The organism is Planobacterium oryzisoli (genome assembly GCF_015354315.1).
In the GTDB taxonomy this organism is placed as follows: domain Bacteria; phylum Bacteroidota; class Bacteroidia; order Flavobacteriales; family Weeksellaceae; genus Planobacterium_A; species Planobacterium_A oryzisoli.
Genome location: NZ_JADKYY010000008.1, coordinates 56,877 through 99,433, shown reverse-complemented (window position 1 = coordinate 99,433; position 42,557 = coordinate 56,877). Strand labels below are relative to the sequence as shown.

Genomic DNA, 42,557 nt, shown 5'->3' with positions numbered 1-42,557 from the left:
ATACCCCGGTTTACCTTCCACACGGTAGGTACTGATAAGCTCACGTAAATCGATCTGCTCAATAATCTCATCCACTATACGAACGGGATGGTCCTGAGGTACCAACTCATCGATAGAGGGCGGAAAAAGCCAGAGTTGGTCTTGGTCGTATTCTTTGAAAGTAGGTCGCATCTTGTTGATTATCAGTAATAAAGATACAAAATATCGCCTAAATATGCAACACTAAAACCTCCTAAAATAACGAAACCGCCTCAATTTAGTATTGAGACGGCTTCATTTACTTAATTTTAAAATTAAAATTGTTCTGGTAATAATTTAATCGTAATATTGCAATATTATAATTAACATTGCTATGGGTACAACCAATACTACTCACTACACAGAAAGACAAAATACAATTTCCCTATTATTTAAGGCGCTTGGCCATCCCGCACGCATTGCAATTATAGAGTATCTTGTAAAAATGCGTTCTTGCGTCACAGGAGAAATAGTAAAGGAGCTTCCACTAGCACAACCTACCGTCTCTCAGCATTTGAAAGAATTAAAGAATGCGGGACTGATACAAGGCACCATTGAAGGGACGTCTGTATGCTATTGTATAAATCCTGAATACTTCCAATTGATAGAATTATATTTCCAATCGCTCGATTATAACTTTTCAGAAGATCTTTGCTGCGATTAACAAAAATTTTAAAAGCATCTTCTAATCCATTTAATAGTACTATTATGAAACTTTCAGAGATCAAAACCATCCTACCTACGTTACAAAACGTAGAATTCCAACTTGAAAACGGGCAGATGGTTCCCGAGTATTTCCATGTAACCGAAATAGGTTCTATAAGCAAACACTTTATCGACTGTGGGGGAGTGGTACGCAGGGAACATACAATTAGCTTTCAACTTTGGAATGCAGACGATTATGAACATAGATTGAAACCTGCAAAACTACTTAACATAATTAGTATTTCGGAAGAAAAATTGGAATTACAAGACGGCGAAATCGAAGTCGAATATCAAAATGACACCATTGGAAAATACGATTTAGACTTCAATGGAAAACTCTTTATTTTAAAAAATAAAACCACTGCCTGTCTAGCTATGGATTCCTGTGGTATTCCACCAAATTCACAGAGTCCTAGCAAAGATCAGGGCAATTCATCAAATGTGTCCTGCTGTACACCTGGAGGAGGATGTTGCTAATTCCTACAATTTCAATCTACATAAAAACAATACCATGCAAAAATCATTAAAAGTTCAAATTCAGGATTTAGCTCAAGTAAACGAATCTAGAAAAAATGATCTAACACCTTTGATTTCCTATATAAGAAAGAAAAGAGCAAATGCAGAGGCCGTTAATCTGAATTTCATATGTACGCACAATAGCCGAAGAAGCCATCTTTCTCAGATTTGGGCACAAACTATGGCCTTCTATTTTAAAATCGACAATTTATTTTGTTACTCAGGAGGTACAGAAGAAACGGCACTTTATCCGAAAGTTGCGGATACTTTGAAAAATCAAGGTTTTACTGTCCTTGAAATAAGTGAAGGTAAAAATCCCATTTATGCAATAAAATTTGCAGAGAATGCGCCTGCTATTATTTGTTTTTCGAAGAAGTACGATCATCCCTTCAATCCCTCTTCGAACTTCGCCGCTGTCATGACCTGTGATAATGCGGATCAAGGATGTCCCTTCGTAGCGGGAGCAGACGGGCGATTCCCTGTAAAGTATAGAGATCCCAAAGTTTCCGACGGTACACCATCACAGGATGAAGTCTACAGAGAACGCAGTCTGGCGATCGCTTCCGAAATGTACTATATTTTTTCTCAAGTAGCCGAGTAATGGAACTAATTGAAATAAAAGAAGAGTATTACCCACAGATAGCTTCCATCTATGCAGAAGGAATCGCTACGGGTCAGGCTACCTTTGAGCTTTCCGCACCGAGCTGGCCCGAATGGGATCTTTCTAAATTAAATCATTGTAGGATAGGGGTAAAAGCCAACAACCAACTGATTGGCTGGGCTGCACTCTCTAAGGTAAGTGATCGGTGCGTCTACGGCGGAGTAGCTGAAGTTAGTATTTACATCAGCGAATCGCACCGCGGAAAGGGAGTGGGGAGGATGTTATTTACTGCCCTAATTGAGCAGAGTGAGAAACACGGACTTTGGACTTTGCAAAGTGGTGTCTTTCCAGAAAATGAAGCTACAGTAAAACTACATAAAGCACTTGGGTTCAGAGAAGTGGGATTTAGAGAACGTATTGGTAAACTAAATGGGGTATGGCGTGACACAGTACTTTTGGAACGCCGAAGCAAAATAAATGGAATTAATTAATCTTTCAACATGCAACCGAAACTAAAATTTCTAGACCGTTATTTGACTTTGTGGATCTTTCTCGCAATGCTCCTTGGAGTCGGTATTGGTTATTTCTTTCCTTCTTTTGCGCAGTTAAGCACTTCATTATCTTGGGGTTCAACCAACATCTTACTCGCTGCAGGGCTGATACTTATGATGTATCCTCCACTGGCTAAAGTAGACTATTCACTACTTCCTTTGGCTTTGAAAGATAAAAAAGTGATGGGTATATCTCTTTTGCTTAACTGGATAGTTGGCCCTATCCTCATGTTTATCCTGGCTGTCGTTTTTCTTCGGGAGTATCCTGAATATATGGTTGGATTAATTCTGATTGGATTGGCACGCTGCATTGCAATGGTAATTGTATGGAATGACCTAGCAAGAGGAAACCGTGAGTATGCGGCACTCTTAGTAGCATTAAACAGTATATTTCAAATCTTTTCCTACAGTTTCTTTGTCTGGCTTTTTATCAATGTATTGCCAGAAAAATTAGGACTTGGAAGCTTTTCTGTAGAAGTGTCAATAACTGAAGTGACGCAGAGTGTCTTAATTTACTTAGGGATTCCATTTCTGGCAGGATTTCTTACGCGCTATCTTGTTGTAAAGCAAAAAGGAATCGAGTGGTACAATCGCAAATTTGTACCCCGTATATCTCCTGTGACTTTGTATGCGCTACTTTTTACGATCGTGCTAATGTTTAGTTTAAAGGGGGAGAAGATAGTAGAACTTCCTTTCGATGTCCTAAGAGTTGCAGTCCCTTTGGTGGTATACTTCGTATTAATGTTCTTTGTAAGTTTCTTTATCAATAAAAGTGCAGGAATTGCGTACGATAAAAATGCATCCATAGCTTTTACAGCTACAGGAAATAATTTTGAACTTGCAATTGCGGTTTCCATTGCAGTATTTGGTATTAATTCACCGCAGGCATTTGTCGGAGTGATAGGACCGCTGGTCGAGGTTCCGGTACTAATTCTTTTGGTACGAGTGAGTTTATGGTTAAAAGATCGGTTCTACACATCAAGGTAGAGACAAGGCAGGCGATTGATCTATCTCACTAAGGATAGTAGATTTTCCATTAGCTAAAGATAAATAGTATAACGGTGCTAGGTATATTATCTAGCACCAAATACCATGGATACACCGAAGTGTAAACTAATCTCGATACAAAAGCATAGGGTACGAGAGTATGCAGTGGTTTTAAAAGAAATAATTCTTAAAATATATCCGATTTAACATAATATAAATTATAGGGCATTTTAAATTATAATGGACTGTAGGTGGTTAAAACTAGAAACTTTATTGATAATACTTCATATTCTGTAAGTAGCTTACACTTGTTGGTTTCTAATTTAGAGGTACAAAATAAAATCTCTTATTTATGGACAATTCAACACACGACACACAACAGATCGATACATCACAGCCATCTTCTCATAACGAGCGCGGGATGACTCACCAAAGTGCCAAGCATAAAAATTCCTACCGTAACTTACTTTGGATGATGATTCTTTCCTTCCTATCCATGTACATACTTATGTATGCGATGGTAGATCGCCTAGAGAACGTAATTCCGAATGTCAACCAATTCTACATGGCAGGACTAATGACTGCGCCCATGCTTATTTTTGAATTGCTTCTAATGAAATCCATGTATCCCAACAAAAAATTAAATACTTTTCTATTAGCCACGGGCGCTGCCCTTCTTATAGGCTTTTGGTTGGCTATACGCACGCAGGCAGTAGTTGGTGATACGCAATTTCTAAAGTCTATGATTCCACATCATGCAGGCGCAATTCTGATGGTTGAAGAAGCAGAACTGTCCGACCCCGATGTTAAGAAATTGGGAAAAGAAATCATACAGACGCAGCTGGAGGAAATACGCGTGATGAAGGAAAAAATTAAGGAACTTGAGCAAAATACAAAGTAATTTCATTATTTCTCATCTAATGATGTGACTCAATGTTGCAAACAATTAGCATCACTTGCACCCTCACCAGCGTTTTGTTACTTTTACAGTGTACTATCAAAATAAAATGTTATGACGAAGATTGTTGCGTTAATTGTGGTGGCCATGACTTGGACTTCTTGTTCGGAGAAGAAAGCAGAAACACAGACTCAGAATACTATCGACTCCTCTGGAGTATTTGTGGACGAGGTATCCGTTACGGACTCCACCTTAGTTACCAGTACCACGTGCTATCTGCAGGTAACAGGTAAAGATTCCCTTATTGCCCAAATTGATGACAATTTAGGAACGGTTACTGGTAAGCTCTTCTATAACAACTTCGAGAAAGATTCCTCGTTTGGAACGCTGATTGGATCGGTAAGTGGTGATACCATCAAGGTGGAATACGATTTTGAGGCCGAAGGAACTAGGTCCCTTAGAGAACTATGGTTCCTTAAGAAGGATGGAAAATTAGTAGAAGGTATCGGTCCGTACGATAAGTCCGGAGAGCGTTTTTCCTCCGCTAAAGAAGTGAAATTCGAAGGGGGGCACGTACTTAGCCCAATGGACTGCGAACAAGCAGAGAAACACTTTAAAAAGATAGGACTTTAACGTATTTCTATATGTAAATATACAAAGGAGCAGTCTAATTCAGACTGCTCCTTTTCAATTGATATGGAAGAAAAAATTAAAGTATCACTGTCTGGATCGAATGGGCTGGAGCACTTAATTTGGCGCTCTTACCTTCAATCCAAAGATTGTATTCTGTGTCCTTATCACCCTCATTCATAACCACCATCACCAGTTTTCCGTCCGGATTCATAAATGTGGTTGCAAGAAGATAATCCCTGTTGGAAGATGTTCCAATACGCTGCGCGTCCTGCTTCACGTATTTGGAAAGGTGTCCTATATAGTAGTACTCGTAGGTGTAGTGCACCTCACCGGTTCTAGTATCTGCAATAATCGGAGCAAAACAATAATTGTCCTTATGGTTTGGACCACCCGTATGGTCAAGAAGCACATTCCAGTCCGTCCATGCAGAGGTTCCACTGTTGAAATCATTGATCATATTCCGGCCGTAAAGCTCTCCGAGGGAGACGTCGTAGATGTTGTCAAAACTGAATTTTTCTTTGCAACCCTCAGTGAAGATTAAAAACTTGTCTGGGAATGCCCGATGTGTTTCCTGTAGATTGTCAAAAAGCTGCGAGTCGTTCGTCCAGGTTTCGTACCAGTGGTACCCTATTCCACTGGCGTATTTCATTGCCAGATCGTTGTTTAATGTAGTGGTAGCCCGTTGGTACATGAGATCCCGGTTATGGTCCCAGATAATCACCTGCTTATCTTTGTATCCGTTTTCCCACAGTGTAGGTCCAAGGTTTTGGGTCAAGAACTCGCGCTCTTCATCGGCAGTCCAGATGCAGCTCTCCCAAGTTTGGGTAGCCATTGGCTCATTCTGAATGGTAAGACCCCATACAGGCACTCCCCTCTTTTCGTACTCCTGAATGAACTTCACATAGTAATTTGCCCAGGTTTGGTAGTACTTATCAAGCAACCTGCCTCCGCGAAGCATGCTGTTGTTGGATTTCATCCAGGCCGGTGGAGACCATGGTGAGAAGTAGAACTTAAAATCCTCTCCTATCCTCTTCTGTGCCTCCTTGATCATTGGGAGCTTGTATTTCTCGTCGTGGGCAATATCGAAGGTCTTTAACTCCGTGTCATTATCCTTCACGTAAGTATACATCTCACTGGAGAAATCACTGGAATTCATGCTGGTGCGCACCACTGTGTATCCTATTCCGTCTTTTCCGTAGTAGGCATCTAGAATCTCCTTTTGCTTGTCTTTGGGCATCTTATAGAGCGTCTCTGCAGAAGCATCCGTTATGGCTCCCCCTATACCGATTAATTTCTGGTATTTGAAATCCGGATCCACAAAGATGGCTACATCGGTCTCTTTGGGCTGCTCAAAATCCACAAATTTTACTGCGCCTTTATCTTTAAACTTCTCTCCTGCTTTGGCATGGGTCATAATGCGTTTCCCCTCCTGGGAAGTCTTATGTTTCCAGTAGTGCTGCGCCTGGATTTGCAGGGCAAAAGAAAGAACAGCGGCTGACATTAGAACTTTTTTCATATGCGTATATTTAGATAGTTTCTTTGACTTTTATTATTGATAGACTCTTACATAGTCTATGAGAAAACTCTGCGGGTATATGGTGGAATCGACTCCTTCCTTACCTCCCCAATTTCCTCCTACAGCCTGATTCAAAATCAGATAGAAAGGCTGATCGAAAGGCCAGGCGTCGTACCCGCCCTGCTTTTCTCCACATGGTAGTATTTTACCCCGTCGACATACATAGTGATTCCCTGCTTGTTCCAATCCATTTTATAGACATGAAACTGCTCACTCACAGTAGGAACTTCAATGGTATCGGTTATTTGGGTATTTATGATATGATTATATTTTTCGGTATGAATGGAGGCATGGACAAAACCGTGGTTGTATCCTACATGCTCCATGATATCTATCTCCCCGTCTCTTGGCCAATCTTTCATGTTTTCACTCATCATCCAGATCGCTGGCCAGGTGCCTCTCCCTTTAGGAAGTTTTGCACGTACTTCCACCGTTGCATACTTCCAAGAGTGTAGACCCTTGGTCTGGAGCTTTGCAGAAGTATAATGGTTGGATTGGTAGTTCTCTTTATGCGCCTGAAGAATCAAATTTCCTTCTTCAATTCGGGCGTTTTTCGGCGATGTAGTATAGTATTGCAACTCATTGTTTCCAAAACCATGGCCTCCGGTATCGTATTTCCATTTAGTAAGGTCCGGAGTGCTGCCTTTATCGAATTCATCGTGCCATACAAGATTTTTTCCATCCAGCTTCTGAGGAACTTGGCTTTGGCAGCTAAGTATACTTAGGGAGCCTAGGACAAAGGCACATAATTGTAGGTTTATTTTCATGAAAATATCTATTTTTCCCAAGTGATCTTGGCTTTATTCTGAGTCGTAGAGTCTCCCCCTACCATTATTTCAAATTCTCCAGCGTCCCAATCCCAAACGAGTTGATCATCGTAAAATGAAAGCATCTCTGGAGTAATAGTAAACACTATTTCTTTGGTCTGGGAAGGATTCAAATGTACTTTTTCAAATCCTTTGAGTTCGCGTACGGGACGTACGACCCTTCCAACCAAATCTCTTATATAAAGCTGAACTACTTCCTCTCCGGCAGTTTTTCCCGTATTGGTAACTTTAACCGATACCCGTAGTGATGTATTGCCTTTCAGGGTTGTGGCACTTAGCGTAATTGGTGTATAAGAAAATGTAGTATAACTGAGTCCGTATCCAAAGGGATATGCGGGACCGTTATCTAAATCAATGTAAGCGGAGACGTAGTTGCGGTTAGTAGGTGAACTTGCAGGACGTCCTGTATTGTAATGGTTGTAGTATACCGGAACCTGTCCTACCGACCGTGGAAAACTCATTGGTAGTTTACCGGAAGGATTTACTTTCCCCAGTAAAACATCGGCAATGGAGTTCCCAGCCTCAGTACCTAACCACCAAGAATATACTATAGCATCCACATGCTCCGAAGCCCAGTTAAAAACCAGTGGACGTCCTGCATTGATTAGTAAAACAATAGGTTTACCTGTTTGGTGCACTGCTTCGAGAAGTTGTTGCTGCACTCCAGTGAATTCCAGCATACTTCGGCTCTTGGCTTCGCCGGACATTGCGTGACCTTCTCCCAGGGAAAGCACCACCACGTCGGCAGCCTCTGCCGCTTTGACTGCCTCTGCAAAAAGGGAAGTATCTGTGCCCTCCACTTCGGCTCCTTTAGCGTAAAGAAGCTTCGTTGACTTTGGCAAAGCGTTCTTTAGACCCTCATACTGAGAAACGATCCTGTCCTTATCGTCCTTAAAAGGTACCGACCAGAATCCATGATTAGCTACCGTCTCCTTTGCAAAGGGGCCAATAAGCGCTACGTTTTTCAGTTCCTTTGAAAGCGGTAATAGATTGCCTTTATTTTTAAGAAGCACCATGCTTTTAGAGCCAAATTCTCTTGAAAACTCCAAATGCTCTTTATGATTCGTGTATTTTTTTTCTCGGGAAAGGTCGCTGAAACGGTACGGGTCTTCAAAAAGTCCAAGCGCGAATTTCATCCTTAGAACCCTGCGAACGGCATCGTCCAAATCCTTTTGGGAAATTTTACCTTCCTTGAGTAGCTCTGGAAGATACTGTGCATACACTCTGCTTTCCATATCCATGTCGGTTCCGGCATTGAGTGCTTTTTGCGCTGCATCTTTTCCGTTTGCAGCATACCCATGATTTATCATTTCTCCGATACTTCCCCAGTCGGAGACCACAAATCCTTTGAAGCCCCAATCTTTCTTAAGTACTTCCCGTAGCAGGTACGGATGCGCACTGGCAGGAATCCCGCTAAGGTCATTGAACGCATTCATAAAGGTGGACACACCCATAGCAGCGGCGGCTTTGAACGGCGGCAAATAAACCTGGTGCAGCTCGCGAAGGCTCATATCCACACTGTTGTAATCCCTTCCTCCCACGGCAGCACCGTAGGCAGCATAGTGCTTTGCGGTGGTAAGCAAGGCATCGGTATGACCGATACCCTTTCCATGAAATCCACGTATCCGTGCTTTGGCAATCTCGGTACCCAAGAACGTATCTTCTCCTGAACCTTCCATTACCCGGCCCCATCGGGCATCACGTGAAATATCTATCATAGGTGCAAATGTCCAATGGATTCCATAGGCCGCAGCTTCCGTAGCTGCAATGCGTTCGGAACGCTCTATAAGGGCAAGATCCCAAGAGGCAGCTTGTCCCAGGTTCACAGGGAACGTGGTACGGAAACCGTGAATTACGTCCTGAGCAAATAGAAGCGGGATTTTAAGGCGCGACTGCATGGCATGTTCCTGAAGCATGCGCGTTTGGGCTGCGGAACGTACATTAAGTACCGACCCTAGCCTCCCCTCACGTATAAGTGCAACCTTATCTTCTTTTCCTTTCTGCACGATCGGTCCGGTAAGATCTTCCCAGTCTGAGTTCAACTGACTAAGCTGTCCTGCCTTCTCTTCGGGGGTCATTTGCACCAGTAGCTGCTCGATGCGCTGCTCCGTAGTTTGCTGAGCCCCGGCCATGGCAAATGCCAGTCCTAGGACTGAAAGATATTTTTTCATAGGTTCTGATTAAAAAATGTAGGTACCTACCGCTCCTGCATCCAGGGTGAGGGTAGCCCATTTACCGTTGATCCGAATATTAAAGGACTGCGTCGTTGCGTTCTCGTTCAGGGCAATGAGGGTAATTTTCCCAGAGGGCTGGAGAAACGCTACCGAAGCAATTCCCCCGTTTTGGCTGGAGGCCACGCGCACGGAATTCTGCGGTACAAACTTCGAGGCATGCGCTATGATATAGTAGGCCACATTGCGTGAGAAGTTCTCACTGCTGCTTACAGTTATAGCACCTTTGCAAGTAGTACATCCTCCTGGAGTATGCGGTTTGAACTGAGAATCGTTAGCAAGGTTCCATTCCAGTGCATTTTTACTCCAGTTTCGCATAGAACCAATGATGACATTTTTAATATGCCACTTCAGATCGCCTCCAAAGTTTCCATTCGATGCAGTGTACTGTTCGGTAAAATAAAGGTTTTTCGTAGGAAATGTATCGTGGATACCTTGAAGCGCATTAATGTCCCCTCCGTAAAGATGGAAGGCAGTTCCGTCCACGTATTGTGCAGCCTGCGGATCGGATAGTATGGCAATCGGATAGTCCGGTCGGTCCGCATTATGGTCGTAAATTACAATCTTGGTAGTTACTCCACTGCTGCGAAACGCAGGTCCCAAATGGTTTTTAATGAATTCTGCTTGCTGCGCAGCCGACATAGAAAGGCTTGGATTGTTTCCGGGATGCAGCGGTTCGTTCTGTGGGGTAATGGCCGTAATGTTGATTCCGTGCTTTTTCATCTCCTGGATATACTTGACGAAGTACTGTGCATACACGGAATAATATTGAGGCTGTAACTCTCCTCCAATAGTACTTCCATTGGTTTTCATCCACGTTGGTGGCGACCACGGGGTAGCCATTATTTTTATGGCAGGATTGATGGCAAGTATTTCCTTGAGCATGGTGATAAGGGCCATATCCTTTTCTAGTGAAAATTTGCTTAGGCTGAGGTCCGTCTCACCTGAAGGCAGGTCATTATAGGAAAAAGGTTCGGGATTCAGGTCCGAAGCACCGATACTTAACCGAAGGTAACTCACCCCTATCCCATTGCCTGCAGTAGAGAAAAGCTCCTTCAGTAGCTCTGAGCGCTTTGAGGCAGTTAGTCGGTTCAGTACCTCCACGCTTCCGCCAGTCAGTGTATAGCCAAACCCGTCAATGGATTGGAATTTCTGGTTGAGATCCACATCTATGAAAGGGTGGGTATTGGTCTGGGAGCTAAAAGCAATAATGTTCTGCAATTTTACAAGCTTTTGTGATTCGTCCCCTTTGGTCACCCAGGCATCCATCTGGTTCTCCACCACAGGTGGTGTTACGGGTGGTTTGGGCTCGGAAGGTTCCGAAACACTGCTGCGCGAGCAGCAAGCCAGGGAGCTGGCTGCAAGTAGTATAGTGAAAATTTGTGTAGAGAAACGTTGTAGTGCCATGAAATGTTGTTTTTAAGGCGTTAATTACTGATATACGCGTACGTAGTCCACTTCTAAGGTAGCATTGGTGACCAAAGGATCAATGGTTCCTCCAAAGTTCCCTCCCATTGCCATGTTCATGATAATGAAGAAATCCTGATTAAATGGAAGCGACTGACTATTATTGAATGTAAAATAAAGCGTATCGTCTATATAGAACTTGATGTGACTTGGAGACCATTCCGCAGCATACACATGGAACTGGGTAGAGGCAGTGGCTAGTGTGGTCTTTCCTCCTACGGCATTGCCACCAAAATTTCCTGGGTAATGCAGTGTAGAAAATACCTGATTCTGCTGATTGCCTACATGCTCCATGACATCTATTTCGCCGCAGGCAGGCCAACCTACCTGGTCGATATTACTTCCCAGCATCCAAAGCGCCGGCCAGGTACCACCGCCCGTAGGCAGCTTCGCTCTGAATTCTATTTTTCCGTATTTGAACTGGTACTTGTTCTTGGTCACCAGTCTTGCCGAGGTAAAGGTACTTCCTGAGAACGCTTCTTTGATTAAGCGTATTTTAAGCGTACCATCGCTTACAAGTGAATTTTGCAATCGATTGGTATAGTACTGAAGTTCATTATTACCCCATCCGTCCTGTCCGGTCCCAATTTCATGGGTCCATTTGCTTGGGTCGGGCGCGCCTTCCGTAGAAAACTCGTCTGACCAAACCAACTTGGCTTGTACATTGACTTTGATATTTAGGGTCTTTGAAATGAATTTCTCGCCTTTATACGCCGAGATATACACAGTGTACTCTTGCACTCCTAGGGCCTTGAATGTATAGGAGAAAGTTCCTGTCGACGAAGTCAAGGTCTCTCCGTTGACCAGCATTTTATACGTTGTGGCATTGTCTGCCTTTACACTAAAGTCTACAACTCCACTACCGTCCCCGTAAGGATTTTGTGCATTACTACCTTTAATAAGCGTAGAAACCACCAAATTACTTGGAGTTTGCGCTATGGTCTCGCCACCTGTTGCACCCTCACTGCCCGATGAACAGTTTGTAATTCCAAAAAGTAGTACTGTACCTATAAGTGCGGATAAAAGTGAGCGTAGAATTTTCATAAAAGCGTGGTGTTTGTATTCCGTATTAAAAAAAAGGGAGCGGTCGGTTCACCTCCGCTCCCCGTGAGAAACTAAATAATTATTGAACCGGAATAAGTTTCAGATACCAGGCATTGCCCGTTTCTGTTCCCTGTACTCTTAAGTACATATAGTCAGCAGTAATCTCTAAAATCTCGTATTCCTTCTTGGTAGCTCCATAACCAATAAAGGTGGAGTTGTCTGCAAGTAGAATGCTGGTAGACGTTGTAGCATCTGCCGGGAGCCCTGCAGAAGCTTCAATGAAGGAGAATGCTCCAGTGCCTCCCGCGTACGGATAACATCCTTCCTCTCCGGAAGCCGGTATTCCTGGAATACCAGAAAGCGTACCTGTTTTAGTTAGCGCTCCGTCCGGAGTACTGGAATTGATGGTAAAGGTTGTTGGATTCACTTGAGTGAAAGTGAAGCTTGCCGTATAAAAACAGTTACAACATGCCACTTTTTCATTCACTGCCGAAGACCACCATTCTGGTGAAATCGAGGTAGAACTGTAAGGTCCAACTCCCATATGTCCTGCTACGGAAGCATCCACTTTCCAAGTCTTGCTGCTTCCACCCGTAAGGTTTGCAACAATCGTTGGATCTGGGTTAAACACACTTTTAACTGTGATGTCCTTGGTTGCCACTGTAGAGGCACCACCGGCACCGTAGGCAACCACCGTAATACGATAGGTTACATTTCCAAGTTTGCTAAACTTTTTATTGACGGATCCTTTTGGCATTGCTTCCAAAGTAGGCGATGCATTAAGGTCTGACACATCGGTATAACCGATGCGGTAGGTCATGGCATTGTCGGCCGTGGCACTAATTTTCACCAGTCCACTACCGTCGCCATAAGGGTTCGCATCATTCTGGCCTACTACTTCCGTGGTTATGATTAGGTTTTCAGGAGAGCTTAAGGCGCCCAGTGTATATTCCTCCTCTTTACAGCCTGTGAAGAGCACTAGTGCCATACCCAGTAGAGCGGAAAACTTCGTTAGTATACTTTTGTTCATGATCTTTTAATTTGTTTGGGTGATGTTATCGATTAAAAGTACTTCACCGTTACCCGATGCACTTAGGTTGTACTGTATTACGTACTGACCGAAAACGTGTGCTGGATCAATGTTCTGGGAAGAGAAATCAAAGGTGAGCGTCTGCCACGCATTCGCGGTGGTAATAGGAACTTCCACACCCGGATTAAATCCTTGCCCGTCCTCTAATTGGAACCGCAGGCTCTTACCGGTTTCTGTTGCGTACACCTGAATGGTGAACTTGGTTCCATTCTCCAGCAACACAGGAGTTCCGTTAGGAGCTCCTAGCGGAGTCCAGGTTCCAGCCCAGCTTTCTGCTCCTGCACCTTTGGTATACTCAAGTACCTTGGCAGAAGTGTTGGTTCCTTCCGAATACGGGTTCTCAATGATACGGGTAGAAACACCACCAAATGTACCTCCTACTCCGTAGTTCACCAGTGGATTCTCATAGCTCACCGGAAGTCCAAACGGTTGGAATACCGTTACCTCCTGACTTACAGTCGTTGTAGCCTGACCACCACTTAAGGCTACCACGCGTACATTATAGATACCAGGAGTAGCATAGGTGTAGGTAGCAGAACCACCCTGAGGCACAAGTACTCCAGTCTCCGTGGAAGTCTCTCCAAAGAATACGCGGTATCCGCCGGTAGCATTCACTCCCTGAGGAGTCACGGTAAGGGTATTACCGGCAAGGGAAGTCTCTATCTGTACGTCCGTAGGAGCAGTGAACTTCACTTCCAATGGATAGGTGGTCACCGTCTCATTTCCTGTAAGATCGGTTGTAGTTATGGTAACGGTGTAGCTACCTTCAGGATACACATGCGTTACCGAGGCGCCCGGAGTAAGAACTGCCGAGGCAGCAGCACCCGTCCCATGGCCAAAGGCTACGGTGGATTTGGATATGCCCTGTCCTATTGGCGTAATCTTAACGGTACCTGAATTATCTGTACTGATATCGAAGATCTTGTCGTAGTTGCCGGCAGCATTGTCAATGAGCTGCGGCACCTCTTCATTAATTCCTTCAATTTGGCATCCTACCGTCACTAAGGAAAGTGCAAGCAGACCCATATAAATTTTAGAATATTTCATTGCTTTTTCTTTTAGTAGTTAGGATTCTGTACCAGTTTGGTGTTTTGAAGCTCCTGATAAGGGATTGGGAACACTTCGTTCTTTCCGGCAACAAAACCTCTAGGACCGAGCACGCGCGCTGCATCACCCCAGCGTACCAGATCAAAGAATCGGTGTCCTTCTCCTGCAAGCTCCAGTCTACGCTCTTTCTTGATCGCATCCATAGAGACAGTCACTGGTGCAAGACCTACCCTTGCGCGTACTGCATCTAAAAGAGCCTGTGCGCGTGGACCGTTGCCTCCAAGTGCTTCCGCCTCCATTAGATAAGTGTCGGCCAAACGGATCACGTAGGAATTCTTACGGTAGTTAAGAACCGCATCCCCTGCACCGTCCGTAATATCTGCATTGGTTGGAAGGAATTTATTTAGGAAGAAACCGGTATCCTTATATCCAGGAGTGTAATCGGCCTTACCTGCAGCTTTAAGCGCTTTCATATCAAAGATGGTAGCAGCATAACGCGGATCGCTTTTCATTGCTGCCTGAAGATCTTCAGTGAAAATACTGAAACTCCAACCCGTTGGAATATCTGGTGCATCCGCAGTGATCTTCGTATACCCTCTTGGACCTACCATTACACTGGCAGAATTCCCCTCATCGGTGCCACTACCCCAGTTACCCCATCCTGCATTACTTAGGTTGGTGTGGGAAGCTTCAATAATGGATTCGGTATTGAATTTATTGTCCGTTACCCATAGGTCTGAAAAATTAGAGAGTAGCTTGTAGCCATATTGGGAAGTACCCCCTGGCGTACCGTTTACTTGCGCCAGCTGGGCAGCAGCTTCCGATTTTTTACCTTGTGTTAAGTACACTTTTCCAAGCAGCGCGCGCGCAGAACCTTGTGTCATTCGGCCGCGTTCTTCAGAAGCAACGCTCATAGGCAGGTCTTCTATTGCTTCAAGAAGGTCTTTCTCGATCTGTGCGTACACCTCCTGCGGAGTAGATTGTAGTACATCGTACATGGCCACTGGATCCACCGGAGCGGTGAGTAATGGAATGTTTCCAAACATGCGTACTAGATTGAAATAGTACAGTGCACGTAGGGATTTGGCTTCGGCAGCAAAACGGTCTTTCTTTGCGGCATCCATCGGTACGTCCGGTAATTTCTGTAATAAAATATTGGCACGGAAAACTCCTTGGTAGTGGTCACTCCAGAAGCTTCTTGGAACCGTGAACTGGCTAATGGTATAGTTAGAGAAACTCTGGATACCTGTTCCATCGGTTTCCCCCCCGCCACCGGCGTAGTTATCGTCGGATCCTGCATTCATCATCGTTACCATGTTTTCAAATCCTCCGGTGTTCTTTCTTAACACATCGTAGGTAGCAACAAGTCCTGAGAATGCTTCGCTTTCGTTTTTATAGTAATTGGTCTCGGTAAGCTGCCCGTCGTTAGGCACATTGAGATACTCCTCCGAGCAACTAGCACCTGCGAGCAGTAGTAGAGACACTGCAGCTATGTTAATATATCGCTTGTTAATCATTGTCTTAGAATTGTAAGTTTAAACCAAAAATGAGAGTTCTCGGCTGCGGATAAAATCCTTTATCCACACCCATTACATCACCACCAATCTCAGGATCGTACCCGTTGTAGTCCGTCAAGGTTACCAGGTTGTTCCCTGTAACATAAACCCGAATTTTCTCTGCATTAATAGAGGTGGTTAGAGATTTAGGAAGAGAATATCCAAGGGATAGAATTTTAAGTCTTAAGTAGTCCCCGTCCTGCAGATAGAAATCCGACATGTTGGTAAAGTTTCCGTTGGTATCGTCGGAGGTAAGTCTTGGATAGTCGTTGGAAGTTCCCTCTCCGGTCCAGCGTGAAAGTGCTGTAGTCTGGTAGTTGGCACGACTCACGTCCAAACGGCGCAGACCTTGGAAAATCTTGTTCCCTGAAGCGCCCTGAAGCATTGCGCTTAAGTCGAATCCTTTGTATTCCAGATTCACGCTAAGTCCAAATGTGTTTTTTGGAAGGGAGCTTCCCAAAAACGTACGGTCTTCGGCATCAATAGATCCGTCGCCATTGGTATCCACCCATTTAAAATCGCCTGGCTGTGCGTTGGGCTGGATTAGAGTTCCTTCCGCATTGGTGTAGGCATTCACCTGATCCCAGTTTTGGAAGATACCGTCGGTTTTCCATCCGTAGAAACTACCGTAAGGAAGTCCTTCCATAAGTCTTGCTACCTCACCATTTAAAGATTGAAAGCTTGCCATTGAAATGAATTCCAATCCATTCAGCCTGGTAACCTCGTTTTTAAGTGTGGCATAGTTGGCAGATGCATTGAATCGAAGATCTCCGAAGTTCTTGCGGTAAGAAAGTTCAAGTTCCAAACCTTCGTTACGCATATCCCCGATATTTCCCCAAGGATTATTGGTTACCCCTACGTATCCAGGAATCTGGTACTGTAGTAAAATTCCTTCGGTTACTTTTTCGTAGTACTCCGCCGTTAAATTGAAATTTCTAAATAGTCTAGCGTCAAAACCAATGTTTTTCTGCGTTGTGGTTTCCCAGTGCAGGTCGTTGTTGGAAAGTGTCGCTGGTGCACTACCGATGATTACGGAAGGTCCTGTTCCAAAGTAATAGTTGTACCCATTGGAAATTAAAGACTCGTATTGGTTTGGAGCAAGGGAACCGTCGTTACCGTTCTTACCGTATCCGGCTTTGAATTTAAGTTCGTTCACTACGGAGTTTTCAGGCCAGAAGTTTTCCTTCGTTACTACCCAACCGGCAGATACCGACGGAAAGGTTCCGTACTTCTTATTCGGTCCAAAGAGGGAAGATCCATCTCTACGAACAATAGCAGTTAAAAGGTATTTCTCTGCGTAGTTGTAATTCAAACGTGCAAAAAGTGAAGTTCTTCTCACTTCGTTGAAGTTGTAGCTGTAACCGATCTTATCCGTTGGAGCTACCGCCATATTGAAGCTAGCCTCACGGTAATCGTTTGTTGGAAGATTGAAATGGGTCACGCCACTGAAATTACCTATACCGGTCACGTAGGTTCCCTGTCCTAATAGTACTGCGAAATCATGATCGGAAATAGTTTTGTCGTAGTTTAAAGTATTCTCTACGTTCCAGTCCAGTCCCTGACCGTTTCCGCGGTTAAGGTTATTCTGTACCACATTTAGGTTTAGGGAACTTAAATAATACCTAGGATTGAAACTGTAGTCTCCCCAGAACGCTTTCTTAGCACCTAGGGTAGTTCTTAATTTTAAATTCTCAAGTAGGTCTGCTTGCAAATACGCGTTACCAACAATCACGTCGGACCAGCTGTAATTTCCAAGGCGGGTCTGAATGTAGGCCAGAGGGTTTACGATTTCGGACTGCTGCATATTGGAGATCCCGTAAGGATTGCCATTGGCGTCACGAAGAATAAACGGTGAGGCTGTGTAAGGAGCAGAATTGGCACGAATCGGATCGTACTCAATGATAGGAGTTAGAGGGTCCAGCATGAGTGCATCGGCAAGTACCCCACCGAATTCCCGGTTTTGGTCTCCGATACCAACGTTTTTCTGGTGGGTATAGAAGATGTTCTGACCAAAGGTCAAAATGTCGTTAAGAAACTTGTGTGAGGAGTTAACTCTTGCAGTCTGTTTCTTGTAGTTTGAAATAGGTGTGGCTACGATACCTTCTTGTTCCTGGATCCCAAAGGATGCATAGAACTGGCTTTTATCCGTACGACCATTGAAGCTAAGTTCGTGGTTCATACCAAAAGCACTGGTATTGAAAACCTGCTTTTGCCAGTCGGTACCTACCCCTAACGTGGAGATATCATTGAATAGTACATCTCCGCCACCATTAACGGAACGTTCGTTCATCAGCACCCCATACTCCGTAGCATTAAGGAGTTTAAGTACCTTGGATGGAGAGGAATAGCTGGTGTACCCGTTGTAGGCTACGCTCATTCTACCTCTCTTAGCACTTTTGGTCGTCACTAGGATTACCCCTTTCGCGGCTCGTACCCCATAAATTGCGGCCGAAGCAGCATCTTTAAGGATTTCTATGGACTCGATGTCCGCCTGGTTTAGTGTAGCGATGTCGGCGTTCTCCAAAGGAACTCCATCTACAACCCAAAGAGGATCGTTGGCACCAGAGAAGGTAGTTACCCCACGAACCCTAATGGTCGAGGTCGATCCTGGTGCTCCGGAGTTCATAGCAATGGTTACCCCTGCAGAACGTCCTTGAAGCATCTGCCCAATTCCACCGTTGGGTGCATTCTCAAAATCTTTCGCAGTAACTTTGGAAATCGCACCGGTGACCACACTCTTTTTTTGGACACCATACCCCACGTTTACCAAAACTACTTCTTCAATAGCTTTTTCACGGACTGTATCATTGTCAATTTGCTGCGCTCCAATGCTGGAAGCAGTAAGTAACATCGATAAGGTCAAAACACTAAGAATTTGTTTTTTCATATATACCGATTTTTATCTCATAATGAGACATTAAATTTATAACATTTTGTTAACTGACCTAATGATTTTCGTCTTTTTTTAGAATTTCGTTTATTTGTGGGCGATTCCGAAATCAAATTCTTTAATTATTGTCTCAAATTGAGTATTTTTCTGCTCCCAACAGTACCCAAAAAGTGTTACCAAACGTTAAAAAATTGGCATGGCCTTAAAAAAAACTACGCACTACCCTCTTATCCTTGTTTTCCTGATTTTCTCCATGCTTTTAAACTGCATGGGTATAATTATTATACAGTTTTCCGAGCAAAACATTTCCTATGGAGGTTTGGGACTACTGGAGGCTTTTAAAGACCTTCCAATAGCGGTCAGCTCCCTTGTGCTGGTCAATGTGATCGCACGGGTTGGAGCCAAGTGGAGCCTGTATTTTGCGCTTGGTTTTGCCGCTCTCTGCTGCCTTGTCATACCTTTTGTGGGAGAGTTCTGGTTTATGAAAATCTGGTTCGCGCTCATTGGAGTAGGATTCGCTGTAGGAAAAATGGCAACGTTTTCTCTTTTACGGTTCAATTTTAAAAGCAGTGCGCTCGCCTCGGTAATGAACCAGGTAGAAGCCTCCTTTATGTTTGGGATTTTCTTTGTAAATATTGGTTTTGGATGGTTGATTTCAAGTTCTTTAAGCGAATATTGGATGTTCGGATTCTGGGGAATTGCGGCCTTATGTCTGCTCACGATGTATCTGCTCCGAACCACCGGGTACCGTCAAGTACATGAACCTCCTACGGCTACTGCACTTACGGGCTTCCTGGGACTGTTGAAAGGTCCAACCCTTGTATTCCTATTAATCATGATGCTGATTGTCTTTACAGAGCAGTGCTTGAATTCGTGGCTACCCGCATTTTACCGCGCTAATTTTTCAGTATCCTCTGGATTTGCGCTGCAGAGCAGTGCGTTTCTAGCACTTTTCTCCTTTGTGGGTAGGTATCTAACCAGTAAAATCATCCACCGCTTCCACTGGTTTACGTACGTACGTTTTTGCATGGCGGTGGTGGCACTCGTTTTACTACTAATGTTCTTTTCTCTCCATTATTTTCCAAATAACAGCAGTTATCTTGTTTTTCTGATTCCTTCCATTGGCCTGTTTCTCTCACCGTTGTATCCTGTAGTTAATTCCCGAATGCTTTCTGGGTACGATGAAAAGAAAGTAGGAGTCCTTATTTCCGGATTGGTGATATTTTCTTCTTTGGGAAGTTCTTTGGGATCTATCTATATTTCCGTAGCTTTCCACTGGAATATTTCGGAGTTCTATCCACTCTTTGTATTAGGCTCTCTTACCCTTCTATTTATTCTCACCTTGCATTTCAAAAAAATTATTATCTCAAATTGATAAAATAGTCTTATCTTTAGTGGACAATATTTCAGCCATGACACAACTGGATGATTCTAAGAACCGTCAGAGTCTGCTAGACCTGATCAATACCACTGATTTTGTCGAACATATCTCAGTGGACTGCATTATTTTCGGGTTTCATAAAGATAAACTCAAAGTACTGCTATTAAAATACCACGACCTGGACCTGTATTCGGTACCAGGAGGATTTGTATTCAACCACGAAGATCTTAGGCAGGCTGCCGCAAGGGTACTCTACGAACGCACTCATCTGCACGATCTTTTCCTGGACCAGTTTCATACTTTTGGACGTATCGACCGCACGGAGAATAATGTCCACCAAATACTGCTTCAAAACAAGGGTATCGAGGTACCCAAAGACCATTGGATTTTTCAGCGTTTCATTAGTGTGGCCTATTGCAGTCTCATCGACTATACCATGTCGGAAACCTTCCCGGACGCACTGAACGAATCAGTGGAATGGCACGATGTAGATAAGCTTCCAAATATGGCCTTTGACCATGAACGTATGATAAACGAAGGACTTATACATCTTCGCAAGAACCTTGACACGCAGCTGGTTGCCTACAATCTCCTGCCTGAGAAGTTCACGATGATGCAACTCCAGCAGCTTTACGAAACGGTGCTTGGTGAAAAGTTTAGAAGAAATAATTTCCAGCGAAAAATGCTCAGTTTGGGAACCCTGGAACGTCTGGAGAAGTTCTACGACGGATCCCCTAATAAAGCCCCCTATTTGTATAAATTCTTACCAAGTGAAATCAGCGTTTGAGGTTGGAGAAATATTCCTAAATTAGACCAAAATAGATTTCCATGTCGTATTATCCTTTGCAAAGTATTCCAGATTACTATATGCTGGACCAGTTACTATCTGAAGAACACAAACTTATACGTTCCTCAGTTCGGGACTGGGTGGAGAGTTTTGTTATCCCCCAGATCGATCAGGCTGCACAAGAGCATCGGGACATACCGGGCCTGATGCAGGAACTGGGTAAAATTGGGGCGCTTGGTCCCTATATTCCCGAAGAGTATGGAGGCGCTGGTCTAGACCAAATTGCCTACGGTATCATCATGCAAGAGCTCGAACGTGGAGACTCTGCGGTGCGTTCTGCCGCCTCGGTACAAAGCTCCCTTGTGATGTTTCCCATCTTCAAGTACGGCAGTAAAGAGCAAAAGGAAAAATTTCTCCCAGGCCTCGCCCAAGGAGAACTCATTGGTGCTTTCGGCCTGACGGAACCTAACCACGGATCCGATCCAAGCTCCATGGAAACTACAATAAGGAAAACAGCGGATGGCTACACACTTAACGGCGCTAAAATGTGGATTACCAATGCCCCGCTCTGCCATCTGGCTGTGGTTTGGGCAAAGGATGAAGAGGGCAAGGTGCGCGGAGTCATTGTGGAGCGAGGAATGGAGGGTTTCTCCACACCAGAAACACATAATAAATGGTCCCTTAGAGCTTCAAAGACCGGGGAACTGGTTTTTGAAAATGTCCGGATACCATCAGAAAACATTCTTCCCGGCGTGGAAGGTCTGAAAGGACCTTTAAGCTGCCTGAATTCTGCGCGATACGGAATTTCCTGGGGCGTGATTGGAGCGGCCATTGACTGCTATTGTACTGCAGTACAATATACTAAGGAACGTCAACAGTTTGGAAAGCCTATAGCCTCTTTTCAACTGCAGCAAAAAAAACTAGCTGAATTTCTTACCGAAATTACCAAAGCACAGCTTCTATGCCTGCAGTTAGGAAACCTAAAAAATACGGAGACTGCTACTCCAGCGCAGATTTCCATGGCCAAGCGTAATAACGTAAAAATGGCCATTGAGATCGCACGTGAGAGCAGACAAATGCTTGGGGGCATGGGAATCATGGGAGACTTTCCTATGATGCGTCATGCGGCCAACCTGGAAAGCGTAATTACCTACGAGGGAACCCATGACATCCATCTTTTAATCACTGGATTGGATATTACAGGTATTAACGCATTCAGCTAAATAACCTTAACGTAACTATACTACAACTATAGCGGAATACTTGCAAGGGTATTACCGCTTTTCGTTTACGTGTAATTCTAGCCGCAGCGAGTCCTTCTCGCTAGAACGTACGGTTTTTTCTCCGGAGTTCAGTACATTTGCCCTCACTTATGACCGCACTTGATTATATACAATCGCATCTGGATTTACCACGAAGAAGTATCGATTCCACCATTCAGCTTCTGTCCGCTGAGGCCACGATTCCCTTTATTGCCCGCTACCGAAAAGACCAGACCGGTAACCTTAATGAGGTGGAAATACAAAAGATACAGAATCTTAAAATCCAATTCGATGAAATAGAAAAGCGAAAAAAAGCAATTCTGTCCGCCATAGAGAATCAGAAGCAGCTTTCACAGCCACTCGAGGAAAAAATAGTGGCAAGCTACGATTTACAAGAGCTGGAAGATCTTTATCTCCCATACAAACGAAAAAGAAATACTCGGGCACAGAGCGCGCGGGATCTGGGCCTTGAACCCCTAGCCCGTGCCCTTAAAGAAGGTAAAACGCTATCTCCTTCCTTTCTAGAGCGCTTTCTTTGCCCTGAACTCCCAACCTCAAGTAGGGCGCTGGAGCTAGCCCGCGATATCCTGGCAGAGTGGATAAGTGAGGATATTAAGGTGCGCAAGACTTTGCGAAGGCTTTTTGAACGTCGCGCTGCAGTGAAATCCGTACTGGTCAAAGCGAAAGCGCAGGACCCCGAGGCCCAAAAATACCGGCAATACTTTGACTGGCATGAACCGCTTTTCAAAATGCCCTCCCACCGACTTCTTGCCCTTTTAAGGGCCAGCCAGGAAGGCTTTGTACGAATGAAGGTAGAAGTGGACCCGGAGGAGATCTTTAAAACTCTCGAGCCTTTGGTGGTAAAACCCCACCATACGCACTTGGGGGAAATGCAACTGGCGCTCAAAGACAGTATCACCCGCCTACTCTATCCTTCACTAAGTACGGAGGTGCTGGGCTACTATAAGAGAAAAGCGGATCAGGCGGCCATCGACATATTTGCGCAAAATTTGAAGCAATTACTTCTCAGCGCTCCGTTGGGAGAGAAACGAATACTGGCACTAGATCCAGGGTATCGGAGTGGGTGCAAGCTGGTGTGTCTCGATGAGAAGGGCGAGCTGCTCCACAATGAGACAATCTATCCCCATCCTCCGCAAAAGGAAACTACCCAGGCCATAAAGAAAATTCGCTCACTGGTAGGTGCTTACAAAATAGAAGCCATAGCGATTGGTAACGGCACGGCGAGCAGAGAGACCGAAGCGCTTCTACAAAAAATAGCATTTGAACGCCCTCCGGAAGTTTTTGTGGTCTCGGAGGCTGGTGCCTCGGTCTATTCCGCTAGTGCATTGGCACGCGCCGAATTTCCCAGCTACGATGTAACGGTCCGAGGGGCAGTATCCATCGGCAGAAGACTTAGCGATCCGCTCGCAGAACTGGTAAAAATAGACCCCAAGTCCATCGGTGTAGGGCAGTACCAGCACGATGTCGACCAGTCTTTACTTCAACAACAGCTGCACCACACGGTGGTTGGAGCCGTCAATAGCGTAGGGGTCAATGTAAATACTGCCAGTGCTTCGCTTTTGCAGTACGTTTCGGGAATTGGTGAAAAATTAGCTGCAGCCTTGGTGGAATATCGCAAGGAGCACGGAGGCTTTAGTTCAAGGGAACAATTACTAAGCGTACCACGCCTTGGTAGCAAAGCGTTTGAGCAGTGCGCTGCATTTCTTCGGATTCCACAGTCCAAGCATCCCTTGGATAATTCCGCAGTACACCCCGAATCCTATCCCGTTGTAGAAAGAATTGCAAAAGACCTGCGGATGGATTTAGATCAGCTCATCGGTAATGCCCCGCTGCTGGATAGTCTGGAACTTGAAAAATACACTAGCGAAAAGCTGGGAATACTTTCACTGAAAGATATCGTCTCAGAACTTAAGAAACCGGGACTGGATCCTCGGACCAGTGCAAAAGTGCTTGTATTTGACAGCAGCATACGCAAGCTTGAAGACCTTAATGAAGGAATGGTCTTAAATGGCATTGTCAACAATATCACGGCATTTGGATGTTTTGTGGACATCGGCATTAAGGAAAGCGGCCTGGTGCATATTTCGCAGGTCTCCGACAGATTTCTCTCAAGCGTCACGGAGGCAGTGCATCTGCACCAACATGTCAAAGTGAGAGTCTTGGAAGTGGACCTAGAAAGGCGTCGGGTACAGCTTAGCATGCGCCTAAAAGACTAAAGTCCCCTACACCCTAATAGATTACTTTCTGCGTTCTGGTAAACGGTACGTCGGGGTCAAGGATCTCTGCGATGACTCCTTTTATTCCTTCCAGCAGATCCTCCAGCGTATAGTCCTTCATTTGTAGTGGCTGCACCCCTTCCCCTACCTTAGCAAAGGACCATATTCCGGCAGAAAATGCTCTACCGCTATATTCTGCATCCTGTCCCAAAGCATAGAGGTAGAAGGCAAGCTGAAGGCCTTTGCTGTGTTTATAGGAGAGTCCCTCTTGAAAGGACTTTAAACCAAAGGACAGTTCTTGCGAGTTTAGAGAAGATTTATAGTCAATGAGACGCACCTGACCATCAAATTCATCCATACGGTCAATGATGCCCCGAAGCTCTACACTGCCGTGCCCCGGAATCTCAAGAGGAACTCCAGAAAAGCGTTTTTCTACCGCAAGGATTCGCAGCGAGCTACCTTCTTCCACACTCTGCGTGTCTTTCTTTATGATCCGCTCAAGCACGGAGAGAGCCATCTGCTTATGGATATAATTCATTCCCACAGCATAATAAGCCGGATCGTGTTTCAGCCGCTCCATGGCATGGGCCAAAGCCGCCTCGGTTTGCCCTAACAAGCCTTCTAGATCTTTAGTAGTAAGATATTTCTCTACCAGGGGCTCGTAGAGGTACTCCAGTGAAAAGTGAATAAGGTTTCCATAATTTCTGCTCGAAAGCTCTTCCTCTATCTCTTCATTTTGTGAATAAAGGATATTCTTTAGGTAAAAATCCATCGGATTGTACAGGTACGAATTCAGATGCGATGCCGCCACACGGCTTTTCCAGCGTTCTAGGCGTTCTAAAAGAGCGGGTGTTTTTGAAACAGACATCTCGGAAGTCTCCGTTGCCGTCGCGGATGTATCCACTACGAAATGGTGCACTTTGTGGGGACTTTCCATTTGCAACTGGGTAATGAATCTACTTTTCTCACCACTGTTTATACCGGAGGTAAGTGAATTGTAGAGCAGATATACTTTTTCTGCCTGTTGGATCAGACGGTAGAAATGATAGGCATAGATGCTGTCCGATTCCAGGTAGGTATGCATCTGGTGGCTCGCGCGTACGTTAAAGGGAATATAGGAATTGCCTCCGGATCCGGGAAGTTTCCCTTCATTTACAGAGAGAAGCACTACGTTCTTAAAGGTAAGAAGTCTAGTTTCCAAGAGTCCCATCACCTGCAGTCCCTTTAAGGGTTCCCCTACAAAGTCAATGGTCTGGGTCTGCACCAGCTGGTTGATTAGTATCTCGAGCACATCTACCGAGTGCACAAAGTCAAAATCCGCCAATTGGTTGGAAAGGATCCTTAGTTGTTTTTCAAAATGCGAGATATTCTCGTACTGCAAATCGGAGAGTTTAAATGTTTTTAGATCGGTGGTGAATGCCAGAAGTTTCTCCAAAAGTTCCATGGGAGAAGAACATTTCTCCAGGATTGAGAAATAACTCAAATCGCCAAGCAGTTCTTTGAGCATTTTATAAGAGAGGTAGACGCGGTTCTTTTCCACGAGCTCCTTCTGAAATGTGGCGATAATCTCATTATCCGTTACAGCAGCTGGAATGGCAGTGAGAATATTCACCAGGTCCTTATAGTAGTAACTACCCGAACGGATTTCCAGTTGCTTGTGGAGATGTAAGAGCGCACGTATACCTTGAGAGAAGGCCATGTTCTTTATAGGATAACCCATAGTTATATTCAGATGCTCTACAAAAGACAGTTCAGAGATCACCGAAGGCAATAGATTCTCATCCAGTAACACCACAGCAGTGTCTTCCAGTTCCTCAGGCTTAATTTGTTGCAGAATGGAACTAAGAAGCTTGGTCTGTGTAACGTTACCAGGCACTTCGTACAAGGCAATGTATTTAGACTGCATGAAATCCTGGTCCACCCACTGAAACTGCCGGAAATCATTGAATTCCTTCCATTGTCGGTGCCTGCGAAGGAATGCTCCGGCTTCCTGCACGGAGTTGTCCATATAGTAACTGTCGGAATGGAAGTAGCATTGGGCCTTGTCCAGGGCTAGCAGTTCACGGATGAGTTTTTCTTCGAGTCGGGTCAGTGCATTCAGACCACAGAACACGAACCGCTCTTTGGATGCCGCTATGTACTGCCCCACATTTTTAAGTGCCATCAGGTGTACCATACCCGGAGAGGCCAGTCCCTGCTGCTCCAGATGCCGGTCAAGTTGAGGTAGATACTCGCCGTTTTTCTTCCAGAAATCCAGGAAACGCTGCGATACCTCTCCAAGCTCGTCCTGTCCTAGGGATTTTGCCCACTGTAAAATGCGTTCCTCCTCCTGCATGTAATCTAGCACCGCTAAGGGCTCGGGAGCAAATTTGAGTATCTCGTCCCAGTCTTTTGCAAGCGCGGGAAACCACTTGAGGAATTCCGAAAATTCCATTGGGTAGAGCTGCGTATGAAATCGGTAGGCCTCCAGAGTTAATGCTAGGCCCTGGATACAGGTGGCTCCTGAGATTTCCTCAGTCAACTCCTCGATGGTTTTCATTCGAGGAAGAAATCCGCTGTAGCCTAAATCCTCAAGTGCCTTTTTGAAAAAAATCTGCGGTCGTTTTCCCGGGAAAACCACCACATGGTCTTTCAGGTCTTTTGCGTCTTTTATAAGTTCAGCGGCGATGCGGTAAAGAAATGAATATTTCAAGGGGTTGTGCTTTTAAAGTGTTGAAGTTGCATAAGTTCCTTCTCAATCCACAGCTCGTAGGCTTTTTGAAAGGAAGGATGGGTTCCTTTACGGGTCTTGGTATCGTATTTTTCCTGTTCTTTAAGATACTGCGCATAGTAGGCATCAAAAAGGGGCTTAAAACCCTTTTTTAAATCCTCCAGTGAGCGTAGTCTCTGCAAAGCTGCCTTCTTTATTTTACGCGCATAGACTTCGGCCAGATCAAAGTGGCCCTGTTCGTGGGAGAGAAGTGCGCTCGATTTTGCTTTGGGGTGCACATACGAACGGGTAGGATCAAAAAATGCATCTACCGTAATAAAATACCTGCCCGATGCCAGTTTACCTGAACGGCCTTTCATTCCCACTGCGCTTTGCGCCGCTTGCCTTAAATCCCCGCGCTCCCTAAAATGGGACCACTGTATAGATTGCGTTGCCTTCCAGGGGATGGTTTGCGAAAAAAACAATGGAGCCACACTGAAAAATACTGCAGCCAAGGCTCTGGAACGGATAAATAATGTAATAAGACGGGTTATAGATACTATGAATTAAAATTTCCTTTAGAAATATACACCACTTTTTTGGTTTCAAAAAATTCCATTGGAAAAAATTCTTTTAGCTGGAAAATCTCTGCACGGATTCCTTGCAATTCCTCGCCCAAATCGCCCCCCTTTAGGTAGAGCACACCATTGTGGCGGGAATTGATCTGATCCTTCAAGAACTTCCCTCTAAGCCATTTGAGAAATACCGGCATTTGCGTCACTGCTCGTGAAACCACAAAGTGAAAGCGGTCCTTTATCTCTTCGCAGCGCGCATGTATCGCCGTAACGTTCTCAAGACCCAATGCGCTGGAGACTTCTTTTACTACAAGGATTTTCTTTCCGATGGAATCCACCAGGGTAAACTCGCTCTCTGGGAAAAGTATGGCCAGGGGAATGCCCGGGAACCCCCCTCCGGTTCCTACATCAAGGACTTTAGTACCTGCGGCAAATTCCATGACCTTAGCGATTCCTAAAGAATGTAAAACGTGCCTTTCATAAAGTGCGTCCAGGTCTTTTCTCGATACTACATTGATTTTTGCGTTCCATTCCCGATACAGCGCCTCAAGCTGCTCGAATTGGTGGATTTGTTTCGGAGTAAGATCGGGAAAATAACGTAAAATGGTCTCTTGCATACGCTGTGTCTTAAGCGTACAAATGTACATTTTTTGAGTGAAGTGGTGTAATTGTTAGGCCTTTTTAAACCTATAGCTAACTTTTCATACCTTTACGGCTATGACGACCCTTACCGAAGAAAACTACCTGAAAGCTATCTACCATCTTACCAAAGATAAAGACACGGTCCTAGTCAACGAACTGAGCAGGATGCTGGGAGTAAAGATGCCCAGCGTGAATTCCATGATGAAGAAATTCATGGAAAAGGACTGGGTCCATTTCCAGAGCTACAAACCGATCGTTGTGACTCCTGAAGGCAAGAAAAGAGCAGCCCTTGTCGTGCGCAAGCACAGGCTTACTGAGATGTTTCTGGTAGAAAAAATGGGTTTTGCCTGGGACGAGGTACACGAAATTGCCGAAGAAATCGAACACATTAATTCCGAGGCCTTCTTTGAAAAGATAGATCACCTGCTTAATTTTCCTAAGGCCGATCCTCATGGCTCCCCCATTCCCGATAAAGAAGGTCGTGTGCCGCATTTTAATTACATCCGGTTAACAGAGCTTAATAATGGTGAGAAAGGTATTTTTTCCGCACTCTCTGAGGCTCCAGTGGAGCTTTTGAACCATTTGGACACTATAGCGCTTTCTCTTGGGGCACTTGTGGAAGTACTCCATGTAGAACCCTTTGATGGTTCCACTACCCTTAAGTACGCTGCGCGCACCCATATCCTAAGCAAAGTCGTGTGCGAAAGGCTGCTTGTGGAGCGCATATCCTAAAAAAAAAGGCCGCTATCTTCTAAAAGAGCGGCCTTAGTACTAGGTATCGCGTACCGATTATTTTTTATTCTTCATTGCTGCTTCCTTGGCCTTAAATTCCTGGAATTTAGCTTCGTTTCTAGTAGATTGGTACAGACCTTTTAACAGGGTAACTGCATCAAGGTTGTTAGGATCTGCCTGATACCATTTTTCCGCAAAAGGCAAAGCGCGTGCGAAGCGGGCTCTACGGTCTTCCATGATTTTGTTGGCTTCGGCGCTTTTCTGTGCCTTACGTAGTTCGTTGTATTTATCGATATGCTTTTGGTCGTTGTCCACGTCCATAATCATATAGGTAAGGTTTTGGTATGCCGGAGCGTAGTTTGGATCAATTTCCACTGCCTTCTTAAAGTATCCTTCCGCTTCCTGAAGCTTACTAGGATCCTTGCTTGCAATTACTCCTAGGTTGTAGTAGCTAATCTTGTCTTGTGGATTCTTAGCTACCAGTTCCTTAAGGCTTGCCATGAAATCGTCTGTTTTACCTGCGCGGTAGTACGCTACTCCTTCCAGTTCGGTAAGACGGGCACTTTTTGGGAATTTAACTTTCGCCGCCTTGGTATGTGCGATCAGCTCGTCGTATTTCTCAGCATCAAGTAGTAGTCCTGCGTACGTTTCGTAGAGTTCCTGCTCGATATTAGGAGTCGTTTCGTTACGGAAACCGGAATACTCGCCTGTAGCTTCGGTTTTCTTTAATAGATCCCATGAGGACTTATCGAATTCCTGCTCCTGTCCGGATTTCTTCTCTGTTGCATAGTAACGAGTCTGTACGCCGTTGTATCCTGAATCGATGAGTTCTTTGTAAACCGCAATGGCGTTTGGTTTGTCTTCCGCCATCGCATAGGTTATTCCGGAAAAATATAGATACTGCTTGTTCTCTTGTCCTGCTGCTTTTAGAAGGTTGTATACTTCGCGGAATTTAGGTCCTGCTACCGTATACTGTTTTGCATCGTACGCATCCACTGCTGCTTTATTGGCAGCCTGTACCATAGGATTCACCATCTCGGCAATCTTAGGAACAAGTGTTGGCTGGTAGGATTCTTCTTTAAGTCCGGAGATGCCGGAAGCATCCGCCTGCGCCTTACCTACGAAATATACTTTGGTTTTTCCGTCCTTCCCTGCGTATACTTTCTGCTTACCCATATCGGCTACCTTGGCCAGATACTGCGCTGCTTCTACCGTCTTACCGCTTTTAAGAAGTGTAACCCCTTTGGTAAAATAGTACTGTTCCTGCACTTCCGGCTCGAGTAGGTAGGTCTTGCCACCTAGGGCTGCATCTGCTGCTGCAAGCTGTGATGTTGCCGTGGCAACATCGTTGGACTGTGCGGCCTTGAATGCCGCCGATACTTCCTTCTTTTGAGCGTAGGCAAAGGTCATGGAAACCACTGCTAAACTTAAAATAATCTTTTTCATTGTTGTTATACCTTTTTAATTTGGTTGGATTGATTTTTAAGGGAAATGTTAAATTTCCTCAGATTCCCCGTCCTCTACAGGAGGGTTTTTCTTAGCATTTTTCTCCTCTTCCTCTATGGCGCGCAGAGCCTGCTCATCGCCCACGTTGGACACCTGGTTGTCTCCCGTCTGCTCGGTAGCGGAAAATTCTACCTTATCACTAGATACAGCCGCCTTGAAACCTTCATCCTCTAGAAGTTCCTGCTCGAGGTCTTCCACTTCCTTATCCATTGCCACTTTGGCAATCGCAGCGATTTCGTCGGTACTCTTAAGGTTGATGAGTTTCACTCCCTGGGTATTACGACCCATGACACGCAGTTCATCCACGCTCATCCGGATAGCAACTCCACTCTTGTTTATGATCATAAGGCCGTCTCCGTCCACTACATTCTGTATGGCAATGAGATTACCGGTCTTTTCCGTTACGTTGAGGGTAATTACTCCCTTACCACCACGGTTGGTGATGCGGTAGTCTTCTACAGCGGAGCGCTTACCGTATCCTTTTTCAGATACCACAAGCACACTTTCATTTTCTTTGTCGTTAACCACAATCATTCCGATCACTTCGTCCTTCTCATCCAAAGCAATTCCACGTACCCCGATCGAGCCACGGCCTACGGCGCGGGCTTTCTCTTCAGGGAAACGAATACACTTACCGAACTTGGTTGCGATCATGATCTCCGAGTTGCCACTTGTCAGCCATGCGCCAAGCAATTGGTCGTCCTCACGAATCTCGATGGCGTTGATACCGTTGACTCTTGGGCGCGAATACGCCTCAAGCAAGGTTTTCTTTACCGTACCGTTGCGGGTGATCATTACCACGTACATCTGACGTACGTACTCCAAATTCTTCAGGTCGTTTGTCTTAATATAGGCTTTTACCCTATCGTCCGGTTCCAAATTGATAAGGTTCTGTATAGCCCTACCTTTAGCAGTGCGGGAACCTTCCGGTATTTCAAAGACGCGCAACCAGTAGCATTTTCCTTTCTCCGTAAAGAACAGCATGTACTGGTGGTTGGTTGCAGAGACGATATACTCAAGGAAATCTTCATCGCGGGTAGTAGCGGCCTTATTTCCTACCCCACCACGCGACTGCACTTTATATTCGGAAAGAGAAGTCCTTTTAATGTATCCCGCATTGGAGATGGTTACCACCACGGCCTCGTCGGCTATGAAGTCCTCAATAGACATATCGCCTCCGGCGTAGTCAATTTCCGTGCGGCGCTCATCACCGTATTTTTCTTTAATTTCGAGCATTTCATTCTTAATGATCTCATAGCGACGTCCTTCATTGGAAAGAATATCCTCCAAATCCTTGATAAGGGCCATGATCTCTTCATACTCTGCGCGAATCTTATCGAGTTCCATTCCGGTAAGACGCGCAAGACGCAGATCCAAAATGGCCTGGGCCTGTATTTCGGACAGCTCAAATTCCTCGATGAGGCCTTCTTTTGCGTGCTGCGGTGTGGAGGAATGACGGATGATGGCAATTGCTTTATCCAGGGACTGCTGCGTTCCAATTACTTTCATAAAGCCCTCAAGGATATGGGCTCTCTCTTTTGCTTTCTTAAGTTCGAATTCGGTTCTTCGTACCACCACCTCGTGACGGTGCGCCACAAAATGCACGATGATGTCCTTTAAGTTCAGCTGCTCGGGACGTCCCGCCACCAGAGCAATATTATTAACACTGAAAGAAGTCTGCAGTGCAGTATACTTATACAGTAGATTCAGCACCACATTAGGAATTGCATCGTTTTTTAGTTCGTAAACAATACGCATACCTTGACGGTCCGACTCGTCACGGATCTCGTGGATACCGGTGAGTTTCTCATCCTTGACAAGCTCCGCGGTCCGGCTAATCATCTCCGCTTTATTGACCTGGTAAGGAATCTCCGTAACAATGATGGCGTTACGGTTTCCAATTTCTTCAAAATTTACTTTCGCACGGATAACAATGCGGCCTCTTCCAGTAGTTAAGGCATCACGCACTCCCTCATACCCGTAAATGATACCACCGGTAGGAAAATCCGGGGCAATTACATGTTTCATGAGCTCGTCCACAGTGATCTCGCGGTTATCTATGTACGCGCAAATGCCATCCACTGCCTCAGAGAGGTTATGCGGGGCCATATTGGTAGCCATCCCTACAGCAATACCGGAGGTACCATTGACCAGTAGGTTAGGAATCCTGGTAGGCATCACAGTAGGTTCGGTCATCGAGTCGTCAAAGTTGTTCTGGAAATCGACCGTATCCTTGTCTAAGTCGGCAAGGATTTCATCGGAGATTTTCTTAAGACGCGCCTCGGTGTAACGCATTGCTGCTGGTGGGTCCCCGTCCATGGAACCGAAGTTACCTTGTCCGTCTACCTGGGTATATCTTAAGGACCAAGGCTGGGCCATACGTACCATTGCATCGTATACGGAGCTGTCTCCGTGGGGGTGGTACTTACCCAGTACGTCCCCAACGATTCTGGCGGATTTAAGGTGCTTTCTGTTGGAAAACACGTTCAAACCGTACATACCGTATAAAACCCTTCGGTGCACCGGCTTTAGCCCGTCGCGCACATCGGGCAAAGCCCTTGAAACAATAACCGACATCGAATAATCGATGTAGGAGGATTTCATCTCATCGACAATATTAATGGGTATTAACCTTTCTCCTTCTGTATTCATATTTAGATTAATAAATGAGTATCAGGTCGTTACAAGACCCGTTATTTTTTGTTTTTCTTCACTTTATAATAACGTGCTAATTTAGGAAAAAAATCCCGATTTTTGCTGCGGAAACTTGTAAAATTAATCCTTAAACCAAGCACAAAATGAGCGTACTAAGCCTAACTTTTCACACTACTGCCGCCATCGAACAGGAGTGGAATTCCTATGCCCAGAAGGAGCTGGAAGAACTGGTTAACAATTTGTGGGACGTGGAGAAATACATGCTCTCCCAAGTGGAGAGCGAAATGCTCAGTGAGGGAAGCAACACCAATGTACTTTTGGTATTTGCCTCACCACAGAAGCGCATGGAATTCTTGGAAAGTGAGCTACAGAATATCACTGAGCGTATTCTAGAAAGGTTCGGGGATCAGGTACTGGTATTCAAAACACTGCTCAACCCTTTGTCAAGCACCCTTTAGTTACCTTTCGTAAGGCCCGCAAGAAACTCCATCGTATCGACGTTGTCGGCATAGGTTGAAAGCGAGGGGCATTGCGCCTGCCCAGGCCGTACGGTTGGTAGGGACAGATCCATAGAACTCACCACGCACTGGATCTGCTCTCTTGAGCGCTCCAACGTTTCTTCAAGATCGCTTAGGTTTTCGTAACGGCTAAAATACACTACGCCCAGCGGTGAAAAGAGCGCGTCCTGCTCCTTTAGCATCACAAAATTATTGTCCCAGAACTGCTCCTGGTTCATTAGATAGATAGCCTTGTGGTAGTCGTAGTTGTTGACGTAGGAATGGTGGTTGATAATTTCCCCAAATCCCACAAAGCTTTCAAAAAGACGGTCCAGGAGAAAATCGCGCGGGATAAACAGTTTCGAAACATTCCTGCATCCTAGTCCAAAGTAGGAGAAAATATCACTGGAAAGTGCCTTCAGCTCCTCTGAAGTCTCGCGGCCTGAGAGTACTGCCACTGAGGTGCGGTTCTTACGTATTATGTGGGGGTAGGCTTTAAAGTACTGCTCTAGGTAGCGCGCCGTATTATTGCTTCCCGTAGCAATTACCGCATCAAAATCCTCCAGTCTTTCCACTAATTCATAGGCCAAATCTACCCCGGTAAATTCCTGCCATTTTTCAAGCAGCACGGGAATAAGCCTCTTGTCTTTTGAAGAAAGCTTGATAAGGGCTTTATTTCCACTTAGAAGCACACACAGTACGTCGTGAAAACCCACTAAAGGAATATTGCCCGCAAGAATAAGACCTACTTGTACGCCCTGACCAGAAAATTCGTAGGCCTCTAGCCACAAGTGAATCTGCTCCCTTTTAAATTCAGATGAAAGAGCGCGTAGGGCCTGGTATTGGTTCTGCTCCGTGAACCAGGAATTTTCTGCTTTTGACCTTGCAACTGCCTCTTTGAGTTGCTGAAAATCTAAGGAGTCGCTACTGCCCGCATTTGTTTCATGCTCCAAAAAAGCAGCTATATATTCTCCTAATTTCACCAGTCCGGTGATTTGTTTTTCAGTGTGCATTATAAGGGGGAATTGCGAGATTTTTACTAATTTTGTGCAAATTTATAAAAATTAAAATCAGCAATGGCGATTAAAATAACGGATGAATGTATCAATTGCGGAGCCTGCGAGCCGGAATGCCCCAACAACGCAATTTATGAAGGTGCCGTAGACTGGAAAGCCTCTGAGGGCACAGCCCTTAAGGGTATGGTCACTTTAAAGTCGGGACTCACCGTGGATGCAGATGCACCCCAGGAGCCCGTCAGTGACGATGTGTACTTTATTGTCACCGATAAATGTACCGAATGCAAAGGTTTCCATGAGGAGCCTCAGTGTGCTGCTGTATGTCCTGTAGACTGCTGTGTACCGGATGAAGACAATGTAGAATCGGAAGAAAGTTTACTTGCGAAAAAGGCTTTCCTTCACGATGAATAAAACTTGAGCCTCATTTAATGAGGCTTTTTTTTCCCTCCGATGCGTAATCGGTTTTTTATAAATCCTACTATAACCCATGAAGATACACAATTTCAGCGCCGGTCCCAGCATACTTCCAAAGGAAGTGTTTGAACAGAGCGCACAAGCAGTACTGGACTTTAACGGATCGGGGCTTTCCATCCTTGAAATCTCCCACCGAAGTAAGGATTTTGTGGCAGTAATGGAGGAAGCCAGGCAGCGGGTACGCACCCTCATGCAGCTTCCAGAACACTACCACGTTCTGTACCTGGCAGGAGGTGCCAGCCTGCAGTTCCTTATGACCCCTTACAATTTGATGAAAGAGCAGGGAGGTAAAGCGGCCTACGTGGATTCAGGCAGTTGGGCAGCAAACGCCATAAAAGAAGCAAAAAAACTGGGCACTGTAGATATTGTAGGATCCTCCAAAGAAAAGCACTATTCCTATATTCCTAAGGATTTCACGGTGGATGATAGTTACGATTACTTCCACTGTACCTCTAATAATACTATTTACGGGACCCAGATGCAGGAGTTTCCGAAAGTACCTGTCCCTGTATGTTGTGACATGAGCTCGGATATTTTTTCCAGAAAACTCGATTTCAGCCAGTTTGACCTTATTTATGCCGGAGCACAGAAAAACATGGGACCTGCGGGTGTTACCCTTGTGGTAGTGAACGAACAGATTCTTGGAAAAACGGGACGTACCATTCCCTCGTATCTCGATTACCAGAACCATATAGCCAAGGAATCGATGTTTAACACCCCTCCGGTATTCAATGTCTACGCCACGCTTCTGACCCTTCGCCATCTGGAAAAAACAGGAGGTATTGAGGCCGCAGAAAAAAGAAACCGCGCCAAAGCCGAGCTGCTTTATAACGAGATAGACCGCAACGATCATTTCCAGACGTTCTGCGTGAAAGAGGACCGTTCCGTAATGAATGTCTCTTTTGAGCTTTTAAGCCCAGAGCTTAAAGAGATGTTCGATCAGCGCTGCAAAGAGGCTGGGATCAGTGGCCTTAACGGACACCGTAGCCTGGGTGGATACCGCGCAAGTATCTACAATGCCATGCCTATAGAAAGCGTGGAAGTGTTAGTAAGTGTCATGCAATCCCTATAAACAATAATTGAATACCCCCCACTCCTATGAAAATACTTGCTGCAGATTCGTTTTATCCCGAAGGGCTGGAGCAACTGCGCCAGGAAGGCTTCGAGGTAATTGAGCACCGCATCTCCAGGGAGCATCTTGCCGATTTTATTAATTCGGAAGGTATCGAGGGGATACTGGTTCGAAGCAGCACCCAGTTGGACCAGGAGCTACTTTCCTTATGTCCCAATTTAAAACTCATAGGCCGGGGCGGAATTGGAACCGACAATATCGATCTTACCTATTGCCAGCGCGCAGGAATCCAAGTGGTTACCACGCCCGGAGCATCCAGTAGGTCGGTGGCAGAACTGGTATTTGCCCATTTCTTCTCAATGGCCCGCCATCTGCACGAAAGCAACCGCTTGATGCCGTTGGAGGGAGAAAGCCGATTTTTAGAACTTAAAAAAGAGTTTGCTCGTGCCTTTGAACTGGAAGGAAAGACGCTGGGAATCATAGGCTTGGGAAATATAGGAAAGGAAGTGGCCCGAATGGGTACCGCTCTGGGCATGCGCATTAAAGTGCTTACCCGCACCGAGCGGACCGAAACGCTGGAACTAAGGTTCCACGCACTTCCCCCCGTAGCGTTTCAGCTGCAAACCCAAACCGATATGGAGTCCTTTCTCTCTGATTTGGATTTTTTATCTATTCACACCCCCAAAACGGAGGGCTACCTGCTGGACCAACGAGAATTTGCGTGGATGAAGGAAGGGATCTATATTGTAAACACTGCCCGTGGTGGGGTGCTTAATGAAGTGGAACTACTGGAGCAGATCGAAGCAGGCCATATTCAAGGTGCAGCCCTCGATGTCTTTGAGACCGAACCCCAACCCGAAGTACAGATCCTTATGAACCCTGCCCTCTCCCTTTCTCCACACCTAGGAGGAAACACGGTCGAGGCACAGGAAAAAATTTCCCGGGAACTTGCCCGCCAGATCATTGAAATAAAAGACCAACTTTTAAGATAAGAGATAACTTATGCCGACATTCAGACCTTTTCGTGGTATCAGACCCGTGGACGATTATATAGACCGCTTTCCCACGCACCCACTGGATAATTTCTCCCTGGAAGAAATCACCCAGAAAGCACAACTGGAAAGCTCCTACATACAGATGATCAAGCCCTACGTCCTTAGCAAAAGCAAAGACGTGGACCGCAACCTGCGCAAGATTCGGAGTAGTTACGAGGAGATGTTAAGCGAGAAAAAACTCGTTCAAGACAGTTCGGCCTACTACCTTTACGAACAGATCTATCCTAATAAATCGGTATTTAGGGGGCTTCTGGGCCTTACCTGGGTGGAGGACTTCTGGAACGGAAAGATAAAAAGGCACGAGAGTACCATACCGCAGAAGAAAGAACGCCTGGCGCATTACCTTGAAAAAGTGAATTTGCAGAGCGAGCCGGTGCTTCTCACCTATCCCAGTAATTCCAAGGTGGAGCTACTCATGAACCACGAGGAGAAAAATGTTCCCATTCTAAACTACGAAGACAGTCAGGGTATAAAGCACAAGATCTGGAGAATTGACAACCGACTTAAAATGCAGCAATTCAAGGAAGTACTTGAATCTATAGAGAATTTCTATATTGCCGACGGACACCACCGTATTGGGTCTGCAGCCTTGAATGCAAGTAATCTTAGAGCAAAGAACAAGCGCCATACGGGTACCGAACCCTATAATTTTGTATTCAGCTTTATTGTATCCAACCAGTCCATCAAAATACACGACTACAACCGTGTAGTGCGTGATCTGAACGGAATGAGTAGCGAGGCCTTTCTTAAGGCTTTGGAAAAATCCTTCAACATCCATGAGAAGGGAGACCATCCTTACTACCCTTCCCAGAAATACCACCTTTCCATGTACCTGGGAGGGAAGTTTTACTCCCTACACGTAAAGCACGAGTTAAGGACGCAGGACATTTCCTTGAACCATATTGACCACCACCTGCTCGATGAGCTGGTTTTCAACGAAATACTAGGTATAGAAGACACGGACAGTTCGGACCGTATCGACTACATTAAAGGCACCAGCTCCTCGGAAGGGATCCTAAGGCTTAAGGAAGCGGTAGATAGTGGTAAATTCACTGCAGGATTCGGCATCTATCCGGTAAGTTTCAATGAGATGATACGCATTTCAGACCATAAGATAATTATGCCTCCTAAGTGCACCTATATCGAACCCAAACTGGTCACTGCCTTGGTGATGTACGACATGAAATAGTACTGTCCTCTATAACTAACCGAACAGAACAGTCCCATCCTCCTGCAGGTGGGACTTTTTCTTCCGTATACCTTAACTCTTCTGTAGGGCTAAAGCGCGCTCCTAAAGTGTACACCGATTGCCTTGAAAGAAAAAAAAATTCCTATTTTCGTCGTAAAACTATTTCATGAAACATCTATTACTCTCCTCATTGCTGCTGACGGGTCTAGTTTCCGCGCAGAAATCCCAGGACTCTGTACAATTTAAAGCCATCGCAGAGCATATATTGGTTCATGGTGAGTCCTACAACGATTTAAAGGAACTGACCAAAGGTATTGGACACCGCCTAAGCGGCTCTTCGGCCTACGAGAAGGCCGTGGTATGGGGTGAGAAAAAACTAAGACAGGCAGGGGCCGATAAAGTGTACCTGCAACCCGTGATGGTACCTGTGTGGGTTCGCGGAAAGGAATCCCTTAAAATTCGTACAAACGGAGGACATTGGGAAGAAATCAAGATGCTTTCTTTGGGGAATTCCGAAGGCACCCAGGGAAAAGACCTTAAAGCAGAACTCATCATGGTTTCCAGTGAAAAGGAATTTCAGATGCTTCCTGCAGACAAAGTACGGGGGAAATTCGTCTTCTTTAATTTCCCATGGGGTCACCATCATGTAGAACCCTTCAAGGCGTATGGAGAGGCCGGGAAATACCGCCGTTCGGCGGCAAGTTGGGCCGCAGCAAAAGGGGGCGTGGGCGTGGTAATTCGCTCGCTTTCTTCCGCATTCGATGATGAGCCCCACACCGGGTCGCTGCGTTACGAAGAAGAGCTTAAGAAGGTCCCAGCAGTAGCGATAGGAAATGAATCCGCGGACCGATTAGCCCGTTTGCTTGAAAAGCAAAAACTTGAGGTACTTCTTAACTCTGAGGCCACCAATAAAGGCGAGCAACTCTCCTACAACGTAATTGGAGAGATTACTGGCCATAAAGACTCCAAAGTTATTGTAGCGGCAGGACACCTGGATTCTTGGGACGTGGGTGAAGGGGCACACGACGACGGCTCGGGAGTAGTCCAAAGCATTGAAGTACTACGCACATTCAAAGAACTGGGAATAAAAAACAACCATACCATAAGGGTCATTCTCTATGCTAATGAAGAGAACGGCGTCCGGGGTGGTTACGCGTACTTAGATGCAGTTAAGAAATCCAAGGAACCCCATCTCTTTGCCATAGAGAGCGATTCGGGCGGTTTCACTCCACGGGGAATTGCCATGGATATGGAGGAAGAAAAAATCAGACAGATTACCTCCTGGGAGGATCTTTTCCGCCCCTACGGAATACACGATTTCCAGCGCCGGCACAGCGGTGTGGACATAGGCCCGCTTAAAAGTTTGGGTATTCCCCTATCGGGGCTTTTTCCCGATCCGCAGCGGTATTTTGACATCCACCACACCCATGAAGACACACTGGAAAAGGTCAACCGACGCGAACTTTTACTTGGAGCCTCTGCCATGACCCAGCTTATTTATATGATTGATAAGTATTGGTAAAAAAAAATAAATATCTACATTAGCACCCTAAAATTAAATAAGGGTGCTTTTTTATGCCCCATAATAGCAAATGCAGTATCAGGTCCAACCAAAAAGCCGGCACACACCAGTAGCGTTTGGTTTCTTACTACTCTATATGGCTGCCCTATCCACTTTACTGTGGAAGATAGGTTTTGGAATCTCCCCGGAGGAACAGGAACTTCTAGCGGTCTTTCTCTCTACAGTTGCTTTGGTGGGTGCACTCCATCTGGCAATTAGCGCATACCAAGGACTACGCAGCCGAAAACCATCGGCTTTAATACTGGACGGGCTTCTAGTACTCTATTCGGTGGTTGCACTTTTTCAGGAACTATTCAGTGGATTTCAAGGATACTACAGTGAATGGATCCATTTTGCAATTTTTGTTCAGGCGCTGCGCCATTTCTCACGCTTCCGACTGAATTACCGCAGGTCCTTTCTTAATCCAGCGCAGCTCTTTATAGGCAGTTTCCTGGTGCTCATCCTTCTCGGTGCGGGACTTTTAATGCTTCCCAAAGCTACCTACAGTGGTATTTCCCTGATCGATGCACTGTTCACTTCCACCAGCGCCGTCTGTGTTACAGGGCTTATCGTAGTGGATACGCAGGCCCACTTCACTCCCCTGGGCCATTGGCTCATCATGGCGCTCATTCAGGTGGGCGGTCTTGGGATTCTGACCTTTGCTAGTTATTTCAGCTTTTTCTTTAAAGGTGGGGCAACCTACGAGAATCAGATAGCACTGAGTGATATAACCAGCTCGGAAAAAATCGGCGAAGTTTTCACCACGCTACGTCGTATCATTGTCATCACGTTTCTGGTAGAGCTTATCGGTGCAGTGATGATATTTTCTACTTTAGGAGACTCACTTAAAGGTTCCTGGAGTGAAAAGCTTTTCTTTTCGGTGTTTCACAGTATATCTTCCTTCTGTAATGCAGGGTTCTCTACCCTTACCCTGGGGATGGCGGACGAAAGAGTGCTATTCAATTATCCTCTTCAGCTAAGTATCATAGGGATATTCGTATTTGGAGGACTGGGCTTTCCCATTGTAATCAATTCCCTCCGTTATTTTAAATATACCCTCTTAAGGCTGTTTTACAGGCTCCAGGGAACACAGTACCGCTTCAAACCCTGGATTCTCACCTTAAGTAATCGATTGAACCTCTCCACTACACTTATATTGTCCCTAGTCGGTACATGCATTATTCTCTATAAGGAGTTCGATAATGTACTGAAAGGACACAGTCTGCTGGGAAAAATAGTCACTGCGGTATTTACCGCCACCACTCCGCGTACTGCGGGCTACAACTCCATAGATTTTAGCCAGCTGCATTTCTCCTCCATTATCATCATCATCTTCCTTATGTGGGTGGGTGCCTCTCCGGCTTCGACCGGTGGTGGTATAAAGACCAGTACGTTTGCCATTGCTACACTTAATTTCTTTTCCCTGGCACGAGGCAAACACAAAATTGAAATTTTCAACCGACAGATAGCCGACATATCCGTGCAACGTGCTTTTGCCGTTATGAGCCTATCGCTTGTAGTGATTGGTATGTCCGTATTTTGGATTGCGCATTTCGATCCGGACCAACCGCTACTGGATATAGCATTTGAGAGTTTCTCTGCGTACAGTACCGTGGGATTAAGCCTGGGAATTACCGGGCAGCTAAGCTGGCAGAGTAAACTTGTACTTATTATCACAATGTTTATTGGGAGGGTTACCATGCTCACCATTCTAATCTCCCTGTTTAAAAGGGCCCGACTGGCTAGCTACAGCTACCCACGGGAGGAAATTCTAATCAATTAAGACATGAAATTTATTATTGTAGGACTAGGTAATTTTGGAGGTTCTCTGGCCGAGAAGCTTACCCAGCAAGGAAATGAGGTCATCGGAGTAGATACCAACCCCGACAAGGTGAATTACTTCATGGATAAGCTCGCCTTGGCCATATGCCTGAATGCCACACAACAGTCTGCCTTGGAACATCTTCCTTTAAAAAACAGTGATGTGGTCATTGTATGTATCGGGGAGGACGAAGGCGCCAATATTATGGTCACAGCGCATTTCAAGAACATGGGTGTGAACCGTTTAATCAGCCGCTCAATCAATCCGCTGCACGAGAGTGTTCTGGAAGCCATCGGAGTAAGTGAAATAGTACGGCCCGAGGAGGAAACCGCCGAGCGTTGGGCAAAAAAACTATGCCTTAAAGGCGTAGTGGATTCTTTCGAATTAAACAAGAACTACAGTATCGTAGAGATTATTGCTCCTGAGAAATTTGTAGGTTTAAGCTTTCAGCAGGTGAACTTTAGGGACAACTACCAATTACTGGTATTAACCACCATAAAAAATACCCAGGAACGCAGCTTTCTAGGTAAGCAGCGTGTGGTTCCTACAGTGCAGGGACTTCCCAATGAAGATACCATCATAGAGAAAGACGATATCCTGGTGCTTTACGGAGCCAACACAGACCTGCAGAAGTTTGCACGTCTTACCTGACAATAGAAAGCCCTGAGACCGTTAGGATCTCAGGGCTTTACCTTTCAACTGTATACTATTTACTTCGCTTTAACCAGCTTTACATCAAAGATCAGCCATGCGTTTGGAGGAATCACG

General features: G+C 45.3%; 36 protein-coding genes (1 of these 36 only partly in view). 20 read left to right on the top strand and 16 right to left on the bottom strand.

All coding sequences use genetic code 11. The features are described from left to right. Positions 1-352 precede the first annotated feature (352 nt). The 7 genes from IC612_RS07610 (at position 353) to IC612_RS07580 (ending at position 4,909) form a co-directional block, all read left to right on the top strand. Complete coding sequence (locus tag IC612_RS07610) at positions 353-682, top strand: ArsR/SmtB family transcription factor (protein WP_194739586.1); 330 nt, start codon at positions 353-355, stop codon at positions 680-682. Positions 683-726: 44 nt separating this feature from the next. Continuing rightward, on the top strand, positions 727-1,200 hold the full coding sequence (locus IC612_RS07605; protein WP_194739585.1) for a DUF6428 family protein: 474 nt from the start codon (positions 727-729) through the stop codon (positions 1,198-1,200). Positions 1,201-1,234: 34 nt separating this feature from the next. Continuing rightward, positions 1,235-1,840: a low molecular weight phosphatase family protein gene (locus tag IC612_RS07600; RefSeq protein ID WP_194739584.1), complete on the top strand. Its 606-nt coding sequence runs from the start codon at positions 1,235-1,237 to the stop codon at positions 1,838-1,840. Then, positions 1,840-2,331, top strand: coding sequence for a GNAT family N-acetyltransferase (locus tag IC612_RS07595; protein ID WP_194739583.1), 492 nt, complete (start codon positions 1,840-1,842; stop codon positions 2,329-2,331). Before IC612_RS07600 ends, IC612_RS07595 begins: the two co-directional genes overlap by 1 nt. Positions 2,332-2,340: 9 nt before the next feature. Then, positions 2,341-3,378: an ACR3 family arsenite efflux transporter gene (gene arsB / locus IC612_RS07590; RefSeq protein WP_194739582.1), complete on the top strand. Its 1,038-nt coding sequence runs from the start codon at positions 2,341-2,343 to the stop codon at positions 3,376-3,378. 352 nt (positions 3,379-3,730) lie between these two features. Then, a complete protein-coding gene (locus IC612_RS07585; RefSeq protein ID WP_228512931.1) occupies positions 3,731-4,279 on the top strand; it encodes a DUF305 domain-containing protein in 549 nt (182 codons plus the stop codon). Between the two features lie 111 nt (positions 4,280-4,390). Next, positions 4,391-4,909, top strand: a complete 519-nt coding sequence (locus IC612_RS07580; protein WP_194739581.1) for a hypothetical protein — start codon at positions 4,391-4,393, stop codon at positions 4,907-4,909. A gap of 76 nt (positions 4,910-4,985) precedes the next feature. Here the strand turns inward: IC612_RS07580 and IC612_RS07575 are convergent, their stop codons facing one another. From IC612_RS07575 to IC612_RS07535, 9 genes are all read right to left on the bottom strand, one after another. Next, positions 4,986-6,425, bottom strand: a complete 1,440-nt coding sequence (locus IC612_RS07575) for a glycoside hydrolase family 30 protein (RefSeq protein WP_194739580.1) — start codon at positions 6,423-6,425, stop codon at positions 4,986-4,988. Positions 6,426-6,562: 137 nt separating this feature from the next. Continuing rightward, positions 6,563-7,252, bottom strand: a complete 690-nt coding sequence (locus IC612_RS07570) for a glycoside hydrolase family 16 protein (RefSeq protein ID WP_228512930.1) — start codon at positions 7,250-7,252, stop codon at positions 6,563-6,565. 8 nt (positions 7,253-7,260) lie between these two features. After that, positions 7,261-9,483, bottom strand: a complete 2,223-nt coding sequence (gene bglX, locus IC612_RS07565; RefSeq protein WP_194739579.1) for a beta-glucosidase BglX — start codon at positions 9,481-9,483, stop codon at positions 7,261-7,263. Between the two features lie 9 nt (positions 9,484-9,492). Beyond that, positions 9,493-10,950, bottom strand: coding sequence for a glycoside hydrolase family 30 protein (locus IC612_RS07560; RefSeq protein ID WP_194739578.1), 1,458 nt, complete (start codon positions 10,948-10,950; stop codon positions 9,493-9,495). Between the two features lie 24 nt (positions 10,951-10,974). Further along, positions 10,975-12,054, bottom strand: coding sequence for a glycoside hydrolase family 16 protein (locus tag IC612_RS07555; RefSeq protein ID WP_194739577.1), 1,080 nt, complete (start codon positions 12,052-12,054; stop codon positions 10,975-10,977). A gap of 79 nt (positions 12,055-12,133) precedes the next feature. Beyond that, entirely contained in the window at positions 12,134-13,084 is a 951-nt protein-coding gene (locus tag IC612_RS07550; RefSeq protein ID WP_194739576.1) for a hypothetical protein, read from the bottom strand. Between the two features lie 6 nt (positions 13,085-13,090). Further along, the gene (locus IC612_RS07545; protein WP_194739575.1) at positions 13,091-14,191 is read right to left on the bottom strand and encodes a hypothetical protein; all 1,101 of its coding nucleotides are present in this window, start codon (positions 14,189-14,191) and stop codon (positions 13,091-13,093) included. An 11-nt stretch (positions 14,192-14,202) separates the two neighbouring features. Further along, positions 14,203-15,708: a RagB/SusD family nutrient uptake outer membrane protein gene (locus IC612_RS07540; protein WP_194739574.1), complete on the bottom strand. Its 1,506-nt coding sequence runs from the start codon at positions 15,706-15,708 to the stop codon at positions 14,203-14,205. A gap of 4 nt (positions 15,709-15,712) precedes the next feature. Continuing rightward, on the bottom strand, positions 15,713-18,634 hold the full coding sequence (locus tag IC612_RS07535) for a SusC/RagA family TonB-linked outer membrane protein (protein WP_194739573.1): 2,922 nt from the start codon (positions 18,632-18,634) through the stop codon (positions 15,713-15,715). Between the two features lie 199 nt (positions 18,635-18,833). Between IC612_RS07535 and IC612_RS07530 the strand changes: the two genes are divergently transcribed. The 4 genes from IC612_RS07530 (at position 18,834) to IC612_RS07515 (ending at position 24,304) form a co-directional block, all read left to right on the top strand. Continuing rightward, positions 18,834-20,012, top strand: coding sequence for an MFS transporter (locus tag IC612_RS07530; protein WP_194739572.1), 1,179 nt, complete (start codon positions 18,834-18,836; stop codon positions 20,010-20,012). Between the two features lie 37 nt (positions 20,013-20,049). Continuing rightward, positions 20,050-20,805 (top strand): NUDIX hydrolase, encoded by a 756-nt coding sequence (locus IC612_RS07525; RefSeq protein ID WP_194739589.1) that lies wholly within the window; start codon positions 20,050-20,052, stop codon positions 20,803-20,805. A 41-nt stretch (positions 20,806-20,846) separates the two neighbouring features. Beyond that, entirely contained in the window at positions 20,847-22,028 is a 1,182-nt protein-coding gene (locus IC612_RS07520; RefSeq protein WP_194739571.1) for an acyl-CoA dehydrogenase family protein, read from the top strand. 149 nt (positions 22,029-22,177) lie between these two features. After that, positions 22,178-24,304 carry a Tex family protein gene (locus tag IC612_RS07515; protein WP_194739570.1) on the top strand — a complete coding sequence of 709 codons (2,127 nt, stop codon included), beginning with the start codon at positions 22,178-22,180 and terminating at the stop codon, positions 24,302-24,304. A gap of 13 nt (positions 24,305-24,317) precedes the next feature. Here the strand turns inward: IC612_RS07515 and IC612_RS07510 are convergent, their stop codons facing one another. The 3 genes from IC612_RS07510 to rsmG are packed head-to-tail and all read right to left on the bottom strand — an operon-like array spanning position 24,318 to position 28,185. Then, positions 24,318-26,996: a PD-(D/E)XK nuclease family protein gene (locus tag IC612_RS07510; protein WP_194739569.1), complete on the bottom strand. Its 2,679-nt coding sequence runs from the start codon at positions 26,994-26,996 to the stop codon at positions 24,318-24,320. Continuing rightward, positions 26,993-27,508, bottom strand: a complete 516-nt coding sequence (locus IC612_RS07505) for a DUF922 domain-containing protein (RefSeq protein ID WP_194739568.1) — start codon at positions 27,506-27,508, stop codon at positions 26,993-26,995. Before IC612_RS07505 ends, IC612_RS07510 begins: the two co-directional genes overlap by 4 nt. Before the next feature lie 44 nt (positions 27,509-27,552). Beyond that, positions 27,553-28,185: a 16S rRNA (guanine(527)-N(7))-methyltransferase RsmG gene (rsmG, locus tag IC612_RS07500; protein WP_194739567.1), complete on the bottom strand. Its 633-nt coding sequence runs from the start codon at positions 28,183-28,185 to the stop codon at positions 27,553-27,555. Positions 28,186-28,285: 100 nt separating this feature from the next. Here rsmG and IC612_RS07495 point away from each other — a divergent pair, with 100 nt between their 5' ends. After that, positions 28,286-28,942: a metal-dependent transcriptional regulator gene (locus IC612_RS07495; protein WP_194739566.1), complete on the top strand. Its 657-nt coding sequence runs from the start codon at positions 28,286-28,288 to the stop codon at positions 28,940-28,942. 57 nt (positions 28,943-28,999) lie between these two features. Here IC612_RS07495 and IC612_RS07490 read toward each other — a convergent pair whose 3' ends face one another. Beyond that, entirely contained in the window at positions 29,000-30,388 is a 1,389-nt protein-coding gene (locus IC612_RS07490) for a tetratricopeptide repeat protein (RefSeq protein WP_194739565.1), read from the bottom strand. 48 nt (positions 30,389-30,436) lie between these two features. Further along, positions 30,437-33,100, bottom strand: a complete 2,664-nt coding sequence (gyrA, locus tag IC612_RS07485; protein WP_194739564.1) for a DNA gyrase subunit A — start codon at positions 33,098-33,100, stop codon at positions 30,437-30,439. 146 nt (positions 33,101-33,246) lie between these two features. On the opposite strand from gyrA, the gene IC612_RS07480 reads away from it, so the two are divergent. Further along, on the top strand, positions 33,247-33,561 hold the full coding sequence (locus IC612_RS07480) for a DUF4286 family protein (protein WP_194739563.1): 315 nt from the start codon (positions 33,247-33,249) through the stop codon (positions 33,559-33,561). Here the strand turns inward: IC612_RS07480 and IC612_RS07475 are convergent. Then, entirely contained in the window at positions 33,558-34,613 is a 1,056-nt protein-coding gene (locus IC612_RS07475) for an acyl-CoA reductase (RefSeq protein WP_194739562.1), read from the bottom strand. The two genes, IC612_RS07480 and IC612_RS07475, sit on opposite strands and share 4 nt — an antisense overlap. 63 nt (positions 34,614-34,676) lie before the next feature. Between IC612_RS07475 and IC612_RS07470 the strand changes: the two genes are divergently transcribed. From IC612_RS07470 to IC612_RS07440, 7 genes are all read left to right on the top strand, one after another. After that, positions 34,677-35,027 carry a 4Fe-4S binding protein gene (locus IC612_RS07470; RefSeq protein WP_194739561.1) on the top strand — a complete coding sequence of 117 codons (351 nt, stop codon included), beginning with the start codon at positions 34,677-34,679 and terminating at the stop codon, positions 35,025-35,027. A gap of 76 nt (positions 35,028-35,103) precedes the next feature. Then, entirely contained in the window at positions 35,104-36,162 is a 1,059-nt protein-coding gene (serC, locus tag IC612_RS07465) for a 3-phosphoserine/phosphohydroxythreonine transaminase (protein WP_194739560.1), read from the top strand. Positions 36,163-36,188: 26 nt separating this feature from the next. Then, positions 36,189-37,154: an NAD(P)-dependent oxidoreductase gene (locus IC612_RS07460; RefSeq protein WP_194739559.1), complete on the top strand. Its 966-nt coding sequence runs from the start codon at positions 36,189-36,191 to the stop codon at positions 37,152-37,154. A 10-nt stretch (positions 37,155-37,164) separates the two neighbouring features. Continuing rightward, on the top strand, positions 37,165-38,406 hold the full coding sequence (locus IC612_RS07455; protein WP_194739558.1) for a DUF1015 domain-containing protein: 1,242 nt from the start codon (positions 37,165-37,167) through the stop codon (positions 38,404-38,406). 166 nt (positions 38,407-38,572) lie between these two features. Continuing rightward, the gene (locus tag IC612_RS07450; RefSeq protein WP_194739557.1) at positions 38,573-39,928 is read left to right on the top strand and encodes a M20/M25/M40 family metallo-hydrolase; all 1,356 of its coding nucleotides are present in this window, start codon (positions 38,573-38,575) and stop codon (positions 39,926-39,928) included. Positions 39,929-39,998: 70 nt separating this feature from the next. Next, complete coding sequence (locus tag IC612_RS07445) at positions 39,999-41,750, top strand: TrkH family potassium uptake protein (protein ID WP_194739556.1); 1,752 nt, start codon at positions 39,999-40,001, stop codon at positions 41,748-41,750. A gap of 3 nt (positions 41,751-41,753) precedes the next feature. Then, positions 41,754-42,440: a potassium channel family protein gene (locus IC612_RS07440; protein ID WP_194739555.1), complete on the top strand. Its 687-nt coding sequence runs from the start codon at positions 41,754-41,756 to the stop codon at positions 42,438-42,440. Positions 42,441-42,499: 59 nt separating this feature from the next. Here the strand turns inward: IC612_RS07440 and IC612_RS07435 are convergent, their stop codons facing one another. Further along, a protein-coding gene (locus IC612_RS07435; protein WP_194739588.1) for a peptidylprolyl isomerase crosses the window boundary here: on the bottom strand, positions 42,500-42,557 show its 3' end. It continues 947 nt past the right edge of the window; the window shows 58 of its 1,005 coding nt (coding positions 948-1,005); the start codon falls outside the window, past its right edge; its stop codon occupies positions 42,500-42,502.

What these genes read in the sequence shown, in the direction of transcription:
- IC612_RS07610 (WP_194739586.1), top strand. Translation starts at nt 353, where the DNA reads ATGGGTACAACCAATACTACTCACTACACAGAAAGACAAAATACAATT.
- IC612_RS07605 (WP_194739585.1), top strand. Translation starts at nt 727, where the DNA reads ATGAAACTTTCAGAGATCAAAACCATCCTACCTACGTTACAAAACGTA.
- IC612_RS07600 (WP_194739584.1), top strand. Translation starts at nt 1,235, where the DNA reads ATGCAAAAATCATTAAAAGTTCAAATTCAGGATTTAGCTCAAGTAAAC.
- IC612_RS07595 (WP_194739583.1), top strand. Translation starts at nt 1,840, where the DNA reads ATGGAACTAATTGAAATAAAAGAAGAGTATTACCCACAGATAGCTTCC.
- arsB (WP_194739582.1), top strand. Translation starts at nt 2,341, where the DNA reads ATGCAACCGAAACTAAAATTTCTAGACCGTTATTTGACTTTGTGGATC.
- IC612_RS07585 (WP_228512931.1), top strand. Translation starts at nt 3,731, where the DNA reads ATGGACAATTCAACACACGACACACAACAGATCGATACATCACAGCCA.
- IC612_RS07580 (WP_194739581.1), top strand. Translation starts at nt 4,391, where the DNA reads ATGACGAAGATTGTTGCGTTAATTGTGGTGGCCATGACTTGGACTTCT.
- IC612_RS07575 (WP_194739580.1), bottom strand. Translation starts at nt 6,425, where the DNA reads ATGAAAAAAGTTCTAATGTCAGCCGCTGTTCTTTCTTTTGCCCTGCAA.
- IC612_RS07570 (WP_228512930.1), bottom strand. Translation starts at nt 7,252, where the DNA reads ATGAAAATAAACCTACAATTATGTGCCTTTGTCCTAGGCTCCCTAAGT.
- bglX (WP_194739579.1), bottom strand. Translation starts at nt 9,483, where the DNA reads ATGAAAAAATATCTTTCAGTCCTAGGACTGGCATTTGCCATGGCCGGG.
- IC612_RS07560 (WP_194739578.1), bottom strand. Translation starts at nt 10,950, where the DNA reads ATGGCACTACAACGTTTCTCTACACAAATTTTCACTATACTACTTGCA.
- IC612_RS07555 (WP_194739577.1), bottom strand. Translation starts at nt 12,054, where the DNA reads ATGAAAATTCTACGCTCACTTTTATCCGCACTTATAGGTACAGTACTA.
- IC612_RS07550 (WP_194739576.1), bottom strand. Translation starts at nt 13,084, where the DNA reads ATGAACAAAAGTATACTAACGAAGTTTTCCGCTCTACTGGGTATGGCA.
- IC612_RS07545 (WP_194739575.1), bottom strand. Translation starts at nt 14,191, where the DNA reads ATGAAATATTCTAAAATTTATATGGGTCTGCTTGCACTTTCCTTAGTG.
- IC612_RS07540 (WP_194739574.1), bottom strand. Translation starts at nt 15,708, where the DNA reads ATGATTAACAAGCGATATATTAACATAGCTGCAGTGTCTCTACTACTG.
- IC612_RS07535 (WP_194739573.1), bottom strand. Translation starts at nt 18,634, where the DNA reads ATGAAAAAACAAATTCTTAGTGTTTTGACCTTATCGATGTTACTTACT.
- IC612_RS07530 (WP_194739572.1), top strand. Translation starts at nt 18,834, where the DNA reads ATGGCCTTAAAAAAAACTACGCACTACCCTCTTATCCTTGTTTTCCTG.
- IC612_RS07525 (WP_194739589.1), top strand. Translation starts at nt 20,050, where the DNA reads ATGACACAACTGGATGATTCTAAGAACCGTCAGAGTCTGCTAGACCTG.
- IC612_RS07520 (WP_194739571.1), top strand. Translation starts at nt 20,847, where the DNA reads ATGTCGTATTATCCTTTGCAAAGTATTCCAGATTACTATATGCTGGAC.
- IC612_RS07515 (WP_194739570.1), top strand. Translation starts at nt 22,178, where the DNA reads ATGACCGCACTTGATTATATACAATCGCATCTGGATTTACCACGAAGA.
- rsmG (WP_194739567.1), bottom strand. Translation starts at nt 28,185, where the DNA reads ATGCAAGAGACCATTTTACGTTATTTTCCCGATCTTACTCCGAAACAA.
- IC612_RS07495 (WP_194739566.1), top strand. Translation starts at nt 28,286, where the DNA reads ATGACGACCCTTACCGAAGAAAACTACCTGAAAGCTATCTACCATCTT.
- IC612_RS07490 (WP_194739565.1), bottom strand. Translation starts at nt 30,388, where the DNA reads ATGAAAAAGATTATTTTAAGTTTAGCAGTGGTTTCCATGACCTTTGCC.
- gyrA (WP_194739564.1), bottom strand. Translation starts at nt 33,100, where the DNA reads ATGAATACAGAAGGAGAAAGGTTAATACCCATTAATATTGTCGATGAG.
- IC612_RS07480 (WP_194739563.1), top strand. Translation starts at nt 33,247, where the DNA reads ATGAGCGTACTAAGCCTAACTTTTCACACTACTGCCGCCATCGAACAG.
- IC612_RS07475 (WP_194739562.1), bottom strand. Translation starts at nt 34,613, where the DNA reads ATGCACACTGAAAAACAAATCACCGGACTGGTGAAATTAGGAGAATAT.
- IC612_RS07470 (WP_194739561.1), top strand. Translation starts at nt 34,677, where the DNA reads ATGGCGATTAAAATAACGGATGAATGTATCAATTGCGGAGCCTGCGAG.
- serC (WP_194739560.1), top strand. Translation starts at nt 35,104, where the DNA reads ATGAAGATACACAATTTCAGCGCCGGTCCCAGCATACTTCCAAAGGAA.
- IC612_RS07460 (WP_194739559.1), top strand. Translation starts at nt 36,189, where the DNA reads ATGAAAATACTTGCTGCAGATTCGTTTTATCCCGAAGGGCTGGAGCAA.
- IC612_RS07455 (WP_194739558.1), top strand. Translation starts at nt 37,165, where the DNA reads ATGCCGACATTCAGACCTTTTCGTGGTATCAGACCCGTGGACGATTAT.
- IC612_RS07450 (WP_194739557.1), top strand. Translation starts at nt 38,573, where the DNA reads ATGAAACATCTATTACTCTCCTCATTGCTGCTGACGGGTCTAGTTTCC.
- IC612_RS07445 (WP_194739556.1), top strand. Translation starts at nt 39,999, where the DNA reads ATGCAGTATCAGGTCCAACCAAAAAGCCGGCACACACCAGTAGCGTTT.
- IC612_RS07440 (WP_194739555.1), top strand. Translation starts at nt 41,754, where the DNA reads ATGAAATTTATTATTGTAGGACTAGGTAATTTTGGAGGTTCTCTGGCC.